53 protein-coding genes (1 of these 53 only partly in view) are annotated in these 55,482 nt (G+C 67.6%); 22 read left to right on the top strand and 31 right to left on the bottom strand.

Annotated features, from left to right (window positions below; genetic code table 11):
• The 4 genes from ABIC66_RS11560 to rpsF all read right to left on the bottom strand — a co-directional run.
• Window positions 1-1,873, bottom strand: partial view of a TonB-dependent receptor plug domain-containing protein gene (locus tag ABIC66_RS11560; protein WP_354070425.1) — the 5' portion only. Its footprint begins 554 nt before the window's first position; only the first 1,873 of its 2,427 coding nucleotides appear in the window; it begins with the start codon at window positions 1,871-1,873; the stop codon falls past the left edge of the window.
• A gap of 201 nt (window positions 1,874-2,074) precedes the next feature.
• Window positions 2,075-2,659, bottom strand: a complete 585-nt coding sequence (gene rplI, locus ABIC66_RS11555) for a 50S ribosomal protein L9 (RefSeq protein WP_354070424.1) — start codon at window positions 2,657-2,659, stop codon at window positions 2,075-2,077.
• Between the two features lie 13 nt (window positions 2,660-2,672).
• Window positions 2,673-2,951 (bottom strand): 30S ribosomal protein S18, encoded by a 279-nt coding sequence (gene rpsR / locus ABIC66_RS11550; RefSeq protein WP_004615089.1) that lies wholly within the window; start codon window positions 2,949-2,951, stop codon window positions 2,673-2,675.
• 14 nt (window positions 2,952-2,965) lie between these two features.
• Window positions 2,966-3,346: a 30S ribosomal protein S6 gene (gene rpsF, locus ABIC66_RS11545; RefSeq protein ID WP_354070423.1), complete on the bottom strand. Its 381-nt coding sequence runs from the start codon at window positions 3,344-3,346 to the stop codon at window positions 2,966-2,968.
• A gap of 271 nt (window positions 3,347-3,617) precedes the next feature.
• On the opposite strand from rpsF, the gene ABIC66_RS11540 reads away from it, so the two are divergent.
• Window positions 3,618-4,280: a hypothetical protein gene (locus ABIC66_RS11540; protein ID WP_354070422.1), complete on the top strand. Its 663-nt coding sequence runs from the start codon at window positions 3,618-3,620 to the stop codon at window positions 4,278-4,280.
• Here ABIC66_RS11540 and ABIC66_RS11535 read toward each other — a convergent pair.
• The 3 genes from ABIC66_RS11535 to ABIC66_RS11525 all read right to left on the bottom strand — a co-directional run bounded on the left by ABIC66_RS11535 (window position 4,255) and on the right by ABIC66_RS11525 (window position 6,873).
• The gene (locus ABIC66_RS11535; RefSeq protein ID WP_354070421.1) at window positions 4,255-5,064 is read right to left on the bottom strand and encodes a sterol desaturase family protein; all 810 of its coding nucleotides are present in this window, start codon (window positions 5,062-5,064) and stop codon (window positions 4,255-4,257) included. The genes ABIC66_RS11540 and ABIC66_RS11535 overlap by 26 nt on opposite strands.
• A gap of 73 nt (window positions 5,065-5,137) precedes the next feature.
• Window positions 5,138-6,259: a helix-turn-helix domain-containing protein gene (locus tag ABIC66_RS11530; protein WP_354070420.1), complete on the bottom strand. Its 1,122-nt coding sequence runs from the start codon at window positions 6,257-6,259 to the stop codon at window positions 5,138-5,140.
• Window positions 6,260-6,330: 71 nt separating this feature from the next.
• Window positions 6,331-6,873, bottom strand: a complete 543-nt coding sequence (locus ABIC66_RS11525) for a peroxiredoxin (RefSeq protein ID WP_354070418.1) — start codon at window positions 6,871-6,873, stop codon at window positions 6,331-6,333.
• Window positions 6,874-6,988: 115 nt separating this feature from the next.
• Here ABIC66_RS11525 and ABIC66_RS11520 point away from each other — a divergent pair, with 115 nt between their 5' ends.
• From ABIC66_RS11520 to gmk, 8 genes are all read left to right on the top strand, one after another.
• Window positions 6,989-7,468: a group II truncated hemoglobin gene (locus ABIC66_RS11520; RefSeq protein ID WP_354070416.1), complete on the top strand. Its 480-nt coding sequence runs from the start codon at window positions 6,989-6,991 to the stop codon at window positions 7,466-7,468.
• Between the two features lie 81 nt (window positions 7,469-7,549).
• Window positions 7,550-8,494 (top strand): ACP S-malonyltransferase, encoded by a 945-nt coding sequence (gene fabD / locus ABIC66_RS11515; protein ID WP_354070415.1) that lies wholly within the window; start codon window positions 7,550-7,552, stop codon window positions 8,492-8,494.
• 118 nt (window positions 8,495-8,612) lie between these two features.
• Window positions 8,613-9,353 carry a 3-oxoacyl-[acyl-carrier-protein] reductase gene (fabG, locus tag ABIC66_RS11510; RefSeq protein WP_354070413.1) on the top strand — a complete coding sequence of 247 codons (741 nt, stop codon included), beginning with the start codon at window positions 8,613-8,615 and terminating at the stop codon, window positions 9,351-9,353.
• 252 nt (window positions 9,354-9,605) lie between these two features.
• Complete coding sequence (locus ABIC66_RS11505) at window positions 9,606-9,842, top strand: acyl carrier protein (protein WP_004615098.1); 237 nt, start codon at window positions 9,606-9,608, stop codon at window positions 9,840-9,842.
• 181 nt (window positions 9,843-10,023) lie between these two features.
• Window positions 10,024-11,304: a beta-ketoacyl-ACP synthase II gene (gene fabF / locus ABIC66_RS11500; RefSeq protein ID WP_354070410.1), complete on the top strand. Its 1,281-nt coding sequence runs from the start codon at window positions 10,024-10,026 to the stop codon at window positions 11,302-11,304.
• The gene (gene mltG / locus ABIC66_RS11495) at window positions 11,301-12,398 is read left to right on the top strand and encodes an endolytic transglycosylase MltG (RefSeq protein ID WP_354070408.1); all 1,098 of its coding nucleotides are present in this window, start codon (window positions 11,301-11,303) and stop codon (window positions 12,396-12,398) included. The genes fabF and mltG overlap by 4 nt, the downstream gene beginning before the upstream one ends.
• Before the next feature lie 3 nt (window positions 12,399-12,401).
• Window positions 12,402-13,283: a YicC/YloC family endoribonuclease gene (locus ABIC66_RS11490; protein ID WP_354070406.1), complete on the top strand. Its 882-nt coding sequence runs from the start codon at window positions 12,402-12,404 to the stop codon at window positions 13,281-13,283.
• A complete protein-coding gene (gmk, locus tag ABIC66_RS11485) occupies window positions 13,276-13,917 on the top strand; it encodes a guanylate kinase (RefSeq protein WP_354070404.1) in 642 nt (213 codons plus the stop codon). Before ABIC66_RS11490 ends, gmk begins: the two co-directional genes overlap by 8 nt.
• A gap of 45 nt (window positions 13,918-13,962) precedes the next feature.
• Here the strand turns inward: gmk and ABIC66_RS11480 are convergent, their stop codons facing one another.
• From ABIC66_RS11480 to ABIC66_RS11470, 3 genes are all read right to left on the bottom strand, one after another.
• Window positions 13,963-14,220: a GlsB/YeaQ/YmgE family stress response membrane protein gene (locus ABIC66_RS11480; protein ID WP_354070402.1), complete on the bottom strand. Its 258-nt coding sequence runs from the start codon at window positions 14,218-14,220 to the stop codon at window positions 13,963-13,965.
• Window positions 14,221-14,499: 279 nt separating this feature from the next.
• On the bottom strand, window positions 14,500-16,182 hold the full coding sequence (locus ABIC66_RS11475; protein WP_354070400.1) for a sensor histidine kinase: 1,683 nt from the start codon (window positions 16,180-16,182) through the stop codon (window positions 14,500-14,502).
• Between the two features lie 77 nt (window positions 16,183-16,259).
• The gene (locus ABIC66_RS11470; protein ID WP_354070398.1) at window positions 16,260-17,006 is read right to left on the bottom strand and encodes a MauE/DoxX family redox-associated membrane protein; all 747 of its coding nucleotides are present in this window, start codon (window positions 17,004-17,006) and stop codon (window positions 16,260-16,262) included.
• A 66-nt stretch (window positions 17,007-17,072) separates the two neighbouring features.
• Here ABIC66_RS11470 and ABIC66_RS11465 point away from each other — a divergent pair, with 66 nt between their 5' ends.
• Window positions 17,073-17,474, top strand: a complete 402-nt coding sequence (locus ABIC66_RS11465; RefSeq protein WP_354070396.1) for a MerR family DNA-binding protein — start codon at window positions 17,073-17,075, stop codon at window positions 17,472-17,474.
• 263 nt (window positions 17,475-17,737) lie between these two features.
• Here the strand turns inward: ABIC66_RS11465 and rsmA are convergent, their stop codons facing one another.
• The 6 genes from rsmA to lptF all read right to left on the bottom strand — a co-directional run bounded on the left by rsmA (window position 17,738) and on the right by lptF (window position 25,790).
• Window positions 17,738-18,556 carry a 16S rRNA (adenine(1518)-N(6)/adenine(1519)-N(6))-dimethyltransferase RsmA gene (rsmA, locus tag ABIC66_RS11460; protein WP_354070394.1) on the bottom strand — a complete coding sequence of 273 codons (819 nt, stop codon included), beginning with the start codon at window positions 18,554-18,556 and terminating at the stop codon, window positions 17,738-17,740.
• A gap of 24 nt (window positions 18,557-18,580) precedes the next feature.
• Window positions 18,581-19,582 carry a 4-hydroxythreonine-4-phosphate dehydrogenase PdxA gene (gene pdxA, locus ABIC66_RS11455; RefSeq protein WP_354070392.1) on the bottom strand — a complete coding sequence of 334 codons (1,002 nt, stop codon included), beginning with the start codon at window positions 19,580-19,582 and terminating at the stop codon, window positions 18,581-18,583.
• A gap of 8 nt (window positions 19,583-19,590) precedes the next feature.
• Entirely contained in the window at window positions 19,591-20,961 is a 1,371-nt protein-coding gene (locus ABIC66_RS11450) for a peptidylprolyl isomerase (protein WP_354070390.1), read from the bottom strand.
• A 170-nt stretch (window positions 20,962-21,131) separates the two neighbouring features.
• Window positions 21,132-23,558 carry an LPS-assembly protein LptD gene (locus ABIC66_RS11445; RefSeq protein ID WP_354070388.1) on the bottom strand — a complete coding sequence of 809 codons (2,427 nt, stop codon included), beginning with the start codon at window positions 23,556-23,558 and terminating at the stop codon, window positions 21,132-21,134.
• Window positions 23,551-24,651, bottom strand: a complete 1,101-nt coding sequence (lptG, locus tag ABIC66_RS11440; protein ID WP_354070386.1) for an LPS export ABC transporter permease LptG — start codon at window positions 24,649-24,651, stop codon at window positions 23,551-23,553. Before lptG ends, ABIC66_RS11445 begins: the two co-directional genes overlap by 8 nt.
• The gene (gene lptF / locus ABIC66_RS11435) at window positions 24,651-25,790 is read right to left on the bottom strand and encodes an LPS export ABC transporter permease LptF (protein WP_354070384.1); all 1,140 of its coding nucleotides are present in this window, start codon (window positions 25,788-25,790) and stop codon (window positions 24,651-24,653) included. Before lptF ends, lptG begins: the two co-directional genes overlap by 1 nt.
• Window positions 25,791-26,014: 224 nt before the next feature.
• Between lptF and ABIC66_RS11430 the strand changes: the two genes are divergently transcribed.
• The 4 genes from ABIC66_RS11430 to ABIC66_RS11415 all read left to right on the top strand — a co-directional run bounded on the left by ABIC66_RS11430 (window position 26,015) and on the right by ABIC66_RS11415 (window position 31,002).
• Complete coding sequence (locus ABIC66_RS11430; protein ID WP_354070383.1) at window positions 26,015-27,496, top strand: leucyl aminopeptidase; 1,482 nt, start codon at window positions 26,015-26,017, stop codon at window positions 27,494-27,496.
• Window positions 27,497-27,618: 122 nt separating this feature from the next.
• The gene (locus ABIC66_RS11425; RefSeq protein WP_354070381.1) at window positions 27,619-28,080 is read left to right on the top strand and encodes a DNA polymerase III subunit chi; all 462 of its coding nucleotides are present in this window, start codon (window positions 27,619-27,621) and stop codon (window positions 28,078-28,080) included.
• On the top strand, window positions 28,077-28,421 hold the full coding sequence (locus tag ABIC66_RS11420; RefSeq protein ID WP_354070379.1) for a peptidase inhibitor I78: 345 nt from the start codon (window positions 28,077-28,079) through the stop codon (window positions 28,419-28,421). Before ABIC66_RS11425 ends, ABIC66_RS11420 begins: the two co-directional genes overlap by 4 nt.
• A gap of 91 nt (window positions 28,422-28,512) precedes the next feature.
• Window positions 28,513-31,002: an MASE1 domain-containing protein gene (locus tag ABIC66_RS11415; protein ID WP_354070378.1), complete on the top strand. Its 2,490-nt coding sequence runs from the start codon at window positions 28,513-28,515 to the stop codon at window positions 31,000-31,002.
• 7 nt (window positions 31,003-31,009) lie between these two features.
• On the opposite strand, the gene ABIC66_RS11410 is transcribed toward ABIC66_RS11415, so the two are convergent.
• Together ABIC66_RS11410 and ABIC66_RS11405 are read right to left on the bottom strand one after the other, a co-directional pair.
• Window positions 31,010-31,411, bottom strand: a complete 402-nt coding sequence (locus ABIC66_RS11410) for a hypothetical protein (protein ID WP_354070376.1) — start codon at window positions 31,409-31,411, stop codon at window positions 31,010-31,012.
• 93 nt (window positions 31,412-31,504) lie between these two features.
• The gene (locus ABIC66_RS11405) at window positions 31,505-33,367 is read right to left on the bottom strand and encodes an ABC-F family ATP-binding cassette domain-containing protein (protein WP_354070374.1); all 1,863 of its coding nucleotides are present in this window, start codon (window positions 33,365-33,367) and stop codon (window positions 31,505-31,507) included.
• Between the two features lie 95 nt (window positions 33,368-33,462).
• Between ABIC66_RS11405 and ndk the strand changes: the two genes are divergently transcribed.
• Window positions 33,463-33,882: a nucleoside-diphosphate kinase gene (gene ndk, locus ABIC66_RS11400; RefSeq protein ID WP_354070372.1), complete on the top strand. Its 420-nt coding sequence runs from the start codon at window positions 33,463-33,465 to the stop codon at window positions 33,880-33,882.
• Between the two features lie 81 nt (window positions 33,883-33,963).
• On the top strand, window positions 33,964-34,605 hold the full coding sequence (locus ABIC66_RS11395) for a YoaK family protein (RefSeq protein ID WP_354070370.1): 642 nt from the start codon (window positions 33,964-33,966) through the stop codon (window positions 34,603-34,605).
• 222 nt (window positions 34,606-34,827) lie between these two features.
• On the opposite strand, the gene ABIC66_RS11390 is transcribed toward ABIC66_RS11395, so the two are convergent.
• Window positions 34,828-36,270, bottom strand: coding sequence for a hypothetical protein (locus ABIC66_RS11390; protein ID WP_354070368.1), 1,443 nt, complete (start codon window positions 36,268-36,270; stop codon window positions 34,828-34,830).
• Window positions 36,271-36,559: 289 nt separating this feature from the next.
• Between ABIC66_RS11390 and ABIC66_RS11385 the strand changes: the two genes are divergently transcribed.
• Entirely contained in the window at window positions 36,560-37,225 is a 666-nt protein-coding gene (locus ABIC66_RS11385) for a glutathione S-transferase family protein (protein WP_354070366.1), read from the top strand.
• On the opposite strand, the gene purN is transcribed toward ABIC66_RS11385, so the two are convergent.
• A complete protein-coding gene (purN, locus tag ABIC66_RS11380; protein WP_354070364.1) occupies window positions 37,220-37,819 on the bottom strand; it encodes a phosphoribosylglycinamide formyltransferase in 600 nt (199 codons plus the stop codon). The two genes, ABIC66_RS11385 and purN, sit on opposite strands and share 6 nt — an antisense overlap.
• Window positions 37,819-38,844, bottom strand: a complete 1,026-nt coding sequence (gene purM, locus ABIC66_RS11375; RefSeq protein WP_354070362.1) for a phosphoribosylformylglycinamidine cyclo-ligase — start codon at window positions 38,842-38,844, stop codon at window positions 37,819-37,821. The genes purN and purM overlap by 1 nt, the downstream gene beginning before the upstream one ends.
• Before the next feature lie 136 nt (window positions 38,845-38,980).
• On the opposite strand from purM, the gene rnd reads away from it, so the two are divergent.
• The 3 genes from rnd (at window position 38,981) to ABIC66_RS11360 (ending at window position 43,358) form a co-directional block, all read left to right on the top strand.
• A complete protein-coding gene (gene rnd / locus ABIC66_RS11370) occupies window positions 38,981-40,150 on the top strand; it encodes a ribonuclease D (protein ID WP_354070360.1) in 1,170 nt (389 codons plus the stop codon).
• Between the two features lie 138 nt (window positions 40,151-40,288).
• Window positions 40,289-41,932: an ATP-binding protein gene (locus tag ABIC66_RS11365; protein WP_354070358.1), complete on the top strand. Its 1,644-nt coding sequence runs from the start codon at window positions 40,289-40,291 to the stop codon at window positions 41,930-41,932.
• 112 nt (window positions 41,933-42,044) lie between these two features.
• Window positions 42,045-43,358, top strand: a complete 1,314-nt coding sequence (locus ABIC66_RS11360; RefSeq protein WP_354070356.1) for a serine hydrolase domain-containing protein — start codon at window positions 42,045-42,047, stop codon at window positions 43,356-43,358.
• A gap of 214 nt (window positions 43,359-43,572) precedes the next feature.
• Here ABIC66_RS11360 and ABIC66_RS11355 read toward each other — a convergent pair whose 3' ends face one another.
• The 5 genes from ABIC66_RS11355 to ABIC66_RS11335 all read right to left on the bottom strand — a co-directional run bounded on the left by ABIC66_RS11355 (window position 43,573) and on the right by ABIC66_RS11335 (window position 48,032).
• The gene (locus ABIC66_RS11355) at window positions 43,573-44,601 is read right to left on the bottom strand and encodes a YMGG-like glycine zipper-containing protein (protein ID WP_354070354.1); all 1,029 of its coding nucleotides are present in this window, start codon (window positions 44,599-44,601) and stop codon (window positions 43,573-43,575) included.
• A gap of 180 nt (window positions 44,602-44,781) precedes the next feature.
• Window positions 44,782-44,970 (bottom strand): hypothetical protein, encoded by a 189-nt coding sequence (locus tag ABIC66_RS11350; RefSeq protein ID WP_354070352.1) that lies wholly within the window; start codon window positions 44,968-44,970, stop codon window positions 44,782-44,784.
• Window positions 44,971-45,017: 47 nt separating this feature from the next.
• Complete coding sequence (locus ABIC66_RS11345) at window positions 45,018-45,944, bottom strand: bifunctional helix-turn-helix transcriptional regulator/GNAT family N-acetyltransferase (RefSeq protein ID WP_354070351.1); 927 nt, start codon at window positions 45,942-45,944, stop codon at window positions 45,018-45,020.
• 168 nt (window positions 45,945-46,112) lie between these two features.
• Entirely contained in the window at window positions 46,113-46,388 is a 276-nt protein-coding gene (locus tag ABIC66_RS11340; protein ID WP_354070349.1) for a hypothetical protein, read from the bottom strand.
• A gap of 156 nt (window positions 46,389-46,544) precedes the next feature.
• The gene (locus tag ABIC66_RS11335; RefSeq protein ID WP_354070347.1) at window positions 46,545-48,032 is read right to left on the bottom strand and encodes a Ppx/GppA phosphatase family protein; all 1,488 of its coding nucleotides are present in this window, start codon (window positions 48,030-48,032) and stop codon (window positions 46,545-46,547) included.
• 181 nt (window positions 48,033-48,213) lie between these two features.
• On the opposite strand from ABIC66_RS11335, the gene ABIC66_RS11330 reads away from it, so the two are divergent.
• Complete coding sequence (locus ABIC66_RS11330; RefSeq protein WP_354070345.1) at window positions 48,214-49,197, top strand: phosphotransferase; 984 nt, start codon at window positions 48,214-48,216, stop codon at window positions 49,195-49,197.
• Here ABIC66_RS11330 and ABIC66_RS11325 read toward each other — a convergent pair.
• The 5 genes from ABIC66_RS11325 to ABIC66_RS11305 form a co-directional block, all read right to left on the bottom strand.
• Entirely contained in the window at window positions 49,194-49,580 is a 387-nt protein-coding gene (locus tag ABIC66_RS11325) for a hypothetical protein (RefSeq protein WP_354070343.1), read from the bottom strand. The genes ABIC66_RS11330 and ABIC66_RS11325 overlap by 4 nt on opposite strands.
• Complete coding sequence (locus ABIC66_RS11320) at window positions 49,577-51,802, bottom strand: RNA degradosome polyphosphate kinase (RefSeq protein ID WP_354070341.1); 2,226 nt, start codon at window positions 51,800-51,802, stop codon at window positions 49,577-49,579. Before ABIC66_RS11320 ends, ABIC66_RS11325 begins: the two co-directional genes overlap by 4 nt.
• Before the next feature lie 174 nt (window positions 51,803-51,976).
• Window positions 51,977-52,672, bottom strand: coding sequence for a DnaA regulatory inactivator HdaA (hdaA, locus tag ABIC66_RS11315; RefSeq protein WP_354070339.1), 696 nt, complete (start codon window positions 52,670-52,672; stop codon window positions 51,977-51,979).
• A 164-nt stretch (window positions 52,673-52,836) separates the two neighbouring features.
• Entirely contained in the window at window positions 52,837-53,223 is a 387-nt protein-coding gene (locus ABIC66_RS11310; RefSeq protein ID WP_354070337.1) for a hypothetical protein, read from the bottom strand.
• A gap of 248 nt (window positions 53,224-53,471) precedes the next feature.
• Window positions 53,472-54,218 (bottom strand): hypothetical protein, encoded by a 747-nt coding sequence (locus ABIC66_RS11305; RefSeq protein WP_354070335.1) that lies wholly within the window; start codon window positions 54,216-54,218, stop codon window positions 53,472-53,474.
• Between the two features lie 346 nt (window positions 54,219-54,564).
• On the opposite strand from ABIC66_RS11305, the gene ABIC66_RS11300 reads away from it, so the two are divergent.
• Window positions 54,565-55,287, top strand: coding sequence for an EcsC family protein (locus ABIC66_RS11300; protein WP_354070333.1), 723 nt, complete (start codon window positions 54,565-54,567; stop codon window positions 55,285-55,287).
• The last annotated feature ends 195 nt before the right edge of the window (window positions 55,288-55,482 follow it).

Raw genomic sequence — 55,482 nt, 5'->3', positions numbered from 1 at the left:
CCGCGCTGACGCCGTAGGGGGCGAGCAAGGCGTTGATCACCGCCGCCGTCGCCGCCGGGGTCGACGGGTTGGGCAGGTTCTCGGACAGCACGATGCGGTCGTCGATGTCGATCTGGTAGGCGTCGACCGTCAGTTCGAACGGACCGGTCCGGAAGACGATGCCGGCCGAGTAGTTCATCGACTCCTCGGGCTTCAGCGGCTTGGCGCCCAGGGCCACGGCGATGGGGCTGTTGACGGTGAAGGTGCCGGACTCGACGAGGATCGAACCGGTCGGGGTGGCGACGTTGTTGGTGGCGGTGTAGCTGAAGTACTGCTGCTGCAGGGCGGGCGACTTCACGCCGCTGGAGATGGCGGCGCGGATGGCCAGGGCGTCGTCGATGTCGTAGCGCGCCGACAGCTTGCCCGTGACCTTCGAGCCGAAGTCCGAATAGTCCTCGTAGCGACCGGCGACATCGAACGACAGCTTCTCGGTCAGCTTGCCTTCAAGGTCGAGATAGGCCGAAATGTTGTGGCGGTCGACGTCGACCTCGTTGGTCGGACGGAAGCCGCCGAAGCCTTGCGACACGGGCGCGCCGGGCAGCGGACCCTTGGTGTAGGAGGCCGGTTCGCCTTGACGGACCTGGAAGGTCTCCTGGCGATATTCGAGGCCGAAGGCGACGTTGGTCGGCGCGACCAGGCCGAAGTCGAACGGCTTGGACATGTTCAGATTGACCAGCAGCTGGTCATAGTCGAGCCCGCCGGCCTTGAAGGTCTTTTGCGAGGCCGCGCCGTAGGTCGAGTTGATCGTGTTCTTGATCGTGTAGTCGAGCTTGTTCTTGCCGTAGGTCACGCCCAGGTCGGTTTTGAAGCCGCCCAGCTCGCCCTTGATACCGCCGGCGATGTTGTAGTCGTCGATCTTGGTGGCGATGATCGGCAGGAAGCCGCCGGGATAGACCGCCGGGACGTTGTTGCTGTTGTTGTAGGTCCGGGCCGTCGCGGCGGCCTCGGAGTCGCGGCGCTGGTAGCCGCCGTAGCCATACAGCGACCAGTTCTCGCCCACGGGCAGGCCGGCGTTCAGATAGAGCGCCTTGCTCTCCAGTTTCGGATCGCCGTAGCGGCCCAGCACGACTTCCTTGCCGTAGTTGGGCGCGGCCACCAGGTCCACATAGTCCGAGCGGTTCGTCGGGTGACGGTTCAGATATTCGGCGGCCACGGTCAGGAAGCCGTCGGCGCCGATCGGCAGGCCCTGCCAGCCCGAGACCGACATGGTCATGCCGTCGTGGGCCTTGCGCGAGCCGCGGGCGGTCTCGACCTTGGTGTCGTAGTTCCCCCAGTTGACCGTCACGCCGCCGCCGCTGCGCGCTTCGCGCAGGCGCAGGTTGATGACGCCGGCGATGGCGTCGGCGCCGTACTGGGCCGAGGCGCCGTCGCGCAGGACTTCCACGCGCTCGACCGCCACGGTCGGGATCGAGTTCAGGTCGAAGGCGGTCGATCCGCGGCCGATGGAGCCGTTGATGTTGACCAGGGCGCCGACGTGGCCGCGCATGCCGTTGATCAGCACCAGGGTCTGGTCGGGCGCCAGGCCGCGCAGGGTGGCCGGGCGGACGTGGTCGGTGCCGTCGGTGATGGCTGGGCGCGGGAAGTCGATGGCCGGGGTCAGGTTCGACAGCGCCTGGGCCAGCTCGGCTCCGCTGCCTTGCCGGGCCAGGGCCTGATTGCTGATGACGTCGACGGGAGCGATGGTGTCCAGCCGGGTTCGACCGGGGGTGCGCGTGCCGGTGACGATGACCTGCTCGACCGCGGTCTGGTCATCGGCGGGCGCGGTCTGGGCGTGGGCGGTTCCGGCGCAGGCGGCGGCGGACACGGCGGTCAACAGAAGATGACGCAGGCTCATGCGGTATTCCCCTCTAAAGACGGAGGGGCCGCTCCTGCAGACCGGCTTCCCCCCAAGGCGAGGCGTTTTCGCCTCTTGGGGGACAACATGGGGGCGTTGGCCGGCGCCTACAAGTTGATCATTTCTGAAATGAAACAAAGAAAAACGGCGCGGATCGCTCCGCGCCGTTCTCTGGTCGAAAACTCTGTTCCCGGAAGGGAATTAAGCTTCGTAGTGGTCGCCTTCGAACGAGCCGGCGCCGCCTTCCGCCATGTCTTGGGCGGCTTCGGCTTCGGCCGCGCGATCTTCCTCGAACTGCGAGTTGATCACGTTTTCGCCGCGCGCTTGGCGCTCGGCTTCGTCGGCGCTGCGCGCGATGTTGAGCGTGACCGTGATGGTCACTTCAGCGTGCAGCTTCACCTTCACTTCGTGGACGCCCAGCGTCTTGATCGGCTTGTCCAGCACGATCATCGAGCGGTCGACCTTGCCGCCTTCGGCCTTGATGGCGTCGGCGACGTCGCGGCCCGCGACCGAACCGTACAGCTGGCCGCTTTCGCCAGCCTGACGGATCAGGACGTACTGGGTGCCGTCGAGGGCTTCGCCGTTCTTGCCGGCGGCCTCACGGTTCTTCACGTTGCGGGCTTCGATCTCGGCGCGTTGCGCCTCGAACGTGGCCAGGTTGGCCTTGGTCGCGCGCAGAGCCTTGCCGCGGGGCAGCAGGAAGTTGCGGGCGAAGCCGTCCTTCACGGTGACTTCGTCGCCGAGGACGCCAGTGCCTTCAACGCGTTCGAGCAGAATGACTTTCATCGTGGCGTCTCCCTTACTTCACGACGTAGGGGAGCAGAGCCAGGAAGCGGGCGCGCTTGATGGCCTTGGCCAGTTCGCGTTGCTTCTTGGCCGACACCGCGGTGATGCGCGACGGGACGATCTTGCCACGCTCGGAAACGTAACGCTGCAGCAGCTTCACGTCCTTGTAGTCGATCTTCGGCGCGTTGGCGCCCGAGAACGGGCACACCTTGCGGCGACGGAAGAACGGGCGGCGAGCGCCGCCAGCGGCGGCGGCCGGAGCGCCGGCTTCGGGAGCGGTCGTATCGGTCATGATCTATTTCTCCCTTACGCTTGAGCCTGAGCGCCGAACTCTTCGCGCGGACGTTCCGGGCGATCGCCGCGGTCGCGACGCGCCAGAACCGGCGACAGTTCCAGATCCAGCTCTTCGACGCGGATGGTCATGAAGCGCAGCACATCTTCGTTGATGAGCAGCTGGCGTTCCATTTCCTTCACGGCCGGCGCCGGGGCGTCGATCGCGAGCAGGGAATAGTGACCCTTGCGGTTCTTCTTGATCCGGTAGGTGAGGTTGCGAAGGCCCCAGTACTCGATCTTGGCGATGTGGCCGCCATTTTCTTCCAGGAGGGTCTTCAGCTGCTCGTTCAGAGCTTCGGCCTGTTGCGGCGAGATATCCTGCCGCGCGATGACCACGTGTTCGTAGAGGGCCATATTTTCCTTCTTCCGTTGTGGAAGGCGGCGCGGACGACGACGGAAGTTCGTCGACCACGATGGATCCGGCACACCGAGCGGGGAAAACCCCGGTCCCGGATGGGTGCGTGCCAGACCGCCTTCCGTGAGAACGCGCGCTACTACAGGAGACAAGGGCGAAAGGCAAGGAAGCTTTGGGTTTTGCCGTCGAAACGAGCATCGCGATGCTCTTGTCCTACAAATGCGCCGTGGGGGTCTTGTCCCCATGGCCCAGTATGCTAGCAGGCGAGGCATGCGGATCGGGACACGCCTTGTGATCGTGATCGCGGCGGGCTTGGCCGTCGCCGCGCCCGCCTGCGCGGAGATCATCCAGAAGCCCGCCATGTCGGTCTCGGCCAAGGACGGCCGCTTCGCCGGCTATTCGGCGGCTCTGCCGCTGGACCTCTCGACCGACACCGAGAAGGTCGCCCTGACAGTCAAGACGGCGGGCACGCTCGAGAACCCGACCTACGACTTCGACCTCAACCTGACGCAGAAACCCGACGACGGCCGCATCGGCCAGCGCGCCCTGGCCGTCGGCGCCTCGTGGAACGACCGCGAGGCCAGGCTGCGCTCGTCGATGTCGAAGATGTTCGGCTTCGGCCTGCTGCCGCGCGCCAACTATGTCCGCGTCTCGATGGACATGGACGCCAGCCAGGCCATCGCCGTGCCCGGCAAGATCCCGGTGGCGCGCGCCAACATCCGCTCGTCGCTGACCCTGGAAGGCCGGCCGATCGGCTCGATCGCCCTGGGCGGCGGCTCGACCGGGGAGGAGGGGATCGACCTCTCCCTGACCCGGCCGTTCGACATCCCGGCCGAGTTCACCGTCAGCCTGCGGGGCGTCAACGACGACCGCCAGCAGTGGCGGCTGCAGGACGCCCGCGCCATGGTCAAACTGGTGAAGGCGAGCTGGTAGGCTCCAGCTGGCGACGCTCGCGGGGCGTGACCTCGGCGAAACGCTTCAGATACTCCGGGTGCTCGGTGCCCATCAGCTTGTCCCACCAGGTGAAATAGAGGCCATAGTTCCAGCCCGCCTGGGCGTGGTGCAGGTCGTGGTGGGTGACGGTCGTGATCCAGGGCAGCAGCGGCCGGCCGTCCTTGCGGGCGGGAAACAGCTCGTAGCCCGCGTGACCGATCGTGTTGCGGACGATCTGGTGCAGCATGAACAGGCCCGCCACCGGCCACTGGGTCGGGACCAGGATCATCCACAGCGGCACGAACACGCCGTTGATGAAGGCCTCGCCCAGGTCGAAGCTGTAGGCGGTGAACGGCGAGGGGTTGTTCGACCGGTGATGCCGCCGGTGGAAGGTCCGAAACAGCCGCCGGTCGTGGATCAGCCGGTGCGTCCAGTAGAACCAGGCGTCGTGGGCCACGATCATCAGGACGAGGCTGGTCCAGAACCAGAGTGGGCCCCAGCTCCTGGCGATATAGGGCCCCGGCAGCCAGCCGGCGCGGAACAGGGCGAAGGTCAAGAGGCCCACGGTCGAGAAGATCATGATCGAGCGGATCGAGACGAAGAATTCGATCAGCAGCTGCCGCGCGGCTGGACGACTGTCGCGGATCTTGCGACCCGCTAGCGGCGCGGCCAGCACGACCCACAGGGTCAGCCAGACACCGACCGAGAAGACCACGTAGCGGGTCACGTCGACCTGCATGGCGCCCAGCCAGTTGCGGGCGAAGGGGACGAGGGCGTCGAACATCGTGGGATCCTGGGCGATGGAAGGTGTCGCCAGGAAAGCGACGGCGCCTCCGACCGTCTCGCCGATCGCGGAATCAGGCCGACTTGCCGGTTTTCGGCGCGCCTTCGCCGGTTTCGACCAGCCGCAGATACGGATGCGCCGGCGTGGCCTGCTGCCGCCAGGCGGTCGGGGTGACGCCGGTGGCGGCGCGGAAGGCGCGGTTGAACGGGCCTAGCGAGGCGAAGCCCAGCTCGTAGGCGATGGTCGAGACGGACTTCAGCGCCTGTTCCGGGTCCGAGAGCGCGATCTTGGCGGCCTCGATCCGCCGGCCGTTGACGTAGTCGGCGAAGTTGCGATGCCCCAGCGTGCCGTTGATCAGTTTGCGCAGTCGATGCTCGGGGGCGCCGACCAGGGCGGCCAGGGTCCCGATCGACAGGTCCTCGCCGCGCCAGACCTCGTTCTCGTTCATGGCCTTGTCCAGCCGCGCCAGGACCAGGCGGTCGGCGGGGGTGAGGTCGAGGACGGCGCCGGGCGGCGGCGCGGGGGCTTCGCCGGCGACGGTCGGCGCCAGGTCCAGCATGGGTTCGACCCGCAGCAGGGCCAGGGCGCCGCCCAGACCCAGCGCCGCCAGCATCGCGGCCTGGACCGCCGAGGGCAGGATCGGCTCGCCTCGGAAGCCGAAGTTGCACAGAGATTCAACCAGCATGTACCCGGCGGCCGCGGCGGCTAGTGGCGCGCGCAGCTTGCGGCGCTGGTCGATCAGGTCGCTACGCCAGCCTCGCCAGGCGATGACCAGGATGTGGCACACGATGGCGGCCGAGAAGAGCCCGAAGACCTGCCAGATCATGATGCGGATCGGATGGCCCAGCGTCGCCACGCCCAACGCCCAGAACGCCAGGCACACGGCCGGCACGGAGAAGCGCCAGGCCGGGATCCTTGGCTCGTCCTCGAACAGGACCCAGGCGAACAGCCACAAGGCGCCGGGCGCGACCACCGACAGCGCCCAGAGCAAAAGGACCGGATGGGTTCCGGCGCTGGCGCTGTCGATTGCGTGGCCGATGGCGCAGGCGAACAGCGCGACGCCGGCCCAGCGGGTCGGGGTCAGGCGGCGGCTGGCGGCCAGGGCCATGCCGGTGGCGGCGAAGGCGCCGATGGCGATCCCGCGCGCCCCAATTTCAAGAACGGCTGGGATCTCAAGAGAGGCTGGATCGGTCATGGGCCGATCATCTCCCGGCGCGCGCGACCCTCAAGCCGCGCGGCTGGTTGAAACCCGAAAAGGCTCGCTACTTACTTCTTGCCGGCCTTGTAGGCCTTCACGGCGTCCATGGTCTGGGTGACGTGGCCGGCGAAGTTGCCGTCGGTATAGGCCATCAGGATCTTGTGGTCGGGCGCGATCACGTACGAGGTGCGGTTCGACCATTCGGGCTTCTGCGACAGCACCACGTCGTAGCTCTTGACCAGGGCGGCGTCGGCGGCGGCCACCGCGAACTTGTCGCGGCAGTGCTCCTTGGAGAAGTCCTTGATGCGGTCGACATTGCCGGCCGTGACGCCGATCACCGTGGCGCCCAGCTTCTCGAACTCGGGCGTGGCCTCGGCGAACTCGTGGGCCTCGGCCGTGCAGCCGGCGGTGTAGGCGGCCGGGAAGAAGTACAGCACCACCGGACCCTTCTTGAGGGCCTTGGCCAGCTTGAAGTCGAAGTCCTTGCCGGCCAGGGCGGCCTTGGCGGTGAAGTCCGGCGCCTTGTCGCCGACCTTCAGCGCGGCCAGGGCGGGGGAGGTGGCGGCCAGGGCGAGGGCGGCGGCGGCGATACCGGCGAGCAGACGGGACATCGAAGACTCCAGCGGGAGGATGTTTGCGGTCAGGTCTTGGATAACCCCATTCTCCCGTCTTCCAAACCGCTACCTTCGTCGTTACCTGCCTTGGCGACGTGTTGGGGAGAAGACTATGGCCCTGGGTGATTCCGAGACTCCGACCCTGGCTGCGTGGGCCGGCGGTCCCGAGCGGTTCAAGACGCTGTTCGAGACCTTCTACGCCAAGGTGCCGAACGACCCGATCCTGGCCCCAGTCTTCGCCCACATGGACCCCCAGCACGCCGCCCACGTGGCGGCCTTCGTCGGCGAGGTGTTCGGCGGACCCAAGACCTATACCGAGGCCGGCGGCGGCCATGCTTCGATGATCCGCAAGCACATGGGGCGTCACCTGACCCAGGAACAGCGCCGGGCCTGGGTGGCCTTGATGCTGGAGACCGCCGACGAGGTCGGGATGCCCGACGATCCGGAGTTCCGCGCCGCGTTCGTCGGCTATCTGGAATGGGGCACGCGCCTGGCCGTGATCAACTCGGCCGAGGGCGTTCCCGAACCCGAGGGCGAACCGCCGATGCCGGTGTGGGGCTGGGGACCGCCGGGAGGGCCCTGGTTGGGCTGACAGACGGGGCCGACTTGCCGCCCAGGCCCCTTTGGCCTAACCCTCCGCCCCTTGAATTGACTTGAGACGGAGCGGGCCATCATGAGCATCGCCTTCATTTTCCCCGGCCAGGGCAGCCAGTCGGTCGGTATGGGCGTCGATCTGGCCGAGGCCTTCGCCGCCGCCCGCGAGGTGTTCCAGGAAGTCGACGACGCCCTGGGTCAGAAGCTGTTCGCCCTGATGAAGGAAGGTCCCGAAGGCGACCTGACCCTGACCGAGAACGCCCAGCCGGCCCTGATGGCCGTCAGCCTGGCCGTGACCCGGACCCTCGAGAAGGAGTTCGGCGTCGGCGTCGATCGCGCCGCCTTCGTGGCCGGCCACAGCCTGGGTGAATACTCCGCCCTGGCCGCCGCCGGCGCCATCACCCTGGCCGACACCGCGCGCCTGCTGAAGCTGCGCGGCCAGGCCATGCAGCGCGCCGTGCCGGTGGGCGAGGGCGCGATGGCCTCGCTGATTGGCCCCAAGACCGACCTGGCCCTGGCCGAAGCCGCGGCGGCGGCGGGCTCGGAAGTCGGCGTCTGCGTCGTGGCCAACGACAACAACAACGGCAATGTGGTGATCTCCGGCGCCAAGGCGGCCGTGGACAAGGCCATCGAGAAGGCCAAGGAATTGGGCGCGCGGGCCATTCCGCTGAATGTCTCGGCCCCATTCCACTGCCCGCTGATGCAGCCGGCCGCCGACGAGATGGCCGAGGCGCTCGCCAAGACGACCATCATCTCGCCCCGCGCGCCCCTGGTCGCCAACGTCACTGCCGCCCCCGTCCACGACCCGGACGTCATCCGCAAGCTGTTGATCGAGCAGGTCACTGGCCGGGTCCGCTGGCGCGAGAGCATGACCTGGCTGGCCACGGACGGCGGGGTCACGCGTTTCGCCGAGGCCGGGGCCGGCAAGGTCCTCTCCGGCATGGCCAAGCGCATCGCTCCGGACGCCGAGGCGACCCCGCTGAACACGCCCGCCGATCTCGAAGCCTTCGCGGCTTCGCTTTAGAAACTGTCATCCCGGCCAAGCGCGAAGCGCGCAGAACCGGGACCGCGACACGCGCCGGCGCTTCCGGCGATCCCGGCTCTGCGGCCGGGATGACAATTTTGGATTGGGAGACCCAACCATGTTCGACCTCACCGGCAAGACCGCCCTCGTCACCGGCGCCACCGGCGGCATCGGCGGCGCCATCGCCCGCGCCCTGCACGGCCAAGGCGCCCACGTCGTCCTCTCGGGCACCCGCGAATCGGCCCTGGCCGAGCTGAAGGCCGACCTGGGCGAGCGCGTCTCGACCGTGGTCGCGAATCTCTCGGACGCCGAGCAGGTCGACGGGCTGGTCGCCAAGGCCGAGGAAGCCGCCGGCGCGCCCCTGGACATCGTGATCGCCAACGCCGGCGTCACCCGCGACGGCCTGATCGTCCGCATGAAGGACGAGGACTGGGAGACTGTGATCAAGGTCAATCTGGAAAGCTATTTCCGGCTGTCGCGCGCCGCCGCCAAGGGCATGATGAAGCGCCGCGCCGGCCGCATTATCGGCATCACCTCGGTGGTCGGCGTGACCGGCAATCCAGGCCAGACCAACTACGCGGCCTCCAAGGCCGGCATGATCGGCTTCTCCAAGGCCCTGGCCCAGGAACTGGCCAGCCGCGGCGTGACCGTGAACTGCGTGGCGCCCGGCTTCATCGCGAGCCCGATGACCGACGCCCTGAACGAGCAGCAGAAGGCGGGCATTCTCTCGACGATTCCCGCCGGCAAGCTGGGCGAAGGGAGCGATATCGCCGCGGCGTGCGTTTTCCTGGCCAGCGACCAGGCCGGCTACGTCACCGGGCAGACCTTGCACGTCAACGGCGGCATGGCCATGATCTAAAACCCCCAGAGCCTGTCCGTTTCAGATGGCCGCCACCTGAAACGGATAAACGGGCTCTGACGTTAAAAGCCTGAAGCGCGTTCAGCGGCGCAACCGCTAACACTTTCGTTGAACGCGCTTCGGGTCCTCCTTCGGTCTGCCGCTAGCAAGCCGAAAAGGAACGTGATAGGCGGAGCCCGACAATTCCTGCGAATAGCGTGGTTTCGCCTCGCTGTTCACGGGCCGAAATTTTCTCAACGAGGGACTAAAAGAATGTCCGACATTCTCGAGCGCGTGCGTAAGATCGTCATCGAACACCTGGATGCCGATCCCGAGAAGGTCACCGAGAAGGCTTCCTTCATCGACGACCTGGGCGCCGACAGCCTCGACAACGTCGAGCTGGTGATGGCGTTCGAAGAAGAGTTCGACATCGAAATCCCGGACGACGCCGCCGAGCACATCCAGACGGTTGGCGACGCCGTGAAGTTCATCACGGAAAAGACCGCCTAAAAGACGTCGAGTTCGCACACGCGAACCTGACCATTTCCGCCGCGTCGCACGGGCTCTTGCCATCGTGCGCGCGGCGGTTTTCGTTTGCGGCCCAAAATACTATAGGCCAGGGATTCGCGGCTGGCGGCTGAGGGGTGTTCTCCCTAGATCCCGTCCCGCATCGAAGGTTTGGGAGTGATCCATGCGTAGAGTCGTTGTCACGGGTATCGGCCTGCTGACCCCTCTGGGCCAGGGCGTCGACGTCACCTGGAAGAACATCCTGGCCGGCAAGTCCGGCGCGAACCGCATCACGGCCTTCGATCCGACCGACTATGCCTGTCAGGTGGCCTGCGAAGTGCCGCGCGTCGACGGACGCGGCGGCGGCGGTCCGGACGTCGAGGGTTCGTTCGACCCCGACCAGACCATGAGCCCGCGCGACCAGAAGCGCGTCGACGACTTCATCCTGTATGGCATCGCCGCGGCCGACGAGGCCATCAAGGATTCGGGCTGGGTTCCGCAGACCGACGAGGACAAGTGGCGCACGGGCGTCATTCTAGGCTCGGGCATCGGCGGCCTGTCGACGATCGCCGACACCGCGCTCGAGCTGGAGGCCAAGGGCCCGCGCCGGGTCAGCCCGTTCTTCATCTCCTCGGCCCTGATCAACCTGATCTCGGGTCAAGTCTCGATCAAGTACGGCTTCAAGGGCCCGAACCACGCGGTCGTGACCGCTTGCGCCACCGGCGCCCACGCCATCGGCGACGCCATGCGGCTGATCAAGTACGGCGACGCCGACGTGATGGTGGCTGGCGGCGCCGAGGCGGCCGTCTGCAAGGTCGGCATCGCTGGCTTCATCGCCTGCCGCGCCGTGTCCACCGACTGGAACGAAACCCCCGAGAAGGCCTCGCGTCCCTATGACAAGGACCGTGACGGCTTCGTGATGGGCGAGGGCGCCGGCGCCCTGGTCCTGGAAGAGTACGAACACGCCAAGGCGCGTGGGGCCAAGATCTACGCCGAGGTCGTGGGCTACGGCCTGTCGGGCGACGCCCACCACATCACCGCCCCGTCGGAAGACGGCGAAGGCGGCGGCCGCGCCCTGGCGGCGGCCATCAAGGACGCGGGCCTGCAGCCCTCGGACATCGACTACGTCAACGCCCACGGCACCTCGACCATGGCCGACGGCCTGGAAGCCGGTGCGGTCGAGCGCTTCCTGGGCGACCACGCCAAGAACGTCGTCATGTCCTCGACCAAGTCGATGACGGGCCACCTGCTGGGCGCCGCCGGCGCGATCGAAGGGATCTTCTCGATCCTGGCGATCCGCGACCAGATCGCCCCGCCGACGATCAATCTGGACAATCCCGACGTCCACGTCGCCATGAACCTGGCGCCGAACAAGGCCGTGCCGATGAAGATCGACGTGGCCGTGTCCAACAGCTTCGGCTTCGGCGGCACCAACGCCACCGTCGTGTTCAAGAAGGTCACGTGAGCAAGAAGACGCCGCCTCGCGCCCGCGCCCCTCAGCGGGCCAAGACCAGCCGTCGTGAGACGGCCTCGCTTGGTCGCCGCATCTTTCGGGCCCTGTTCGGAGCCGTCACGACCCTAGTCGTGGTCGGCATGGTCGCCCTGCTCGGCGCCGCCTGGATCTATCAAGGACCCGGGCCGGCCGCGAAGGGCGGCGACAAGACGACGGTGATCCTGCGCAAGGGCGCCAGCCTGCCGGAAATCGCCGCCAGCCTGGAGCAGGGCGGCGTCATTCGCTCTTCGTCGATCTTCATGACCGCCGCCAAGCTCACCGGCGCGGCGCGAACCTTGAAAGCCGGCGAATACGAATTCGACAGCCGCGCCTCGATGGCCGCCATTCTGGACAAGGTCCGCCACGGCCGCATCGTGCGCCACTGGATCACCGTGCCCGAAGGCCTGACCTCGGACATGGTCATGGACATCCTGAACAAGTCGGACGTGTTGGTGGGCGACGCCGCCACTCCGCCCGAAGGCGCCATCCTGCCCGAGACCTACGAGGTCCAGCGCGGCGAGGACCGGGCCGCCGTGCTGAAGCGCATGATGGACGACCGTGACAAGCTGCTGAACCAGCTGTGGGCCAACCGCCAGCCGGGCCTGCCCTACCAGACGAAGGAGGAGGCCGTGACCATGGCCTCGATCGTCGAGAAGGAGACCGGCAAGAAGGGCGAGCGCCCGCAGGTCGCGGCGGTGTTCATCAACCGCCTTCGCACCGGCATGCGGCTGGATACCGACCCGACCGTGATCTACGGCATCTCGCGCGGGCGGCCGCTGGGCCGGGGCTTGCGTCGGTCCGAGCTGGATCGGGTGACGCCCTACAACACCTACAAGATCGACGGCCTGCCGCCGACCCCGATCGCCAATCCGGGCCGCGCGGCGCTGGAAGCGGCGCTGAACCCGGCCAAGACCGACGACCTCTATTTCGTCGCCGACGGTACGGGCGGCCACGTGTTCGCCTCGACCCTGGAGCAACACAACGCCAATGTCGCCAAATGGCGGCAGATCGAGCGCGATCGGGCGGGCGATGTTCCGGTCGTGCCGGCCAAGCCGGCGGGGACCTAGACGATGGCGCTCTCGGGGATGACCGGTTTCGCTCGGGTCGACGGCGCGCACGGCGCCTGGACCTGGGCGGTCGAGGCGCGCAGCGTCAACGGCCGCAACCTCGAGACCCGTTTTCGCGGTCCGCCGGGCTTCGACGCCCTGGAGCGCGCCGCCCGCGACGGCGCGCAGGCCCGCTTCCAGCGCGGCCAGCTGACCGTCAATGTCCAGGCCAAGCGCGCCGAGACCTCCGGCGAGACGCAGGTCAATATCGCCACCCTCGAACGCTACCTGACCGCGGGCGGGCCGTACGTCGCCACCGGCATGGTCGCCAAGCCCACCCTGGACGGCCTGCTGGCCCTGAAGGGCGTGATCGAGGCGCGCGAGGACGAGGACGACGCCGAGACGCGCGCGGCCGTCGAGGCGGCCATGGCGGCCTCGATCGCCCAGGCCCTGGACCGCCTGAAGGCCGCGCGGCTGGAGGAGGGCGCGGCTCTCGATCCGGTGCTGCGGGGCCTGACCGACCGCATCGAAGCCCTGACCGTCCAGGCCGAGGGCGAGGCCGCCGGCCAGCCGGCGGTGCTGAAGGAGCGCTTCGCCCGCCGCATGGCCGAACTGGTCGGCGAGGCGGCCAGCGAGGAGCGCATCGTCCAGGAAGCCGCCGCCCAGGCCGTCAAGGCCGACGTGCGCGAAGAGCTGGACCGCTTGGCCAGCCACGTCGCCGGCGCGCGGGCCTTGCTCTCGGGCGAGGGCGCGTCGGGCCGGCGGCTCGACTTCCTGTCCCAGGAATTCATGCGAGAATCCAATACCCTCTGTTCGAAGTCGGCCCTGACCGCCCTGACCGCGATCGGTCTGGAGCTGAAGGCCGTGATCGAGCAGTTTCGCGAGCAGGTCCAGAACGTTGAATAAGCCCCATCACCCCCATCGCGGCTTGCTGCTGATGGTCGTCGCCCCCTCGGGCGTCGGCAAGACCTCGCTGACCCGCCGCCTGGTGGCCGACCACAACGACCTGCACCTGTCGATCAGCGCCACGACCCGTGAGCCGCGTCCGGGCGAGCACGACGGCCGCGACTACCACTTCGTCACCCGCGACAAGTTCCAGGAGATGATCGACCAGGACGCGTTCCTGGAGTGGGCCGAGGTCTACGGAAACTTCTACGGTAGTCCCAAGCCGCCGATCATGGCCGCGCTGGAGCGGGGCGAGAGCGCGTTGTTCGACATCGACTTCCAGGGCGCGATGAAGGTCCACGCCCAAGCCAGGGAGGACAGCGTGCTGGTCTACATCCTGCCGCCGTCGCTGGCCGAGATGAGCCGCCGCCTGCACGCGCGCAGCCAGGACAGCGAGGAGGTGATCCATCGCCGCCTCTCGCGCGCCAAGGACGAGGTCGCCGACTGGGAGCGCTTCGACTACGTCATTCTCAATGAAGATTTCGACCGCGCCTATGCGGATCTGGCCCACATCTATCACGCCGAACGTCTGAAACGGGCTCGCAACCCGTGGATCGGCGGCTTGGTGGGCGATCTCCTGAAGGAAGAGATCTGAAGGATCAGCGGCGGGTGCAAGCCCCGCCGCCGCTAGCCTCGCGCGCTATAGGGCGCGTCGGGCGAAGATCAGGTGGTAAAGCGCCAGGATGACGACGGCGCCGATAGTGGCCACCAGCAGGCTGTAGAGGTTGAAGCCCGACACGCCGCTGTTACCGAACTGGTTGAACAGCCAGCCGCCGACGAACGCGCCGACGATGCCGAGGACAATATCCATCAGCACACCGCTGCCGGTGCGGTTGACGAGCTTGCTGGCGATGAAGCCGGCGATCAGGCCCAGAAGAAGCCAGGCGAGAATGGACATCGTAGGGACTCCATGAGCGGTCGCCCTATGCGACCCTGCTCAAACAAGAGCCCGACGGCGCCGTTAGTTCCCAAAGGGACTAACGCTTCGTGAGGTCCTGCACATAGGCGATCAGCTTCTCGGCCGGCGCGCGGCCCAGGGCGATGAACAGGCCAGAGCCCAAAACGGCTCCGATCAAAAACGACAGGCTCATCGCGCATTTCCCCTACGACCGACACTGAGGCAGCTATTGCAGATGCTTCGTGTCCGCGCCAAGGCGACATCAGGGCGCTGCGACGATCAGTCGTTGGGCGCCGTTTTCTGGGCGCCTCTGGGGGGCGTCAGGATCGTCAGCACGCAGCTCAGTCCTTCCGGCGCGTAGTCGAATTGCGACGATCCGGCCAGCTCGCCCTTCAGGCTGGCGGCGATCAGGCGTGAGCCGAAGCCGGTGCGCTTGGGCGGGGAGACCAAGGGTCCGCCGCGTTCGCGCCAGGCGATGACCAGGCGGGTGCGGCCGTCCAGGCTCCAGGTCACGGCGACGCGGCCGGTCTCGATCGACAGGGCGCCGTACTTGCTGGCGTTGGTGGCCAGCTCATGGAAGATCATCGCCAAGGCCACGGCGGCGTTGGGCGCCAAGGGCAGGGGCGGCCCCTCCAGCGTGACCTGCTCGCCATAGGGCTCCAGAGCCTCGGTCAACAGCTCGCCCAGATCGGCGGCTTCCCAGCTTCGCCGGGTCAGAAGGTCGTGAGCGCTGGCCAGGGCGTGGAGGCGGTCGTTGAACTGCTCCAGCCCATTCTCACCGCCGCGATCGTTTTCGGCGCGCAAGCTGTGGCGGGCCAGGGACTGAACGACGACCAGGGTGTTCTTCACCCGATGGTTCAGCTCGTTGATCATCAATTGCTGGCGTTCGGCGGCTTGGCGGGCCTCGTCCTCGCGCGCCCGCAGGATGTCGGCGGCCGCCCGCAGCGAGCCGCGCACCTCGGCGATCTCCTGCAGGTGCGAAGGGGCGGGGTCCAGCGGCGCGCCGGCGGCCAGGGCCTCGGACTCGGCGACCAGGCCGCGCACGTCGCGAGAGATCGGCCGCGCGAAGCCGATGGCGGCCGCGACGCCTAGGGCGATCAGCAGGGCCGCGCCCGCGACGGCGGGACCCAGCGAGTCCAGCACGGCCCGGTTCAGCTCGTCGCGCGGCACGCCGACGATGAAGGTCCAGCCGTACGTCGGCGAGCGGCTGAAGGCCGACAGGGTCTTGATCCCGTCCAGCGTGCGGCTGTGGATCACGCCGTCATTGGCGTGAGCCATGGCGTTCCGCATGTCCTGGCTGGCACGCTTGCCCAGCATCTTTTCCTGGTCGCGCGACCGCGCCACCAAGGCGGCGTTGCGGTCGACGATGCTGGCGGTCCAGCTGTCCGGGAGGGCCTGGGCGGTCATCAGAGCGTGGAAGGCGGCCGGGTGCTGCATGTAGGCCAGCACGAGCAGCTTGCCCTTCACCAGGACGGGCGCGTTGACGCCGATGATGGGGGGCGCGCCCTGACGCGGGATCAGGTTGCTGACGTTGGACTTGCCGGTCGTCATCTCGCGCCAGGACGATGGCGTGACCGGAGCGTGCGGCGTCGGCGCGCCAGGCGGTATCCGGGTATTGATCAGCTGCTGGTCGCGGGTCATCAGCACGATCCAGCCCTCGCGGCCCTGGACCGCCTCGCGGGCCTGTTTCTCGAAGGTCGCGAGATCGCCCTCGGCCAGGGCGGGCGAGACGGCAAGGCCCTGAAGCACGCTCTGTCCCTGACCGATCTGCCGGTCGGTGGCCAGGGACAGGGCGCGCGTCATGCCGACCAGCTGCGTGGAAAAGCGGCGCTGGCTCTCGCCATACTGCACCGCGACCAGTGCGCCCATCAGCAGAATGGCGGGCGCAGCAAGGGTCAAAGCCATGAAAAGAAGACGCCGCGCAACCGTCGAGGGCGCCTTCACCGCACTGTTGGTGGTCACGTTCGCCTCGCCCTGCCCAAGCCAAGGCTGGAGAGCATCGCCGCAACCGTCAATAGGTCTCGACGTCGTAACGCGTATCAGGCGTGGCGGGCCAGCAGCATCCAGACGGCCATGGCCGCCATCATCAGGTTTTCGGTCAGAGAGACGAAGCCCAACGGCACGTTGCTGTCGCCGCCGACGCAGGCGCATTTCAGCTCGCGTTTGTCGATGTAGACCGCCTTGAACACCGACACCGCCCCGATCCCGCCGATGGCCAGGCCCAGCGGCGCCGATAGCCAGGTCAGCACGCCTGCCGCCATCAGAACGCCCGCGGCCAGCTCGGCGAACGGATAGACATAGCCGTAAGGAACCCAGCGACGAGCCAGGATGTCGTAGTTCAGGAACATGGTCGAGAAGGTTTCGACGTCGCGCAGCTTCAGCATCGCCAGCAGGCTCATGCTGAAAGCGACGAACCATTCGGCGGCCTGTACCGTCAGCGGCGTTGCGAAGGCCGCTTGGCTGGCCGCCAGGGCCATGAGCGCGGCGACCGCGAACACGGCGAGCACCGGCGTATAGGTCAAGGCCTTGGGGTCGCGGACCTTCAAGCCGAAGCGCCTGCGCAGATCGTCATAGCCGCCGATCCGCTGGCCCTCGATGAAGGCCTGGGGCGTGGTCGCCACGTCGTGTTTGGTCTTGAAGGCGTCCGTCTCGGCGCGGGTGCGCAGCCAGCGGTCCTCGACGTCGTAGCCCTTGGCTTTCAACAGGCGCCGCGCCTTCAGCCCGTACGGACAGACGTGCTCGGGCATGACCATGCGATAGAGCACGGCTTTTTTGGCGGGACGCATCGCATCACTCCTTTGGCGATTTGGCCCACCCCATGTAGGTTCCGTACCATGGTACGGAGTCAAGGCATGGCGGTGACGATCGCGGGGCTGGCGCGTGAAGGCGGCGTTGGCGTGGAGACGGTGCGCTACTATCAGCGCCGGGGCCTGCTCCGAACGCCCGACAGGGCTGAGGGTTCGGCGCTGTCGGGCGGGGTCCGGCGTTACGACGCCGAGGACGTCCGGCGGCTGCGCTTCATCCGCTCGGCCCAGGCCGCGGGGTTCACGCTGGAGCAGATCGGCGAATTGCTGAATCTCGACGCGGGCCAAGACCACGCGCGAGCCCGCGACCTGGCCCACGAACGGATCGCGGCGCTGGACGCCAAGATCGCTGAGCTTCAGGCGGCGCGGACGGCCCTGGCGCGCCTGGCCCGCGCCTGCGTGGCCTCGGACGCCGGCCCATGCCCGATCATCGAGGCGTTCGAGCCGTAGGCGAGAGGGGCCCTAGACGAGGATAGCCAGGGCCGAGAAGCCGAGCAGGGCGCAGGCGATGGTCAGGCGGACGATCATGGACGGCTCCTCAGGCACGGACGTTCGCCGCCCGCGCCAGGAAGCGCGACTGAAGATGAACCCAAGCTGAAGCTTAGAGTCTGTCCGCTGCTGACGGAATCATCAGAACGGATGAACAGGCTCTATTTCAAACATTGAGAGCGTGGCAGGCGCCGAGACCAGCTCACACTTTCGGCTGGCACGCTCTAAGTCAAGCTCGCCTTGGCCAGGGCCAGGAAACCTGCCAGGTCGATGACCTCGGCGCGAGCGTCGGGGCTGACGCCGGCCCTTTCGCAGAGCGCCGCGCCACCCAGGCCCTTGAGGCTGGAGCGCAGCATCTTGCGGCGCTGGCCGAAGGCGGCGGCGGTGACGCGTTCCAAAGCGGCGATGATGTCGGCGGGCGGCGGATCGGGCCGGGGAACCAGCCGGACCACGGCCGAGGCGACCTTGGGCGGCGGCGTGAAGGCCTTGGCCGGCAGGTCCATCACGGTCCTGGCCTCGCACAGCGTCTGAGAGATCACCGCCAGGCGGCCATAGGCGTCGTCGTCGGCTTGCGCGACGATACGGTCGGCGACCTCCTTCTGGAACATCAGGGTCATCGACAGCGGTTTGAACGGCCCGGTCAGCCAGTTGATCAACAACTGGGTGCCGACATTGTAGGGGAGGTTGGAGACCACGTGCGCCGCTCCGCCGGCGGCCTTGGCCCCGTCGACCTTCAAGGCGTCGCCCTCGACCAGCTCCAGTCGGCCGTCGGCGACCTCGGCCAGTTCGGACAGCAGTGGCAGGAAGCGGCTGTCCTTCTCGACCGCCACGACGCGCGCGCCGGTTTCGAGCAGGGCCCGCGTCAGACCGCCGGGACCAGGGCCGACCTCCAGCACCGTGTCGCCTTCGCCAACCTGGGCCATGCGGGCGATCTTGCGGGTAATGTTGAGGTCCAGCAGGAAGTGTTGGCCAAAGCTCTTGCGCGCCAGCAGGTCGTGGCGCTCCAGGGCCTCGCGCAGGGGCGGCAGGTCGGCCAGGCTCATCTCGTGTCTTTCCCTGGGATCTTCTCAGGCGTCGCGGCGGGCGGCGATCTGAGCCGCCAGCTGGATGGCGGCGATCAGGCTATCGGGACGGGCCACGCCGCGTCCAGCGATGTCGAAGCCCGTGCCGTGGTCGGGCGAGGTGCGCACGATCGGCAGGCCCAGGGTGACGTTCACGCCGCCCCAGAAGTCCAGCATCTTGACCGGGATCAGGGCCTGGTCGTGGTACATGCAGAGGACGCCGTCGTAGCGGACGCGGGCTTCCGGATGGAACAACGTGTCGGCCGGGGCGGGACCGACGGCGTCGACGCCCCGGTCCTGCAGCACACGCACCGCCGGAGCGATGATCTCGATCTCCTCGCGGCCCAGGGCTCCGCCTTCGCCGGCGTGGGGGTTCAGGGCGGCGACGGCCAGGCGCGGGGTCTTGATCCCGAAATCGCGACGCAGGGCCTCGGCGGTGACCAGGCCGCTGTTGACGATGGCCTCGATGGTCAGGGCGCCCGGGACCTTGGCGAGGCTGGTGTGGATGGTCACCAGCGTGGCGCGCAGGTCGCTGGCGGCCAGCATCATCACCGGCCCGCGCGCGCCTTCGAAGCGGGCGGCGGCGGTCAGCTCGGCCAGGAATTCGGTGTGGCCCGGAAACTTGAAGCCGGCCTCGTACAGCGGGGCCTTGGCGATCGGGGCCGTCACCAGGCCGCTGACGGCGCCGGACAGGGACAGGCCGACGCCTGTCTCGATCCAGCGGATCACCTGCGGCGCATAGGCGGGCGAGGGCTGGCCGGAAATGACCGGCGAGAGCAGGGGAATGTCGATGACCGGCAAGGCCTCGGAGAAGGCGCGTAGGCCCTCTTGCGGGCCGGTCACCGCGCGGACCTTCACCCCGCCGCCGGCCGAGGCCAGCAGCTGGGCGTCGCCCACCACGACGAAGGGCGGCCCTTCATGGCGGAGGGCTTGCCAGGCCTTGGCGATGATCTCCGCGCCGACGCCGGCCGGATCACCGGCGCTGAGGGCGAGGGGACGGTCCGTCACCCGCGCGTTCACCGAGTCTCGATGGTGGCCTGATTGCGCAGGTCACGCAGATAGCGCTTGGCGATCAGCGCCAGTTGCTGGCCGCGCAGGCGGTTCTCAATCTGGTCGCGCGACGGGGCGTTGGCGCCGCCCTGGCGCTTACCGCAGACGGCGATCAGGTGCATGCCGGCGTCGGTGCGGATCGGGTCCGAGATCTGGCCGACCTCCAGCTTGTTGGCCGCCTCCTGGAAGGCCGGCGCCAGGTCGGTGATCTCGGCCTCGCCGAGGTCGCCGGCGACTAGGCCGTCGACCTTGCCGGCGGTGGCCTCTAGGCTCGCGCAGCTGGTGATCTTGGGTTTGAGGTCGGTCAGCAGCTTGGTGGCCGCGGCGACCTGGGCCTCGGTGGCGTCGGCGGCCAGCGGGGCGGCGACCTGCTTCAGATCGACGATCGCGGTCTTGGAGCCGGCGCGCTTGTCGCGCAGGTAGATGATGTAGACGCCATCCTTGACCTGGATCGGCTTCGACAGCTGGCCGGGGCGCAGCTGCTCCAGGGCGGCGTCGACCTCGGGCGGCATCTCGCCCTGGTTGACCCAGCCTACGTCGCCGCCATTGGCGGCGGTGGCCGAGCCCGAGAACTGGCGGGCGACGGCGGCGAACGGCGCGCCCTGCTGCATCTGGGTGATCAGTTGGGCCGCGCCGTTGTTGGCGACTTCCATGCCGCCGACGCGGTTGGCGTCCAGGAACACTTCGCTGATCTGGTACTGCGGCTTGGCGGCGGACTCGGCCAGACGGCGCTGATAGGCCTTGATCTGGTCCTCGCCGATGCGCAGGCGCGAACCGTAGCGGCCCTGGATCCAGGACTGCCAGCTGGAGTCCGCGCGCAACTGGGCGCGCCAGGTCTCCAGGCCGATGCCCTGGGCGACCAGCGACTGCTTCAGCTGGTCCGCGGTCATCTTGTTGGACTGGGCGATATCGGCGATCTGCTCGTCGACCTCCTTGTCGGTCGAGATGATCGTGATCTTCTGCTGCTTCTCGACGCGCTTCAGCTCCTGCATCTGCAGGCGCTCGTCGATCAGCGAACGCAAGGCTTCCTGCTCGATCTGGGGCAGGTTCTCCTGGGTCGGCTGCATCCCCGAGGTCGCCATCAGCAGGCGCATGCGCTGCATCACGTCGTAGCTGGAGATGATGTCGTCGTTGACGACGGCCGAGACGCTTTCCGACAGCGGCTGCGGCGCGGCCGGAGCCGGCGCGGCGGCGGGCGGGGCCGCGACCTCGGGCGCGGGCTGCTGGGCCGCGGGTTGCTCCTGGGCCAGGGCCGGCAAGCCGAGGCCCGCCACGGTCAGGGCGAGAATGGACGCGGCGCCGGCCGCGAAAGTCGTAACGCTACGCGCAGACCGCATGGATAGTGTCGTTCCTCTAGGCCCAGGCCGCCCCCTCGGGAGCGCGGTCGGTTTATCTTGTGTTCGGGAGCGGCGACGCCGAAGCCGGCGTTTTTTCCTTTCGGCCGTCGCCCCCGAGGCGTGCATGCAAGGCATGCGGGCCGCCCCGCACGCCCCCCAAGCGCGGTTACTTAGTTCGAGCTGTACCCTGTATCACCTAATGTGGCGAGCGTTAGGCGGAACACGATGGTTCGATCGGGCTGCAGCCGCAGGCCGCTGGCCGTCGAGGCGTAGCGGTCTTCCTGCTGGTAGATCACGTCGATGCGAATGCAGTCGTCCTGGTAGGCGACGCCCACGTCCCGGCGCCGCCAGACGTCGTAGACCATGTCGCGCTGCCCGAAGGTGGTCAGCGAGAAGCGTTTGGTCAGCTTGACCTCGCCGCGGACTTCGAAGCTTTCCTGGCGGGAGCCGTTGGAGTCCAGCTCGTCCTTCAGGTAGCGGACCGAACCGCTGGCGCGCTTTGTATAGGCGTCCAAGCCCGTTTCGATCCGGTGGATCTCCTGGGTCTGGGCGTCGAGGCGCGTGCGCACGAAGGCGTTGATCCCGTGGACCGGCGTGACGGTGGCCGCCACGATCCAGTCCGACGACTTGCTCTGCAGGCCGGTGCGGGCCGGCAGCAGCGGGTCGAACTTGGTGCGGAAGCTGCGGCCGACCAGGATGCTGCCGCCGCGGCCGTCGGGCAGGCTGTAGGTGGCGCGACCGCCGACGTTGACGCGCTGGCCGCCTTCATACAGGTCGAAGCCGGGCGACTTGTTGGCCTGGAACAGGTTGGTCTCGTCGAACTCCAGCGTCGCGCTATCCTCGTTGTAGAGGTAGCTGGTCGTCCCGTTGCGGGCGACGACCACCGGCACGCGCGAGCTGTCCGAGCCGACGGCCACCTGGGCCAGGGGCTCCAGCACGATGCTGCCGCCGTTGGTGAGCGGCTTGTAGAACGGCAAGCTGAAATCGACGCCGCCGACGCCGAGGGTGCGGGTATAGGTTTCCTTGGCGTCGTCGCCCAGGGCCGCCGCCGCGGGGGTGACGTAGGTCTTGATCGAATAGGCGTCGCCGCGCGCCTGAGCGAACGGCGAGATCTTCAAGCCGTTGCCGACGATGGTGCTGGCGCGCCAGTCGGCCTTGACGCTGGCGCGGCTGGAGTCGACGCCATTCTGGCCTTTGTAGGCGCCCAGGAAGTAGGGGGCTTCGCCGTATTGCGATTCCGAGCGGTTCAGCATCACGCCCGAGCCCTGCAGGCGCAGGCGCCCGCCCAGGACAGGAGCGTTTGGCTCCCAGCGGGCCTCGACCAAGGGGCCGATCAGCGGGAAGGCGCCGCTGTTCTCGAAGGCGTTGGCCGAGTTGGTCGCCGAATTGATGCCGACCACGCGCAGGCCCTGGACCGAGACGGCCGAGACCGACAGCCACGAGCGGGCGTCCTGGCGCGTGGTGTACAGCTGCGAGACCAGCCTGTGGTCGTCGCTCGTGAACAGGCCGCGCTGTTGGTAGACGTCGTTGACCTTGTACTTGTCGAACAGCAGGGCGTCGGAGACGCGTTCGGCCGAGAAGCCCCACTTCCAGTGCTGGTCGATGTCGAACTTGCCGTGGGCCAGGATGTAGCTGCGCAGGGTGTTTTCGCCGAAGCGGTCACCGTGGATGTCGAATTCCTTGTCGTAGGTGAAGCCGCCCCGCGCCTCGAGCATGCCCGAGTAGAAGCGCTTGCGGTAATTCACGTTCAGGAACGGATTGACCTGGCTGTTGATCTGCGGGGTCAGGATCACGTCCGACGACGGCGAGATCACATAGAGATAGGGCTGGTTGTAGGAAATGCCCCGGCCCTTGGAGAAGTCGATCTTGGGGGCCAGGAAGCCCGAGCTGCGCTTGGCCTGCGGGTCGGGGTGCCAGAATAGCGGCATGTACAGGATCGGCGCGCCCCACAGGTGGATCACCGCGTTCTTGTAGTAGATCAGCTGACGCTTCTTATCCTGGACGATCCGGTCGGCCGAGACCGACCAAGTCGGCTTCGGGTGCTCGGCGCAGACCTCGCAAGGCGTGTAGATCGCCTTGTTCAGCTCCTGGATGTTGGCGTTGCGGCGCACGGCGGTGGCGGAAGCCACCTTCATGTTCTGGTCCAGGCGGGCGGCGAAGTTGCGCGCGAAGCCGGCTTTGAAGTCCTTGTCGGCTTCGAAGTGATCGGCGAACTCGGCCGTGCCGTCGGGATTGATGATCTGGACGTGACCGTCGGCGGTCACCGCGCCGGTCTTGTTGTCATAGACCACCTTGTCGGCGCGCAGGGTGCGGCCCTGGTAGCGGGCCTCGACCGAGCCCGTCGCGGTCATGATCTGGTTCTTGTCGTCGCGGACCAGCAGGTCCGATTCCAGATAGTAGCCCTCATCGCCCAGTCCATCGGACGGCGCGGCCGAAACCACCGGCGTCGGCGGGATCGAGACCAGGCTTTGCTGGGCGTGGGCGACGCCCGCGCAGGCGAGCGTCCACGACGCCGCGCTGCCCAGGAGCAGCATGCGGCAAGCGGCGCTGTGACGCGTTTCAGTCATGGACGACCTTGGAAGCAATGACTCACCCATCTTCCGTATAGCAAAGCAAAGTGAAGCCCGCCAAAATCGCGATGATCGGCGGCGTCCAGGCGGCGATGGACGGGGCCAGAACGTCCGCCTTGCCCAACGTGCTGCACAGCTCGTTGAAGAAAAAGAATCCGAAGCCCAGCGCGACGCCAGAGCCGGCCAGGGCCGCCAAGCCGCCCAGGCGCATCAGGCGCAGCGAAAACGCCGCCGCCAGCACCGACATGGCCGCGAACAGCAGGGGCGTGGCCAGGTCCTGCTGCAGGCGCAGCTTGAACGGCGCGGCCGAGAAGCCGGCGTCCTCGGTGCGCTGGATCGTGGCGGGAAGACGCCACAGGGCCACCGCCTGGGGCGTGTTGAATCGCTCGGACGCCGTGCGATCGTCCAGGTTCGAGGGAATCGACAGGCTATCCGAGCGGATGGCCCCGGCCCCGGGCGTGGCCTCGCGCACGCCGGTCAGGCGCCAGAAGCCCGGCTCCAGCTTGGCCTCGTTGGCCTCGATGCGGCGCGTGAAGTCCATCACGCCCTTGTTGTTGAGGCTGTAGACGAACAGCGACACGCCCTTCAGCCGCACCGAACCGTCGACGATGTCGCGGGCCCGAGCGCGGATGACGATCTGGGTCTTGTCGTCGCCCTGGCGCAGCCATGTGCCCTTGGGCGCTTCCTTCAGATAGCCGTTCATCACCATGTCGCGCTCGGACTCGAACTTGGCGGTCATGGCCGTGGTCAGCGGATTGAGCAGGGTGATGGTCAGGAGGCCGATCACGAACGAGGCCGAGGCCGCCGGCATGATGAAGCGCCAGGCCGAGACGCCGGCTGCGCGCATGGCGATCAGCTCGCTGCGGCGGTTGAGCTCGACGAAGGCCCACATGGTGCCGAACAGGAAGACGAACGGGGCCAGCACCAGGATGGTGGCCGGGGCCTGCAGGATGGTCAGATACAGAAGCTGGAAGAAGCTGGCGTCGGCGCGCGTGCCGACGTTGCGCGCGATGTCGACGAAGGCGATCAGCATCACCATCGCGCCCAGCACCGCCAGGGCGCCCACGAGGGCGCTCATGGTGCGCTTGAGAACGTAGCGTTCCAGCATGCCCATGGTCATCAGGCCGCTCCCGCCCAGGCCGAGGCGGCCTTGGCCAGCTTGGCCTTGCGACGCGTGGAGACCTTCTGGCGGAAGATCTGCGACAGGCCCCACCACATCGCGGCCAGCGGCACGACATATTGCAGGATGTTCAGCCAGGCGCTGTCCTCGCAGGCCGCCTGCACGCCGAAGCCGACGATGCGCACGACGCCCGCGGCCGCGCCCACGGCGGCCATCCGCTTGCCATAGCCCATGCGGCTGAACGAGCCGCCCAGCACGGCGGCCAAGGCCATGGTCATCAGGGCGATGTTGTAGAGCGGCCCGGCGAAACGCGAATGGCCCTCGGCCAGCATCTTGCCCGCGTTCCGCTGCTCCCATTCCTGGGTCATGTCCGGGAAGAACAGCTCGTGCGGATAGCGGTCGGCGATCTTGTAGTGCAGCAGCTCGTCGCCGTGGGTGAGGCTGGAGAGGTCGAAGGTATATTCGTCGAACGAGGTGTACTGCAGCACGCCCTGGCGCGAGAACTGCTGGTTGGAGCCGTGGCGCATGATCAGCACCGGCTCGCCCCGGCGGGTGGCGATCTCGGCCTCGCGCGACGAATAGGTCGAGGCCGCGCCGTTGGGCAGTTCCTGGTGGATGAAGAGGTTCTGGATCTTGTTGTCGCGGTCGATCGACTGCGCATAGACGGTCAGCCCCGGACCCGGCTCGGTGAACTGGCCCGGCTGGACGAGGGTCGAGGCCACGTCGGTCTTGATCTCGAAGGCGGTCTCGCGGATCTGCCGGGCGCTCCAGGGTTGCAGCCACAGGCCGCTGATCAGCGAGACAAGGGCCGCCATCACCGCTAGGCGCATGGCCGGCGAGATCACGCTCCAGCGGCTCATGCCACCGGCGAAGCAGACCACGATCTCCTGCTCGGTGTGCAGCCGGTTCAGCGCCACCAGCGCGGCCACGAACAGGGCCAGCGGCATCATGATGCCCAGCAGCTGGGGCAAGGCCAGGACGATGATCTTCAGGAAAACCAAGGCGCTCTGGCGCTGTTCGACCAGGACGTCGAATTCCGACAGGCTGCGCGCCAACAGGGCGAGCGCCACCAGCGCCGCGGTCGCCAGAAGCGTCGGGCCCAGCAACTGGCGGAAAAGATAACGTTCTATGAGGCGCATGCGGGGACGTTCGGGGCGGATGGATTCGTGGGACGAACCCCGAAGATGCGTCGTTCTACACGGGGGCTTTGCGTCGGCACAACCGGGGACCTAACTTGACTGTCCCGAGTGGGGGCGAACGGAGCCTTTTCTAAGGCGCGGCATTGGACTATGCCGCCTTGGATCAAGAAGCGGCCGCGCCGTCGCGACGCGCCGTTCGAGTCGCCCATATGCAGGAGCGCGGCATGCGTATCGAGTTCGTCCCCGTCGACACCCAGGCTGGCGCCACGGCCGCCCTCGCGGTCCTGGCTCACGAGGGCGCGGCCCTGTCGCCGGAAGCCAAGGCGGCCAACGAGGCCACGGGCGGCGCCCTGGCTCGCGCCATCGCCGGCGGCCGCTTCACCGGCGCCAAGGGTCAGACCCTGGACGTCATCGCGCCTCACGGCCTGGAGGCCGCCCGCCTGGTGCTGGTCGGCGTCGACGGCTCGGGCGCGGTCGAGCCGGAAGCCGTCGAGACCGCCGCCGCCTCGGCTTATCAAGCGGTGAAGACCACCGGCGTCACCGAACTGGTCCTGAAGCTGGGCGCCGACGCCGAGAGCGCCGCCCGCGCCGCGTTCGGCGCGCGCCTGGCCGCCTATCGCTTCGACAAGTACCGCACCACCGAGAAGGCCGAGAAGAAGCCGTCGGTCCAGGTCGTCAAGGTCGCCGCCGCCGATCCGGTCAAGGCCCAGAAGGCCTATGAGCCGCTGTCGGCCCTGGCCGACGCGATCCTGTTCAGTCGCGACCTGGTCTCCGAGCCGGCCAACATCCTGCACCCCGAGGAATTCGCCGCGCGCGCCAAGAGCCTGGAGAGCTTGGGCCTCGAGGTCGAGGTGCTCGGGGAGGCCGCGATGGCCGAGCTCGGCATGGGCAGCCTGCTGGGCGTTGGCCAGGGTAGCGTGCGCGAAAGCCAGCTGGTGATCATGAAGTGGCTGGGCGGCGCCGATAAGTCGGCCCAGCCGATCGCCTTCGTCGGCAAGGGCGTCTGCTTCGACACCGGCGGCATCTCCATCAAGCCCGCCGAGGGCATGGAGGATATGAAGTGGGACATGGGCGGCGCGGCCGCCGTGATCGGCGTCATGCACGCCCTGGCCGGCCGCAAGGCCAAGGTCAACGCCATCGGCATCCTGGGCCTCGTGGAGAACATGCCCGACGGTAACGCCCAGCGTCCGGGCGACGTGGTCACCTCGATGTCGGGCCAGACGATCGAGGTCATCAACACCGACGCCGAGGGCCGCCTCGTGCTGGCCGACGCGCTCTGGTACTGCCAGGACCGCTTCAAGCCCCAGTTCATGATCGACCTGGCCACCCTGACCGGCGCGATCATCATCTCGCTGGGTCATGACTATGCCGGTTTGTTCAGCAATAACGATGGCTTGTCGGAAAAACTTCTCGCGGCCGGCAAGAGCGAGCGCGAGAACCTGTGGCGCCTGCCGCTGCCAGCCGCCTACGAGAAGCAGATCGAAAGCCCGATCGCCGACATGAAGAACATCGGCGGCCGTCCGGCTGGCTCGATCACCGCCGGCCTGTTCCTGCAGAAGTTCGTCAACGGCACGCCGTGGGCCCACCTGGACATCGCCTCGGTGGCCTGGCGCAAGCCGTCGACCGACCCGACCGTGCCGGACGGCGCGGCCGGCTTTGGCGTGCGCCTGCTGAACCGCCTCGTCGCCGACGCCTACGAAGGCTGAACCATGAGAACTGTCATCCCGGCCAGCGCGCGGCGCGCCGAGCCGGGACCGCCACGAAACGCAGGCGCTTCCGGCGGTCCCGGGTCTTCGCTACGCTTCGCCCGGGATGACAGGGAATTTTTATGACCGCTAACGCCTGCGAGGTCTGGTTCTACCACCTGGAGCGCTCGCCGCTCGAGGCGGTGCTGCCAGAGCTTCTGGAGAAGACGCTCGGACGGGGCTGGAAGGCGCTGGTGCGCGGCGGCGATCCGCGACGGCTGGAGGCGCTGGACCAGCACCTTTGGACCTATCGCGAGGACAGCTTCCTGCCGCACGGCGTCACCGGCGAGCCCATGGCCGAGCGCCAGCCGGTGCTGCTGACCGGCGAGGATGGCAATCCCAATGCGGGCGATGCGCTGTTTCTGATCGACGGGGCGGATCCTGGAGATCTTTCAGGGGTTTCGCGCTGCATCCTGCTATTCGATGGCAGGGACGACCAAGCGCTGGCGCAGGCGCGCGGGCGCTGGTCGGTGTTCAAGAAGGCCGGGCATCCGGTGTCCTACTGGCGCCAGGGCGCCGAACGCGGTTGGGAGAAGCAGGCATGAAGCGCGTCTTGTCGGCCCTGGTCCTGGGGATGCTCCTGGCCTCGTGCTCCAGCGCGCCCGAGCCCGCGCCGCCGCCGCCGCCCAGCACGCCTACCGCACCGCCGGCCATCGCCCTGCCGGCCAAGCCGCCGGTCGCCGAGGCCGAGAAGGACCAGTGCGGCCTGAAGGACGCCCAGGCCTTCGTCGGCAAGCCGCGCACCAGCCTGCCGGCCCCGGTGGATCCCTCGCGCTGGCGGGTGGCCTGCACCACCTGTCCCGTGACCATGGACTACCGCGCCGATCGCCTGAATATCTTGTTCAACGCCGAGACCGGTGTCGTCCAGGAAGTCAAATGCGGATGAAACCGCCGTTCTCCCAAGCTCTTCTGGCTTCCGTGCGTTTGAGATGAAATAACTTGAGCCGCCGGAGATTCCCGACCGGCCGGTTCAAAGCATGGTCGAGCACCCGACGATCGGACCCAAGACCCGCGGCGACTTGGCGACCACGCTGTTGGTCGCCGTGGGCGTCGCATTTGGCTTTGCCTTTCTGGCCTATCTCTGTGTCGAGGTTCCCCGCGCCTACGGTCATGTGACGCCGATCTGGCTGTCGAACGGCTTCCTCGCCGCTTGCCTGCTGTCGTCGCCGTCACGTCGCTGGCCGGCCCTGATGGTCGGCGCGGCGGTAGGCGCCTTGGTCGCCGGCGCGCACGCCGGCGACAGCCCGCTGGTCGACGTCATCCTGGTGAGCCTGAACCTGGCGGAGGCGCTTCTGGCGGCCTACGCCGTTCGGCGCGTGACGGGCGAGTCGATCGACCTGGGCAAGCCGCGCGACATGCTGGCCTTCGTCCTGCTGGGCGGGTTCCTGGCGCCGATGATCGTCGGAACCATGGCCTCGTCGCTGCTCACCCTGCTGCGTGGCGGCGACCTGCTGGGCAATGTCGTCGGCTGGGTCCTGAACGACATCCTGGGCATGCTGACCATCGGGCCGTGCCTGCTGGTTCTGTTCAAGGCCGGCCTCTATCTGCGCGAGCGCCCGGTGACCCGCGACGGCATGCTGTCGATCCTGATCTGCGGCCTGATGACGACCGTGGTCTTCGCCCAGACCAAATATCCGCTGCTGTTTCTGGTGCCGCCGGTCATGCTGCTGGCCGCTTGGCGGCAAGAGGTGTTGGGCGCGGCCATCGGCGCGGTGCTGGTGGCGGCGATCGCCCTGGTCCTGACCATCGCCGGTCGCGGGCCCATCCATCTGATCCTGGCCGGCACGGGTACGCAGTCGACGGTGCTGCAGCTGTTCCTGGCCGTCTCGACCTTCGTCAGCCTGCCCGTGGCCGCCTTTCAGCGCCAGCGCCGCGCCATCTTGGTCAATCTCGTCGAGGCCGGGGCCGCCGCCGAACGCAGCGAGGCCCGCTACCGGCTGTTGGCGGAAAGCGCCCTCGACATCATCGCCCACAGCACCCTGACCGGCCAGATGACCTACATCTCGCCGGCCGCCTTCTCGATCATGGGCTACGAGCCCGAGGACCTGCTGGGAACGGGTTATCTCGCGACGTTGCATCCGGATGATCGCCCTGCGATCCGGCGCGTGGTCGAGATCCAGCGCAACTGGCCCAGGGGCGTCGCGGCTCCGCCGGCCGAGACCGTCGAGTACCGCGCCTTCCGCAAGGACGGCGGCATGATCTGGCTGGAGTCGCGGCCGACCCTCGCTTGCGACCCGGTTACCGACGAGCCGACCGGCATCACCGACATCATCCGCGACATCACCGCCCGCAAGACGCTGGAAATGCAGTTGCGCGCCGCGCGCGCCGACGCCGAGGCCGCCGCCGCGGTGAAGGGGGAGTTCCTGGCCAATATGAGCCACGAGCTGCGCACGCCGCTGACCGCCGTGATCGGCTTCGCCAACCTGCTGACCGACGAGCCGAACCTGAGCGCGCGGGGGCAGCGCTATGTCGACCGGATCGCCACTGGCGGTCGAACCCTGCTGGCGACGATCAACGACATCCTCGACTTCTCGCGCCTGGAGCAGGGCCGCATCGAGCTGAGCTCGCGGCCCGTGGCGATCACCGATCTGGTCGCCGAGGTGCTGGACATGCTGGCCCCCGACGCCGCCGCCAAGGATCTGGTGCTGCGCGCCGTGGGCGACGACGGCGCGCCGCCGGTGCTGTACCTCGATCCCGAACGTGTGCGGCAGATTCTGTTGAACCTGATCGGCAACGCCGTGAAGTTCACCGAGGTGGGCGAGGTCCGGCTCGAGACCGACTATGACCCCAAGATCGGCCGGCTGCGGATGAGCGTCACCGACACCGGCCCTGGCGTAGCCCAGCAGGACCAGGCGCTGATTTTCACCCGCTTCGCCCAGATCGACGCGGCCCTGACCCGCGAGCACGGCGGCACCGGCCTTGGCCTGGCGATCTCGCGCGGGCTGGTCGAGCTGATGGACGGCGAGATCGGTGTCGAGAGCACGCTGGGCGAGGGCGCGCGCTTCTGGTTCGAAATCCCGGCCCTGGCCGGCCCGACGCACGCCGCCGACGACGACCAGGATGGCGAGGACGACATCCCGCTGCCGCCGCCGGGGCGTCGCGTGCTGGTCGTCGACGACAACGCCGGCAACCGCGAACTGGTCCGCTCGGTGCTGGAAGCCGTGGGTGTCGAGGTGGCCGAGGCCGTGGACGGGGAAGAAGGCGTCGCGGCGGCGGCGGCCTCGGTCTATGACGCCATTCTGATGGACCTGCGCATGCCACGCCTGGACGGCGTCGCGGCGGCTCAGCGGATCCGGGCCGAGCAGGGGCCCAGCGCCGGCGCGCCGATCATCGCCTTCTCGGCCGATGTGCGTTCAGGCCCGCTGGATCCAGTGTTCGACGGCGCGACGCCCAAACCGTTGACGGTCGTGTCGCTGCTGGGGACCTTGGCGGCGGCGTTGAGCGCACCAAAGCCCGCTACCGCCTGACGAACGGCTACGAGCGCTTGCCTAGACCCGGGAACATCGCCACGCCGTCCTCGAACACGCCCAGATAGCCCAGCTCGCCCAGCAGCGGCGTCAGGTCCTCGACCAGGTCTCCCGATCGCGGAAGTTGGGCGGGACGGCCGGCTTGGTCGTGCAAGCGATAGACCGTCCACATCTTGCCCTTGGGGGGCGCGGCGCCGGGCTGGATGAACCGGTGCTCCCAGCCGACCAGGGCGGGACTACGGCCAACCTCGACGTCGAACGGACGGTCGCGGAACGCCAGGTCCATCTCGATCCGCATGGCTTCGCCGATCCGCGTGTTCACCCACTCGGCGAACGCCTCGAGGACGGCGTGAGCGGACAAGCCTTCCGGATTGGCCACGACGTGGTTGCGGGGATGGGCGGTGCTCATGGCGGCACAGTGCGCCGCCAGATGTCGCGGAATGGCTAAACGACATGGTTTAGCGCCCGTTCACCTTAAACCTTTCCGATCCCACAGCGCAGCTTACGCCTCGGCCTCCGCCAGCGCCTCGGCCAGGTCCATCCAGGCGGCTTCGGCCTCGTCCAGCTTGGCCTTGGCGTTGTCGCGGCGCTTGGTCAGCTCGGCGACCTTCGTCGGGTTCTTGTAGAGCCGGGGATCGGCCAGCTGCGTCTCCAGCTCGGCCACCTGGCGCGTGGTGCGATTGACGACCTGTTCGGCCGCCTCGATCTTGCGTTTCAGGGGTTCGATCGCGGCCTTCTTCGGCGCCGGGGCGGCGGCCTTGTCCGGTTCGCGCGCCACCTGGGTCGGCTTCACGGCCTGCTTGGCGCGGTCCAGCACGAACCGGGCGTAGTCGTCCATGTCGCCGTCGAACGGCTTCACCGTGCCGTCGGCGGCCAGCCACAGGCGGTCGGCGACCAGCTCCATCAGCGAGCGGTCGTGGGTGATCAGGATCACCGCGCCCTCGTAGTCGTTCAGCGCGTCCAGCAGGGCGCGGCGGCTGTCGATGTCCAGGTGGTTGGTCGGCTCGTCCAGGATCAGCATGTGCGGCGCGTCCATCGCCACCATGTTCAGCAGCAGGCGAGCGCGTTCGCCGCCCGACAGGTTGGCCACCGTGGTCTCCTGCTTTTCGAAACCCAGGCCGAACTGGGCCAGCTTCGAGCGGCGCGAGCTTTCCGAGGCGTCCGGCATGGCCCGGCGGATGATCTCCAGCGGGGTGTCCACCGGATCCATCGCTTCGATCTGGTGCTGGTGGAACCAGCCGACCTTCATCTTCTTGTCGCGGTGCAGCTCGCCCTTCTGAACGGTCAGGGCGCCGGCGATCATCTTGGCGAAGGTCGACTTGCCCGCGCCGTTGACGCCCAGCAGACCGATGCGGTCATCCAGGTCCATGCGCAGGTTGAGGTTCTTGAGGATCGGGCGGTCCGCCTCATAGCCGACGTTCGCCTTCTCCAGGCGGATGAGCGGCGGCGCCAGCGGACGCGGCGGCGAGGGCAGGGTGAAGGGCGCGACGCGCTCCTCGATCGTGGTCGCCACCGGCTCCATCTTGGCCAGGCGTTTCATGCGGGACTGGGCTTGCGCCGCCTTCGAGGCCTTGGCCTTGAAGCGGTCGACGAAGGCTTGCAGGTGGGCGCGCTCGGCGTCCTGCTTGGCCTTGGCCGACAGCTGCAGGCGGGCCTTCTCGGCGCGACGCTTCTCGAAGTCGTCGTAGCCGCCGGTGTAGAGCTCCAGCTTGCCGCCGGCCAGATGCAGCATGTGCGTACAGCTGTTGTTCAGCAGCTCGCGGTCGTGGCTGACGATCAGGGCGGTGTGCGGGTATTTCTGGAGCCGGGCCTCCAGCCACAGAGCGCCTTCCAGGTCGAGATAGTTGGTCGGTTCGTCCAGCAGCAGCATGTCGGGCTCGGCGAACAGCGCCGCGGCCAGGGCCACGCGCATCCGCCAGCCGCCGGAGAACTCGCTCATCGGCCGCGCCAGGTCGTCCTGGGAAAAGCCCAGGCCCACCAGAATTTCCGAGGCCCGGGCCGGCGCCGAGTCGGCGTCGATCTCGATCAGCCGGGCCCAGATCTCGCCCATCGCCTCGGGATCGGCCGTCTCCAGCCGGGTCATCAGGTCGTGACGCTCCTCGTCGGCCTCCAGCACCGTCTCCAGCAGGGTGAAGGGCGTGGCCGGGTGCTCCTGGTCCACCGAGCCGATCCGCGCGGCCTTGGGCAGGCTGATCTCGTCGTCGCCGGCGTGCAGCTGCCCCAGGATCAGCTTGAACAGGGTCGACTTGCCCACGCCGTTACGCCCGATCAGGCCGACCTTGGCGCCCGGCGGCAGGCTGACGCTGGCATGGTCGAAGAACTTCCGACCCCAGGCGTTGAAGGTCAGGTCACGGATCTGAAGCATTTTTGTGAAGGTTACGCGGCGGGGTTGGCGGGGAGGAGGCGCACGGCTATAAGCCCGCAACCTCCCAATTCACAACTTTTCTGTGAGATCACTCCGTGACCGAACGCACCTTCTCGATCCTCAAGCCGGACGCCACCCGTCGCAATCTGACCGGCGCCATCAACGCTGTGATCGAGGCCGCCGGCCTGCGCATCGTCGCTCAGCGCCGCGTGAAGCTGACCGAAGCCCAAGCCAAGAAGTTCTACGAAGTGCACGCCGAGCGTCCGTTCTACGGCGAACTCGTCGCGCAGATGACCGCCGAGCCGGTCGTCGTCCAGGTGCTGGAAGGCGACAACGCCGTGGCCAAGTACCGCGAAGTCATGGGCGCCACCAACCCGGCCAACGCGGACGAAGGCACCATCCGCAAGCAATTCGCCCTGTCGATCGGCGAAAACTCGGTCCACGGCTCGGACAGCCTGGAGAACGCCGCGATCGAAATCGCCCAGTTCTTCACCGAAGATCAGATCGTCGGCTGATCCCAGCCAGACTTTTATGATGACGGCGGGCGGCCGGATCGGTGACGATCCGGCCGTTTTCTTTTGTCGCGGGGCGACCAGGTGAAGCACTACGAGCGCGGTGAGGTGGTGCTGGCGGTCACGCTGGCGGGGGTGGCGGGCTACGTCGACGCGATCGGCTTCCTGAAGCTGGGGGGTTTCTTCGTGTCGTTCATGAGCGGCAACTCGACCCGGTTGGGCGTGGGGCTGGCGACCGCGAACGGAGCGGCGGTCGCGACCGTGCTGAGGCTGGTGGTCGCCTTCGTCGCCGGGGTGGTGCTGGGCGCCCTGACGGCCCGGGCGTTCGGCGAGAACCGCCGCTCGCCGGTGCTGATCGTCGAGGCCGCGCTGCTGGCCCTGGGCGCGAGCCTCGTGGCTCTGGGCTTCGGCACGGCGGGCATGATCGCCGTCGCCATGGCCATGGGCGCCGAGAACGCCGTCTTCCAGCGCAATGGCGACGTGGCCGTCGGCCTGACTTACATGACCGGCGCCCTGGTCAAGGCCGGTCAGCGCATCGCCGGGGCCCTGGTCGGCGGCGAACCCTCGGACTGGTTGCGCTACGTCCTGCTGTGGACGGGGCTGGCCGCCGGGGGGGCGTTGGGCGCTGTCACCTATGTGACGATCGGCGCCGCCGCCCTCTGGGTCGCCGTGGCGGTGGTGCTGGGCGGCGCGTTCTGGGCCGAGCGGCGCTGGCGATCGGTGTAAGGAGAGGTCGGCTTCCGACCCAAGTCGGACATTCAAAGAGCCGTCTCAAGGGGCCCAATACCACAACGATCGCCCAGCCATGCTGACATCGGCCGGTAGTCCGGCCATGTGAGGGCGAGGATCGCCGAAGCCAGGCTCCGACGCTTTCGCTTCCTTGTCTAAGAAGCGTTGGCCAACGTCGCCGTGAGCGCTTGATAGTCGACCTGCGTCGTCGCTTCGCCGTCAGTCGATCTTTCGCTCAATAAGTCGACGGCAGAAATCCTCGTACACGTCACGACCCATTTCGAAGCCAGAGAAGGCGATAAAAAGGGGTCCAGCGACGCTGGCTACAAAGGGAGCGATCGATGACTCGGGGGTCGAGATAGGAACCTCGACATAGGAATTGACGACCTCGGTATGGCTCTCGCCGCCCACAGAAAGAAAACGGGCGGGGTTGGCCCAGCCAGACAGCCGCCGGGGTGCCAGAGAGGACCACCGAAAGGCAAAGCCTGCGGCTCCCTCGGAGTTCCAGTCAAGAGCTTGAGCGATCCGCAAGCCGACGACGATCGCCTCCGCGATCCGGTATGTCATGAGGAATGGATCGAGAACCGACCGAGGGGGCACTTGGTCAGACAAATCGTCCTGCATCACCCGACGTAGATAAAACGCGCCTCTTGGCTCGAGCCGCATGAACTCAAAGTGCTGCGACCACCCACCATTCAGATCGCTGATCAGGGCTTCCCATCCCTCATCCTTCACGTAGGGCCGGTCGGCAGCCTCCCGAAAGTTGCTAGAATCAAGCCAGATCGGCCAGCCAGTGAGCTGTGGATTGGCGCTTGCAACAGTCCGTTGAAAGTCACGTGTGGGCTGGGCGTCAATGCGTGGCGGATCAAGGGTGAGGGCGACCTCCATCGTCAGTAACTTTTCGACCCTTGCGAACTCGGCGGTCTGGCCCCGGGCTTCGACAGCAAGGCGAAACCGGTCTGCTCCAGCCGCCAGCGTTTTGAACGTCTCATCCCTCAGGCGAACGGGCGGTTGGTCGAGGATTGGCACCGGAGCCGGCACCTGCTGTGCGGTCGATGGCGGAGCGGGAGTGATATGCTGCAAAAGCTTTGCAAGCTCAGCCCCGCCGAGTTGTCGGCGGAGAAAGCGGCCAATGTCAGCCTCGCGATTATCGAAGCAGATGTCGAGCAAAGCCCGGTAGTCGCGCGGATGGATCTGTGCGGTACTTGGCGTCCCGTTGGCGCTGAGCGTGCGGAAGTAGAGCCCGCCCTCTGCGATCAGTTTCTTTCCGCCAGGGCCATCGAGTGCGCTCTTAGCAACGACTGGAATTTGAACTCCGTCCGGGATCACTACGATAGGGTGCTGCTGACCGGCCCGCTCGCCGACGGCGACTTCGATTGGAAATGGATCGAAGGCGTAGCGCGAGACGAGCGCCTGGATGCGGTCAACATGATACGCGTCGCCCATGGGTTCAGCTAGGTTGTAAGCGGCCGGTTCGAGCGAGCGGTCATCGAAGCCCAGCACCAAGAAGCCGCCGTTCCGGTTGCGGATCGCGAACACGGCCTTGACGAGCTTCGCGATCCCGAGCGGGTCAGCCGTGTCCAACCAGGTCTTGATCTCAACCTGTAGGCTTTCGGAAGGACGCTCTAGGAGGGCGCGAATTTGATCGTCGCTGATCGGCATAGCTGCATTCCTAGCGTGTGGTTCCGGGCTTTGGAATGGTGGCTCGCGCCACTGGGCAGGATCTTCGGCCGCTCGTGACCCCGACGGCTCGGCGACCACTATGAACTTCGAAAGCCGAGACCGCCAAATGAGCGCCGATACGTATGCCTTTATTCGGAGAACGCCGAAATCAGATGTTCCAAGAAGAGCTCTGATCGCGGGCTAAAGGTCCGCTCACCACCCATAGCTGACCTTGCCAAGGCCCAATCGGGCGCGGCAGGCTCGCTTCCATGAGGAGAGGCCGACCGCGATGAGCGAACTGACCATCTGGAGCTATGACTGGGTTCCCGAGGGGCCTCGGGGTTTCGTGCGGGATCTGAGGCTGAGATGGGCGTGCGAGGAGGCCGGTCTGGCCTACGCTGTCCGAACGATCCCATTCGACGGCCGCGAGACCAACCATTTGGATCGCCAGCCCTTCGGCCAAATACCGTTCCTGGACGACGACGGGCTGAAGATCTTCGAGAGCGGCGCGGGGCTTCTGCACCTGGCGCGGAAAAGCGACAGGCTGATGCCGTCGGATCCCGTCGGAGAGGCCGAAACGCTGCAGTGGGCCATCGCGGCGCTCAATTCGATCGAGATGGTTTCGGTGCCGTGGTGGTTTTTGAAAATGTGCGGTGACGCGGACAATCCGCTTAAGGGATGGCTGGGTCAGCGCCTCGGTCATATCGAACGGATACTAGGCGAGCGGGAATGGCTCGCGGCCGACCGCTTCACCGTCGCGGACCTGCTGATGGCCGACGTGCTGCGGGTGCCGGACGTCCGCGCGTTCGGCGACAGGCCGGCGAGCGAGGCCTATGTCGCCCGGATCACCGCTCGACCGTCATTCAAAAAAGCCCAGGCCGACCAAATCGGCCTTTTCGCGGCGGCCGACAAGAAGCGAGCCGAGAAGGGGGCAAGCGAACGCGCGCCCCTATGACCGCGGGATGGCCTGGAGCCCTCGGACGAACGCCGCCAAGGTTTCGGCGTAGAGCCGATGCTCCTGGTCCAGCACCCGCGCCGCCAGCGTGTGGTCGTCGTCGCCGGGCAGGATCGGCACGCGGGCCTGGCCCAGGATCGGACCTTCGTCGACCCCCGCCGTGACCAGGTGGACGGTGCAGCCGGCCTCGAGGTCGCCCGCCGCGATCGCGCGGCCGTGGGTGTCCAGTCCCGGATAGGCCGGCAGCAGGGACGGGTGGATGTTCAGCATCCGGCCTTCCCAGGCGTCGACCAGGAACGGCGTCAGAATGCGCATATAGCCGGCCAGGGCGATGACTTCGATCCCGCGCGCGCGCAAGGCCGCGTCGATAGCCCGCTCGTGGGATTCGCGATCCTTGCCGAAGGGCTTCTGGTCGACGCACAGGGCCTCGACGCCCTCGGCCGCCGCCGTGGCCAGGCCGCCGGCGTCCGGTTTGTTGGCCAGGACCAGCGCGATTTCGAACGGGCACTCCTCCGCCTTCGCCGCGCGGACCAGGGCCTCCATGTTGGAGCCCCGTCCCGAGATCAGGACGGCGACCTTGGTCTTCTGGGCCATCAAGCCTTGACCAGTTGGCCGCAGATGAAGGCGTCCTCGCCGGCGTTCAGCAGAGCGGCTAGGACCGGCTCGGCGTCGGCCTGGGCGACGATGACGATGAAACCGACGCCGCAGTTGAACGTGCGGCGCATCTCGTGCTCCGAAATACCGCCCACCTGGGCCAGCCATTCGAATACGGGCGGCAGCGGCCAGGCGTTCCAGTCGAACTGGGCTTCCAGGCCCTCGGCGATGGCGCGCGGCGGGTTCTCGATCAGGCCGCCGCCGGTGATGTGGGCGCCGCCCTTGACGCGACCCGACTGCAGCAGCGGCAGCAGCGACTTCACATAGATGCGGGTTGGGGCCATCAGGGCCTCGGCCAGGGTCTTGCCGTCTTCAAACGGGCAGGGGGCGTCCCAAGCCAGGCCCGAGCGCTCGACCACGCGGCGCACCAGCGAATAGCCATTGGAATGCGGGCCCGACGAGCCGAGGCCGATGATCACGTCGCCGGCCCGTTGCTTGTCCAGCTTGGGCAGGACGCCGTCGCGCTCGACCGCGCCGACCGAGAAGCCGGCGAGATCGTATTCGCCGTCGCTGTACATGCCCGGCATTTCCGCCGTCTCGCCGCCCACCAGGGCCGCGCCGGCCAGCTTGCAGCCGTCGGCGATGCCGGCGACGACGCTCTTGGCGACCTCGATGTCCAACTTGCCGGTCGCGAAATAGTCCAGGAACATCAGCGGCTCGGCGCCTTGCGCCAAGAGGTCGTTGACGCACATGGCCACCAGGTCGATGCCGACCGTGGCGTGCATGCCAGCATCGATCGCGATCCGCAGCTTGGTGCCGACGCCGTCGGTCGTGGTGACCAGCAGGGCGTCCTCGTAGCCGGCCGCCTTCAGGTCGAACAGGGCGCCGAACCCGCCGAGGCTGGCTTCCGCGCCGGGGCGGCGGGTGGCCTTGGCCAGGGGCTTGATGGCGTCCACGAGCGCATTGCCCGCGTCGATGTCGACACCCGCCTGGGCGTAGGTAAGGCCGTTGGGCAGATCGCTCATGGTGGCTCTGGCGCTCGCTCTGGGTCTATCGGAAGGCGGTGAAACCCTCCGAACTCGCGGAAAATTTGCTCCCCGGTGGCGCTAGGCGCGTCTTGACGCTTGCAGACTCGGGGGTGCGCGAGGCTATTAGCAGCGGATGAAGCCGATCACCACCACCGCCGAGCTGGCGGCGTTTTGTAATGAGCTGCGGGGCGAGCCTTTCGTCGCGGTGGACACAGAGTTCATGCGCGAGACGACCTATTGGCCGAAACTGTGCCTGATCCAGGTCGCCTCGCCCACGCACGAAGCCGTCATCGACCCTCTGGCCGAAGGCATCGACCTCGAGCCGCTGCTGGCCGTGATGCGCGACGAGAGCATCCTCAAGGTGTTCCACGCCGCCCGTCAGGACGTCGAGATCTTCAACAATCTCAAGGCTATGCCGCGTCCGCTGTTCGACACCCAGGTCGCCGGCATGGCGGCGGGGTTCGGCGAGCAGATCGCCTATGACGCCCTGGTCCGACAGATGCTGCGCATCGACCTGGACAAGTCCAGCCGGTTCACCGACTGGGCGCGCCGTCCGCTGTCCGAGGCCCAGCTGACCTACGCTCTGGCCGACGTCACCCATCTGGCCGCCCTGTTCCCGATCCTGCGCGAGCGCCTCGAGACCAGCGGCCGACTGGCCTGGGTCGAGGAGGAGATGACCGCGATCTCCGACCCGGCCGCCTACGACGTCGATCCGGAAAAGGCCTGGCGTCGCCTGCGCCCGCGCAAGACCGCGTCGAAGTACCTAGCCGTGTTCAAGGCCGTCGCCGCCTGGCGCGAGCGCACCGCCCAGAGCCGCGACCAGCCGCGCGGCCGCATCCTCAAGGACGAGGCCATCGACGAGCTGGCCACCCAGGCCCCGACCAGCCTGGAGGCGCTCAACAACCTGCGTGGCGTGCCCAAGGGCTTTGGCGGCAGCAAGTTCGGTCCCGACCTGCTGGCCGCGATCAAGGCCGCCCTGGCCGATCCGGAAGGCTACGCCCCCGTCGTCGACAAGCCCGGTCCGCCGCCGCCCCAGAACGCCGGGGCCGTGGTCGAGCTGCTCAAGGTGCTGCTGAAGGCGCGGGCCGAGGAGGCCGGCGTCGCCTCCAAGCTGATCGCCACGGTGTCGGACCTGGAAAAGATCGCCGCCGACGACAACGCGACCACCCCGGCCCTGGCCGGCTGGCGCCGCGACGCCTTCGGGGCCGACGCTCTGAAGATCAAGCGCGGCGAACTGGCCCTGGTGCTGGACGGCGCCAAGGTGCGGGTCGTCGAGGTCCGCCGGGCGCCGAGAACGGAGTAGCCGCTCGGCCGGCTACCCAAAACGGGTTCTCTTTCGCGCCGTGCAAAGGTTTGCTGGCGTACAACGGCGCCGCTTCGGCCCTCTTCGGAGGTCGGCGGCGTCGAGTTGGGGGTCGCGTTGAGTGCTTTCTGGGAGAATTTGGCGGTCGCGTATCGTCCCGCCGCCGTCTCCCGCCGACAGCAGGTCCCCCTCCGGCTTTTCGTCATCCTGGTGCTGTGCGGCCTAGCGTTCGTCTATGCCGACCTGAAGTTCCTGTTCAGTTGGTCGGCCGCCTATATCGTCGTGCAGGTGGCCGAGCTTCTGGCCTTGAAGCGTTTCCTGGGCCATGCGCGGCCGGCGCGCGCGGTGGCCCTGAACCTGGTCACCGACCTGGCCATGGCCACGACGTTCGGCTGGCTGGCCATCCCGCTATGGTCGATCGGCACGCCGCTGGGCGCCGCCGCCGCCGTACTGTTGCTGTCCGGCTCGATCTTCACCGCCCTGATGGGGGCCGAGGGCTGTCTAACGGCCTTCGCCTCGGCGGTGACGCCACACATCGTCTATCTGTTCGTGACGCCGCTGGTCGCTGGCAAGCCAGGCGATCCGGTCATGCCGTTCTTCTTGGCGGGGATCGGCCTCTTCTGCCTGACCTTGATCCTGGTGTTCCTGTGGTCGCGGCGAGCCATGGAGGCCGAGCGCGCGGCGCGGCGGGCGGCCGAGGCCCAGACGGCGGCCAAGTCGGCCTTCATCGCCATGGTCAGCCACGAGCTGCGCACCCCGATCAACGCCATCCTGAACGGCGCCGAGGCCTTCGAGCGCGACAAGTCCGACGCCACGCTGATCGTCGACGCCGGCCTGATGATGCGAACCCTGCTGAACGACCTGCTGGACCTATCCAAGATCGAGGCCGGCCGCATGGGCGTGGAGGTGGTGGACTACGATTTGCGCGCCCTGGTCGCCGACGCGGTCGGCTTCTGGCGGGGCGCGGCCGAGGCCAAGGGCGTGGGCCTGTCCCTGCTGGGCGCCGAGGCCTTGCCGCGCTGGGTGCGGGGCGATCCCATGCGCGTGCGCCAGATCCTGAACAACCTGCTCAGCAACGCCATCAAGTTCACCGCCGAGGGCGACGTACGGGTCAAGGTGCGCGTCGAGCAGGGGAAGGCGCGCACGGTCACGATCGTGGTGCGCGATACGGGACCCGGCCTCGCCGACGATCAGATCGAGCGTCTCTTCACCCCCTACGAACAGGCCGGCGCCGACACCGCGCGGGCGTTCGGCGGGACGGGCCTGGGCCTTTCGATCAGCCGCGACCTGGCGCGTCTGATGGGCGGCGAGCTCACGGCCGCCAACGCCGAGGACGGCGGGGCGCGCTTCATCCTGCGCCTGCCCACGCCGGAGGGCGTCGAGCCGCTCGCGCCGGAACCGGACGCGGCGCTGACGCGGCGCGACGAGGCGCCGCTGATCCTGGTGGTCGACGACCACGACATCAACCGCCGCGCCCTGCGCCAGATCCTGGAGGCCTTCGGCGCGCGGGTCGAGACCGCCGAGGACGCTCTGACCGCCTTGGCGGCGGCGGAAACCCAGGTGTTCGACGCCATCCTGATGGACGTGCGCATGCCGGGCATGGACGGGCTGGAGGCCACCCGGCGGCTGCGGGAGGGCGGCGCGAACCGACAGACCCCGATCATCGCCGTCACGGGCGCGGTCTCGGCCGACGAGGTCGCCGCCTGCCGCGAGGCGGGCATGACCGGCTGGGTGGAAAAGCCCGTCAACCCCCGCGACCTCTACGCGGCGCTGTTCGGCTAAAGACCTCCGCATTTTCGACGCACATCGCGGGCGTTCTTGCCTAGAACGAACAGGCTGCCGCGCGATGAGTCGCCGGCGGCGACCTTCAATTCAGTTTCAAGAGCTTGGATCCGTGCCGGAATTCGGTGAGAGCAGCATCTGGGAGAAGTGGCGGCGGCTGAAGTGGCTGATCGTCGCCGGCCTGTCGGGCCTGATCCTGATCGCTTCGGTTCTGACGCTATGGCTCGGGCGCACCGGGCCCAAGGCGATCTTCGCGGCGGCTTCGGGCCAGACCGCCGAGGCCGTCCCGGAAGCGCCCGAAGCCTGGCATGGGGACATCGACTACAAGACGCTGGACGCGCGCCTCAACGCGATGATGGCCGACCGGTCGATGGAGGGGCTGGCCGTCGCCGTGGTCGAGAAGGGACGGCTGTCCTTCGTTCGCGGCTACGGCTTCACCTCGGCCCGGGACGGCGAGCGAGTCGACGCCCGTACGGTGTTCCGCTGGGCCTCGCTGTCCAAGACCGTTTCCGCCACTCTGAGCGCCCGTTTGGCGGCCGACGGCGTGTTTTCCCTGCAAGACCCGCTAGAGACCTTTCACACCAGCCTGCGGCTGCCGGGCGACGCCCAGCGCGACCTGACGGTGGAGCAACTGCTGTCGCAGCGCACGGGGCTGGGCAAGAACGCCTATGACGGCCAGCTGGAGGACGGCGTCGACCCGGCCAGGATCCGAAGCTCGTTCGGCGCGCTGAAGCCGGTTTGCCCGCCGGGAACCTGCCACAGCTACCAGAACATCGCCTACGACACGATCAGCGAGATCATCGCCGAGAAGACCGGCCAGCCCTATGCGGAGGTCGTCCGGCGCCGCCTGTTCGGCCCCCTGGGTATGACTGGCGCCAGCATCGGCGAGGCCGGCCTGACATCCGCCGCCCACTGGGCCAAGCCGCACAACCGCAGCCGTGGGACCCTTGAGCTATCCGAGGCCTACTACCGCGTGCCGGCGGCGGCCGGGGTCAATTCCACGATCGTCGACCTGGCGCTCTGGATGAAGGCCCAGATGGGACTGCGCCAGGACGTTCTGTCGCCCTCGGTCCTGGACGACGTTCAGCGCTCCCGTGTGGCCACCGGCCGCCCCTATGGCCGCCTGAACATCGCCCGCGAGCTGAAGAGCCCTGGCTATGGCCTGGGCATGCGCAGCTTCACCTACAAGGGCCATCACCTGATCGGCCACAGCGGCGGCGTGTCGGGCTACCGCTCGACGATGATGTTCGATCCCGAAACCAAGACCGGGATCGTCATGCTGTGGAACAGCGACGGCAACCTGCCTTTCCGCTTCCAGGCCGAGTTCTTCGACCGCGCCTACAAGCTGCCGTTCACCGATTGGCTGGAGCTGGACACGGCCGCGCCCTCGTCGAGCGACGCGGAAGTGTCGGGAAGTCCGGACTGACTACGGCCTCGGCGGGACGCGAGGTCGTTGGGCTCTGCTTTCCGCCCAGGCGGGCGCGAAGAGCTTGTAGAGTGGGGTCATCAAGGCCGCCACGACCAACAGGCCGACCGAAAGTTCAAAAAGCCAGATCATCGAGATTCCAAGGGCGCCGACGGGCGCTTCAGTTGTGCGCGTTGTGACGAGCGCGCGGTCGACCGCCGCGCGCTCGATCGGTTCAGTAGTTGTCGCGGACGTCCATACGGAGGTTGTCGCTCAGCCCGTCCAGTCGCGCCGAGATGATCGCCTGCCCACGAGGACCGAGATAGCCCTGGCGGTTGCGCAGCGATCGTTCCTGGCGCTCGATGGCGACCAGCGTCCGTCTGGCTTGCTGGACTTCGGTCCGGCTCAGCCTGCCGCTCCGAGCGCCCCGATTGATCCGTTCGGCCAATTGAGCCTGGCGATCGTCGATGTCGGTCGCGCCTTGGCCCCTGTCATGGCCCCTGTCGTGGTCCGGGCGAGGATAGTCCGCGCGCTGCGCCCGTCCGTCCGTGGCCGTCCACTGACCGCGCGTGTCGTAGTAGCCGGTCGTCTCGCCGCGGATCCAGCGGCCCTTGCTGTAGTAGCCCGGTTGAGGATCGGCGATCCACGCGCCGTTGGCGTCGCGACGCCCGCTCGCCTGGCCCGCCATCCAGCGGCCGTCGGCGTCGTAGCGACCCGTCGCGGGACCTTCGACCCAGCGCCCGGACTGCTCATAGTAGCCCGACGCGGCGGGAACCCAACGCCCATCCTGGGTATAGTAGCCGCTGGCCGAGGTCGGGACGTAGAGGTTGTTGGCGTAATAGCCGCTGGTCGAGGCGTCGGTGTTCGCCTGGACCCAGCGCCCGTCGCGGCCATAATAGCCGCGCGGCGCGCCCTCGACCCAATCGCCCTCGCGGTCGAAATAGCCGGCGGCGTCGGAGCGCGCGACGGTGTTGGCGTGCCAGGCGCCCTGGTTGTCGTAGTAGCCGTAGGCGCGGGCGCAGTCCGGCTTGCCCTTGGTCGCCTGGTTGCCGATCAGCGCGCCCGTGAGGCCGCCGATCACGGCGCCTTCGTTGCGGTTGCCGTGGCCAGCGACGGCGCTGCCCGCGAGGGCGCCGAGGCCGGCGCCGGCCAGGGTCCCGACGACCCGGTTGCTCTGCCGCTGCTCGCAGGTCTGCTGCGCGAGCGCGACGGTGGGGATCAAGGCCGCGGCGCAGACGCCAGCGACCAGAGTTTGAATTCGCATTGTGTGGGGTTCCTAGGGAGGAGGCGTACTCTTCCCAACAACCCCTATGTGGTGGCGCGACATAAAATATTCAATAGGCATTTCACGGTAATATGGAAATAAACGGAAGTTATATTTAGAAATATCTCAACATAAATTGGAACTGATTTGGTGTTGTAGTTTGCGCATTCCGCAGCAATCTCATTTGTCTTTTATTTTAAGCAGTGCAGAGCCTAAGGCCGTGATTTCCCATCCCTGAGCGCTTCTCTGGGCGAGGCCGAGGTCGGTCAAGGCGCGAGCGCAGGAAATATTGATGTAGGGGACCTGGGCGCCCTGGCGCTTGAGTTCCAGGTTTTCGAGGGCGTGGCGCTGGGCGTCGGTCAAGCTCATCGCCATCTAACGCGCGGCGGGCGACAAACGCTCAAACGCGAGCGTTCCTATCGAGTCGCCAAGTCCAGCGACCACGTCTGGCCGATCAGGTCCTGGCCGAACGAATGGTGCGGGCTTTCCTCAATCAGCACGAACCCTTCGCGCTCGTAGATGCGGCGCGCGGCCGAGAGCACGCTGTTGGTCCAGAGGTTCAGTCGTGCGTAACCCACCTCGCGCGCTCGCGCGATGCAGGCCCGCACCAGCATCGCGCCGACGCCCGACCCTCGCGTCTCCGGCTCGACATAGAGCAGGCGCAGCTTGCCGACGTCGGGCGCGTCGCCGCGCACCAGGAAGATCGAGCCGACGACGCGGCCGTCGATCTCGGCGATCCAGGCGGCCTCGCGCGCCGGGTCGAACGCCTGGGCGAAGTCGGCGAGGATCCGGGCCACCAGGACTTCGTAGTCCTGGTTCCAGCCATACTCCTCGGCGTAGAGCACGGCCTGGCGATGGATGATCCAGCCCAGGTCACCGGGCTTGAGGTCGCGCAGGACGACCGCGCTGGTCGCGTCGGCGTCGAACACCTGGCTGATGGTCCGGGCCGCGCCGAGCAGACTGGCGCGCTTGCCGTCGGGCAGGGTCTCCAGCAGGGCGCCGATCGCGCCGCGGGTTTTGTGTTCGAGCGCCGCGAAAGCCTCGCGGCCGGCCGTCGTCAGCCGGATCGGCCGGCTGCGCCCGCCGTCGGGATGGTCGCTTGTCTCGACCAGTCCGCGCGTCGCGAAGCGCTTGAGCGTGCGGCTCAGTTGAGCGGGGTCCAGATCCAGGACGCGGGTGATCTCCGCCGCGCTCGGGTCCGTCCGATGGGCGAGTTCATAGAGGACGCGCGCCTCGGTCAGCGAGAATGGGCTGTCGTCCAGTCGCGGATTCAGCAGGCCCAGCTTGCGCGTGTAGGTCCGGTTGAAGGCGCGAAGCGCGGCGATGTCCGCGTCGGGGATCATGGGGCGCTCCAGGCGACGAATATTGACTGAGTCAATTAGCTCATATCTTGACTGAGTCAACAAGCGCGGAACGCCGTTGCGGGAGAAGTCGGTCTGACGCTTACCCCATAGGTTCGTCATTCCCACCACAAGGCGGGAATGACGGCGGTTGGGGAAAGGTGCGCGCCCCTAGCGCCCGAACTGGCTCAGCGCGCCGCCGGCGGCCAGGCCCAGGGCGCAGAATACGCCGAGGTGGAAGACCACGCCGAGAGCGACGGTGCGGCGCACCGACCAAGTGGATTCCTGGGCGAAGACGCGGCCGATTTCCGATTGCAGGCTGCGCGCGGCGCTGGCGACGGGCGCGTCGTGGTCGTTGGCGACATGCAGCTCGGGACGCCTGCGGGCCTCGGCGGCGGCCGAGGGGGCGATGGCGTCCAGGTAATCGAACTTGCGCTTCAGCATCACTGACCTCCGTTTATTTCGTTGGAGGCAGGGTGCGTGAGGTAGAGCTAACAAACCGTGCTCAAAGAACACCGATCGACTGCGACAACTTGTCATTTCCCCGTATCGGGGAAGTTCAGCGCTGATTAAGCATGTTGTCTAGGTCTTCTATACCTGAATTTACCCAGTGATAATCTTTGGCTTCAAGTTCAGATGTTGCGCGGCGGTATTGGCGCGCTTGCTGGTCTGTTCGCCGAGTAGAAGATCGGCGAAGCCGGGTTCGGCCGCCAGGATCAGATGGTTCTTGTCCAAGGTCAGGCGCGAGTGGGCCAGCAGGCTGGGGCTGCGGCCTGAAAGATCGCAGGCCAGGCGGATGGTGGCGCCGAGGGCGCGGGCTCGCTTCAACTGGGCGGGGCTGAGCAGCCGCTCCAGGGTCTCGAGCTCGGGCGGGTTGAAGTTGGTGGCGTGGCGGGCGTGGGCGGCCACGGCCAGGAAGCAGCGCTCGGCGTGAGTCTGGCCGGCGATCGGGGCGCGCAGCACCTGCTCGAACACCAGGTCGGCGCGATGGTCGGGGTGCAGCCGCGCGCCGACGTCGGACAGGCGGCAAGCGGCGGCGATCAGGATCCCGTCGCGCTCGCCGAACAGCGGCGGCAGCGTGCGGAAGGCTGGAGCGATCCAGGCGTCCAGGGCCGGGCCGAGGTCGTCGGCGACGCCCTGGCGCGCGCCCAGGGCCGTGCAGCCCTCGATCAGCGGGTCCAGGCCCCGCACGCGCGGCGGCATGGCCTCGAACAACAGGCCCTCGCGCACGCCATAGGCCGAGATCTCGATGCGCTTGAGGCCCAGCTGCTCGATCAGGGTTTCCAGCACCACGGCGGCGTAGGGCAGGGTTTCCGAGCGCTTCTTGCTCATGCCCTCGATGCGCTCCAGCGAGCTCTTCGACTGGTGCGCCACCAGGCGGGCGGCGGCCAGGGCCTCGGGCGCGCTGATCTCGTACTGATGGACGACGTGCAGCGGATAGCCGGACAGGCGCATGTGCAGCAGGGCCAGGTTGCGCCAAGCGCCGCCCACGGCGTGGAAGGTGTCGGTGCGGAAATCGCCGGCGACGGCGGCCACGCGCTCTTGAGCCAGGCGGCGCACGCGCTCGCCATCGAAGCCGCCGGGGCTGGCCAGACTGAACGGGCCCAGGGGCAGGGTGACGCCCTGGCCCGCGCCGGTGGTCGAGAGGCGGACCAGCTCAAGGCTCGCGCCGCCCAGGTCGCCGACCACGCCCTCGGCGTCCGGCGCGCCGGCCAGCACACCGACGGCGGCGTAGTGAGCCTCTTCCTCGCCGGACAGGACGCGAACCGTGAAGCCGGTCTCCTCGCGCACCCGGCGGATGAAGTCGGGGCCGTCGTCGGCCTCGCGGGCGGCGGCGGTGGCGACCACGAAGGTTTCGGCCGGATCGACGGCCTCCAGCACGGCGCGGAAGCGCTTGAGGGCCTGCAGGGTCTGGATGACGCCGTCGGGCGACAGGGCGCCGCTGCCGCCGAGGTCGCGGCCCAGCCCCGCCAGCACCTTCTCGTTGAAGACGGTCCAGATGGCGCGGCCTTCCAGCCGGTACACCACGAGGCGGACCGAGTTGGAGCCGATATCGATCACGGCCGCGTCGCGCGGCGCCTGCGGGGGCATGGGTCCGGTTTAGCCTATTCGAGCGGCGGGGGAAGCGCTGGCTTCGCTTTTTCCATGGGGAAGAACGCGCGGAAAGGCTTGTCGGGAAACGCTTTGGCTGATGCGCTTATTATTGCCCGGATAATATTGACTCTAATTTCATCCGGGTGAATAAGGCGGCTCCATTCGAGAGGTCACGCCAATGTCCGCTTCGCCCGATCAGTTTCCCCCCGTCGCCAAGGCCCTGCGCGCCGCGTTCGGGACCGACGTGCTGGACGCCGCTACGCCGCTGTCGGGCGGACTGTCGGGCGCGGGCCTGTGGCGGATCCGGGTGGGCGGCATCGCCTACCTGCTGAAGGTGGAGCCGTCGGAGCGCGACGGCCTGCGCGACCCGCATCGGAGCTATCGCTGCCTCGACCTGGCCTCGCGGGCCTGCCTGGCGCCGCGGTTGCGCTACGCCGATCCGGACGACGGGGTGATGATCACCGACTATGTCGAGGCGCGCGATCACCTCGGCCCGCGCGGCGACCTCGTCGTCGAGTTGGGCCAGGCGGTGCGGGCGCTGCACGCGATCGAGGGCTTTCCGCCGCTGGTCGACTATCTGGACGGGCTGGGAGCGCTGATCGACCGCGCGGCCCGTAGCGGGGCGGTGGCGGCCGAGGCCCTGGCCGGGCCGCTGGACGCCTGGGCGCGGCTCCACGCGGTCTGCGCGCGCCTGGCCCCTCAGCCGGTGTCCAGTCACAACGACCTCAACCCCCGCAACCTGCTGTACGACGGCCGCCGGATCTGGCTGATCGACTGGGAGGCGGCGTTCCGGGCCGACCGCTATGTCGACCTGTCGGCCCTGGCCAATGTCTACGCCGCCGATCCCGAGGGCGAGGCCCTGCTGCTGCGGACCTATTTCGGCCGCGAGGCGACAGCGGCCGAGCGGGCGCGGCTCTATCTGTTCCGGCAGGTCAGCCACGTCTTCCACGCGGCGATCTTCACGGCCGGGGCGGCCGGGCAGGCGCGGGCGGAAACGCTGGACGGGCCGGACCTGGACGTCATCCACGCCGGCTTGGCGCGGGGCGAGCCGTGGCTGGACACGGCCGAGGGTCGGCTGACCTACGGCCTCGCGCGGTGGCGAGCGGCGATGGCCGGGATCGCGGCGCCGGCCTTCGCCGAGGCGGCGCGGGTCGCGGTCTAGGGATTGATCCGGCAGGCCACGGTGCGCCAGCCGTCGCCGGCCTTGCGGTGATAGCAGGTGCCGTAGCCGACCTGGCGGCCGCCGGCCCGCTGGCCGCCCTTGGTCAGGGCCCACGGCCCGGGGCCGATCAGCAGCATGTCGGTGGTGTCGGCGCGCGCGGGGCAGGGGCCCCACCAGCGGATGTGGTAGCCGCCCAGCACCCCGGGGCCATAGACCGCCCCTTCGCGCTGCGCCCGGCGCTCGATCCCCGGCGGGACGCCGAAGCGATCGACGCCAGGACGGGTGGGCAGGGCCTGGACGGCGCAGATCTCCGCCTGCCGCGCCGGGGCCGGACCACAGGCGGCCAGCAGCAGCAGCGGCGGGACAAGCGCCAGGCGTCTCACCGCTTGCGCTTGGGCCCCACGTGGTCGAACGCGCGGGGCATCTCGCGCGCCCCGTGACCCCGGCCCGACAGGCTGGGATTGGTCATGAAGTAGTCGTGGGCCGAGAAGGCGCCCTTGCTGGTCCAGGCCGGGTCGCGATGATAGTCGCCCTCGCTGTCCAGCTTCCAGCTCTGCGCCTCGTCGTTGAGGTTGGCGACCATGATCTGGTCCAGCACCTGCTGGTGGACGGTCGGGTTCTCGACCGGCACCAGGCTCTCGACCCGGCGGTCCAGGTTGCGCGGCATCCAGTCGGCCGAGCTGATGAACAGGCGCGTCTGGGCGCTCGGCATCGTCCCGCCATTGGCGAAGGCCAGGATCCGGGCGTGCTCCAGGAAGCGGCCGACGATGCTCTTGACCCGGATGTTCTCGGACAGCCCCGGGATCCCCGGCCGCAGGCAGCAGATGCCGCGCACGACCAGGTCGATCTGCACGCCGGCCTGGCTGGCGGCGTAGAGGGCGTCGATCACCTGCGGATCCACGACCGAGTTCATCTTGGCCCAGATGCCGGCCGGCCGGCCCTCGCGCGCCGCCACGGCCTCGGCCTCGATCATCCGCAGCAGATCGGGCTTCAGGGTCTGGGGCGAGAACGACAGCTTCTCCAGCCGCCCGGGCTGGGCGTAGCCGGTGATGAAGTTGAACAGCTTGCCGCCGTCGCGGCCCAGGGCCGGGTCGCAGGTGAACAAGGAGAGGTCGGTGTAAACCCGCGCCGTCTGGGGGTGATAGTTGCCGGTGCCGAAGTGGCAGTAGGTCCGCAGCGTCTGGTCGGCCTCGCGGCGCACCACCACCGACAGCTTGGCGTGGGTCTTCCAGTCGACGAAGCCGAACACCACGTGCACGCCGGCCCGCTCCAGGTCGCGGGCCCACTTCAGGTTATTCTCCTCGTCGAAGCGCGCCTTGATCTCGACCAGCGCCGTGACGTTCTTGCCGTTGTCGGCCGCCTCGATCAGGGCCGCCACGATCGGGCTGTCCTTGGAGGTGCGGTAGAGGGTCTGCTTGATCGCCAGCACGTTCGGGTCACGCGCGGCCTGGCGCAGGAACTGCACCACCACGTCGAAGCTCTCGAACGGGTGGTGAACGAGAATGTCCTTCTCGCGGATCGCCGCGAAGCAGTCGCCGCCGTGGTCGCGGATGCGTTCGGGGAAGCGGGCGTTGAACGGCGGGAACTTCAGGTCCGGACGGTCCGGCGGGATCAGCTCCGACATCTGGGCCAGGCCCAGCTTGCCGTCGACCAGCACCACGTCCTCGGGCTCGGCGCGCAGGCCCTCGATGATGAAGTCGCGCAGGTCCGGCGGCATGGTGGTCTGGATCTTGACCCGCACCACGCGGCCCAGGCGGCGCTTCTTCAGCCGCGCCTCGAACTCGCGCACCAGGTCCTCGGCCTCTTCCTCGATCTCGAGGTCGCTGTCGCGGATCAGGCGGAACAGGCCGCGGCCCTCGACCTCGTAGCCGGGGAACAGGTGGTCCAAAAAGAGGATGATGAAGCTTTCCAGCGCCACGATCTTGCGCTGGCGCTTCTTGCCGCGCGTGACGACCGAGCTGAGCTCCCAGAACCGCCGCACCTGCGAGGGCACCGGCGCCAGGGCGTAAAGGTGCTTGTCGTCGGCGATCCGGCGCAGCTTCAGGGCCAGGCAGAAGCCCAGGTTCGGGATGAACGGGAACGGATGGGCCGGGTCGATGGCCAGCGGCGTCAGCACCGGGAAGATCTGGTTGAGGAAGATGTCCTCGGCCAGCTTGCGGTCCTCGCCCTCGATGTCCTTGGCGTCCAGGAGCTTCAGGCCCTCGTCCCACAGCTCGGTGCGGACCTGGCGCCAGATCTTCTGCTGCTCGGTCATCAGCTCGAAGGCCGAGGTGTTGATGCGGGTCAGCTGCTCGCCGGGCGTCATGCCGTCCTGGCTGACCACCCGCACGCCCTCGCGCACCTGACCCTTCAGGCCGGCCACGCGGACCATGTAGAATTCGTCGAGGTTGTTGGCGCTGATCGACAGGAACCGCAGGCGCTCCAGCAGCGGGTGACGCGGATTGGCGCTCTCCTCCAGCACCCGCTGGTTGAACGCCAGCCACGACAGTTCCCGATTGAAGAACCGCTCTGGCGAGGCCATCAGCTCGCCGTCGAGGACCAGGCTGGCGGGGTTCTCTGTCTGCGGAACTTTGGCGGCTAGAGGCATGGTCGCGGCGTCGGTCATGAGATCACTTTAGGCCAAGTGTGTTCCGCCATGGTGAACGAGGCAAGTGACGGGACGAAGACACCGTGAAAGCTGTCATCCCGGCCGAAGCGTAGCGTAGAGCCGGGACCGCCAGAAGCGCCGCGCATCCGGCGGTCCCGGGTCTGCGCGCTTCGCGCTTGCCCGGGATGACAGTTATTCGGACTCCTCCCCCTCGAAATCCCCCAGCACCTCCCGCGCCAGGGCCTTGTTGACTTCGCGCTTCTTCTCGGCCGCGGCCTCGTCCAGCAGGTCGGCGGCGGCGATGGCCTCGGCGGCCGAGCGGGGCAGGCGCGTGAGCAGGTAGGGATAGAGGTCGGGCTCGGGCTTGATCAGCCGCTGGGCCAGGGCCCGCTGCAGCACCGCCGTCAGCACCGCGTCGTCGGGCGCCTCGATCGTCGCCACCGACAGGGCGTTGAGCCGCGAGCGCAGGTCCGGCACCGCCGCGTCCCATGCCAGGGGCGCGGTCCGGGCGGTCAGCAGCACGGTCCCGCCGTCGACCCCGGCCATGTTGAGGATGTGGAACAGCGCCTCGTCGCTCAAGGTGGCGCCGGCCGACCGCCGATCGGCGTCCTCGATCAGCACGGCCCGGCCGCGCAGGGCGGGCAGGTCCACGGGCGGCGCGTCCGGATCGGCCGCCTGGATCGTCACGGCCGAGGTCGCCAGGGCCCAGGCGCGCGCCAGGTGGGTCTTGCCGACCCCCTCCGGCCCGACCAGGGCCAGCCGCCCCTCGGCCCAGTCCGGCCAGGCGTCCAGGCGCGCCACCGCCGCCGCGTTGCTCGGCGAGACGGCGAAGTCCTCGCGGGCATAGGCCGGCGGCGCGGTCAGCGGCAGTCTGAACTGGGTGGACAAGCCCTGGAGTCCGGCGTGGTGAACGTCAGGGTAGGGATATAGGGCGCGTCGGCGGGAAGGGCGAGGCGGGAGGGCTGGGGAAGGTGGGGATAGGAAGGGGCGGGGTGTGGATGGGGAAGCCGGCGCGCTCAAGGGACCGTCGCTGCGCCGTAGCGTCGCCGCCTCTAGTCCTGAACCCGCAGACCGGCGGGCGCGAGCGTGAAGCGCCGAACGATAGGCGCGGCGTCGCCGGTCCACGCCGTATAGCCGCTCACCTCCAAGAAGTAGGATCCGCCGCCGCAGTAAATCCGGATCGTGGACACGACCTTCATGTCCTTCAGCGCCTCGGTCACCGCGTGAGCCAGGGCGGGGCTATCGCCCTTGGGAATCTGGACGTCGGAGGCGGAAAGTCCTTCGCGCGTGGACCGAAGACTCAGGCTGATCCAGTCCTGGCCGCACAGGGCGCGCTCGGTGGTGATGTTCGCGGACGGCCGTGCGAGCTCACCGGATTGAGCGAGACTACTGGCGGGCAGAAGGGCGGCCGCCAGGCTTGCGAGAGCTACTCGGATCATGGGTTTGTCCGGGATCTGTATTCGGAAATCCTTGTCGGTGTTTTCGGGCCTTCGAGCACGAAATCGCGATCGACGCCGCCATCAGGCGTAGGTCGGCGGCGCGGTCTGAACTGGGTGGGCAAGCCCTGGGGCCGGCGTGGTGAACGTCAGGTAGGGATATAGGCGCGCCGCCGGGAGGGCGGGCGAGAGGGCTGGGGATAGTGGGGATAGGAAGGGGGGACGTGTGGATGGGGCTAGGCGCTCACAAGTCAGAATGGGATCTCGTCGTCCAAATCGGCCGAAAAGGACTCATGTTCTCCATATCCAACCGCCACTTGTGTCCTATCGATCCCTGGAAGGGCTCTGGGTGGTGCCGGAAGAGCTTTCTGCTCGGATTGCCGCTCGACCTCTTCAGCCTTTGCCTTGCCGGTAATTTTCAAGATCGCGTCAATGGTGGCAGGAAGTTTGCCGATAACGTCTTCTGCTTTTTCGGCGACGCTCAGCGCTCCGATCGTCGCTCCACTTACAGCAGAGAAAACTAGCGACGTTGTTACCAGTATACGTGCCAAACTAGATCGTTCTTTCTTGAGCTCCTCTTCAAATCCCTCAAGACGTTTTCGGAGGCCGGCCTTGATTTTCTCCGAAAGGGGAGCCGCGTCGACTGCTGCTCGGAGTTCGGCAAGTTTCTTTTCGAGTCGGGCTTTTTCCGCTTCAGTCAGCGAAACCGTATTTTCGATCCTAGCTCGTCGAGATCCTCTAGAGAGCATTGCTGATGTAGTTACTGCCCCTTCGTAGAATTTCCAAAATGAATCTCGATCTAATTTTTGAGGCATGGCTAGCAAGGAGTTGTCAATTTCGTAAGCCGCTGCAGCTGCTCTAATTTGAACGACATATTCCATCCAGACTTCGGAATCATCATCATTTTGGCCGTAGTTTGCCAAAATACGATTCATCTCATCTCTGCAAATGCGCTCCTTCATTATAAATGCACCAGGATCGTCATCCTCCGGCAGCATTTCCTCTTCGTCTGCGGTTATTAGGCTTATCGGCACGGATATCTCCGGGTTATTTAGAGCGATGAGGTATTTTTAGAAGTTAGATTTCGCTCTTTGAGCTTCAAGCATCGGGAGCTTTGTCGTCAATCAAGAAGCTACTTTGAGCATATGGCTGAGCCCCATCGCCTGACACCCTGGGCCCTATCGTGCGATCGATCACCGAACGGCTTTGGCTGAAGCGCTGGATGAGTGACAATGCGAGGCCTATAACGACGGTAGTTGGGCGGCCGTCGGCAGTGCAACCCCTCATCCGACCGCCTTCGGCGACCACCTTCTCCCGCAAGAGGAGAAGGGTTACCTGAGAGGGATGGAACTCTCCCCCGACCTCCTCGCCTGGCGCGCCGACCTCACCAAGCCCGCCGGGCCGCTGAACGGCCTAGCCCGCGCCACGCAGCAGCGGATCAACCGGATCATCCCCGAGAAGGTCCACGCCGCCATCACCGTCGCCATCGAGGGCATGACCCGGGCGCTGCTGGTGGGATCGGACTTCACGACGGGCTCGCCGATGCTGGGGCTCACGCTCGACGAGCGCCGGGCCAAGGCGGCCAAGGCCATCGACGGCTGGAAGACGGCGGCGGCGGCCGAGGGCGGGATCACCGGGGCCGGGGGTTTCCTGATGGCGGCGGCCGACTTCCCGCTGCTGATGAGCTTCAAGATCAAGCTGTTGTTCGAGATCGCCGCCGTGTTCGGCCACGACGGGACGGAACTGCCCGAGCGCCTCTACATCCTGCACATCTTCGAGTTGGCCTTCTCGGACGCCCAGCACCGGGCCGGGGTGCTGGCGGCCATGGACGACTGGGACGCGCGGCCGCATCCGGCCCACCTGGACGACTTCGACTGGCGGGCCTTCCAGCAGCAGTACCGCGACCACATCGATCTGGCGAAGCTGGCCCAGTTCATCCCCGTGGTCGGCGCGCCGCTGGGGGCGATCGTCAACTGGCGCCTGGTCGAGCGGCTGGGGCGCACGGCGGTGATGGCGTATCGGATGCGGGCGGAGCAGGGGGCGGGAAGCGAAATCCCTCTCCTTTAGGGAGAGGGCGGGGCCCGCCGCGAAGCAGTGGGAGGGTGAGGGGTTTCACCGCTGGCCAGTGAATCCCGATCGCCACCAAACACCGCTCTCCCCGGCGAAAGCCGGGGAGAGCGGGTGAAGGGGAGCTTCGTTCTGAGAGGGTGTAACCACTCACCCTCCCATGCTGCGCATGGGCCCCTCCCTCTCTCTCAGAGA

The organism is Caulobacter sp. 1776, assembly GCF_040545685.1.
GTDB lineage: Bacteria > Pseudomonadota > Alphaproteobacteria > Caulobacterales > Caulobacteraceae > Caulobacter.
Note: the sequence above shows the minus strand (reverse complement) of the source record. Positions and strands in the feature narration are given on the sequence as shown.

Coding starts and splice junctions, on each gene's coding strand:
- rplI (WP_354070424.1), bottom strand. CDS start 2,659: ATGAAAGTCATTCTGCTCGAACGCGTTGAAGGCACTGGCGTCCTCGGC.
- rpsR (WP_004615089.1), bottom strand. CDS start 2,951: ATGACCGATACGACCGCTCCCGAAGCCGGCGCTCCGGCCGCCGCCGCT.
- rpsF (WP_354070423.1), bottom strand. CDS start 3,346: ATGGCCCTCTACGAACACGTGGTCATCGCGCGGCAGGATATCTCGCCG.
- ABIC66_RS11540 (WP_354070422.1), top strand. CDS start 3,618: ATGCGGATCGGGACACGCCTTGTGATCGTGATCGCGGCGGGCTTGGCC.
- ABIC66_RS11535 (WP_354070421.1), bottom strand. CDS start 5,064: ATGTTCGACGCCCTCGTCCCCTTCGCCCGCAACTGGCTGGGCGCCATG.
- ABIC66_RS11530 (WP_354070420.1), bottom strand. CDS start 6,259: ATGACCGATCCAGCCTCTCTTGAGATCCCAGCCGTTCTTGAAATTGGG.
- ABIC66_RS11525 (WP_354070418.1), bottom strand. CDS start 6,873: ATGTCCCGTCTGCTCGCCGGTATCGCCGCCGCCGCCCTCGCCCTGGCC.
- ABIC66_RS11520 (WP_354070416.1), top strand. CDS start 6,989: ATGGCCCTGGGTGATTCCGAGACTCCGACCCTGGCTGCGTGGGCCGGC.
- fabD (WP_354070415.1), top strand. CDS start 7,550: ATGAGCATCGCCTTCATTTTCCCCGGCCAGGGCAGCCAGTCGGTCGGT.
- fabG (WP_354070413.1), top strand. CDS start 8,613: ATGTTCGACCTCACCGGCAAGACCGCCCTCGTCACCGGCGCCACCGGC.
- ABIC66_RS11505 (WP_004615098.1), top strand. CDS start 9,606: ATGTCCGACATTCTCGAGCGCGTGCGTAAGATCGTCATCGAACACCTG.
- fabF (WP_354070410.1), top strand. CDS start 10,024: ATGCGTAGAGTCGTTGTCACGGGTATCGGCCTGCTGACCCCTCTGGGC.
- ABIC66_RS11490 (WP_354070406.1), top strand. CDS start 12,402: ATGGCGCTCTCGGGGATGACCGGTTTCGCTCGGGTCGACGGCGCGCAC.
- ABIC66_RS11480 (WP_354070402.1), bottom strand. CDS start 14,220: ATGTCCATTCTCGCCTGGCTTCTTCTGGGCCTGATCGCCGGCTTCATC.
- ABIC66_RS11470 (WP_354070398.1), bottom strand. CDS start 17,006: ATGCGTCCCGCCAAAAAAGCCGTGCTCTATCGCATGGTCATGCCCGAG.
- ABIC66_RS11465 (WP_354070396.1), top strand. CDS start 17,073: ATGGCGGTGACGATCGCGGGGCTGGCGCGTGAAGGCGGCGTTGGCGTG.
- rsmA (WP_354070394.1), bottom strand. CDS start 18,556: ATGAGCCTGGCCGACCTGCCGCCCCTGCGCGAGGCCCTGGAGCGCCAC.
- ABIC66_RS11450 (WP_354070390.1), bottom strand. CDS start 20,961: ATGCGGTCTGCGCGTAGCGTTACGACTTTCGCGGCCGGCGCCGCGTCC.
- ABIC66_RS11445 (WP_354070388.1), bottom strand. CDS start 23,558: ATGGGTGAGTCATTGCTTCCAAGGTCGTCCATGACTGAAACGCGTCAC.
- lptG (WP_354070386.1), bottom strand. CDS start 24,651: ATGACCATGGGCATGCTGGAACGCTACGTTCTCAAGCGCACCATGAGC.
- lptF (WP_354070384.1), bottom strand. CDS start 25,790: ATGCGCCTCATAGAACGTTATCTTTTCCGCCAGTTGCTGGGCCCGACG.
- ABIC66_RS11430 (WP_354070383.1), top strand. CDS start 26,015: ATGCGTATCGAGTTCGTCCCCGTCGACACCCAGGCTGGCGCCACGGCC.
- ABIC66_RS11425 (WP_354070381.1), top strand. CDS start 27,619: ATGACCGCTAACGCCTGCGAGGTCTGGTTCTACCACCTGGAGCGCTCG.
- ABIC66_RS11420 (WP_354070379.1), top strand. CDS start 28,077: ATGAAGCGCGTCTTGTCGGCCCTGGTCCTGGGGATGCTCCTGGCCTCG.
- ABIC66_RS11415 (WP_354070378.1), top strand. CDS start 28,513: ATGGTCGAGCACCCGACGATCGGACCCAAGACCCGCGGCGACTTGGCG.
- ABIC66_RS11410 (WP_354070376.1), bottom strand. CDS start 31,411: ATGAGCACCGCCCATCCCCGCAACCACGTCGTGGCCAATCCGGAAGGC.
- ABIC66_RS11405 (WP_354070374.1), bottom strand. CDS start 33,367: ATGCTTCAGATCCGTGACCTGACCTTCAACGCCTGGGGTCGGAAGTTC.
- ABIC66_RS11390 (WP_354070368.1), bottom strand. CDS start 36,270: ATGCCGATCAGCGACGATCAAATTCGCGCCCTCCTAGAGCGTCCTTCC.
- ABIC66_RS11385 (WP_354070366.1), top strand. CDS start 36,560: ATGAGCGAACTGACCATCTGGAGCTATGACTGGGTTCCCGAGGGGCCT.
- purN (WP_354070364.1), bottom strand. CDS start 37,819: ATGGCCCAGAAGACCAAGGTCGCCGTCCTGATCTCGGGACGGGGCTCC.
- purM (WP_354070362.1), bottom strand. CDS start 38,844: ATGAGCGATCTGCCCAACGGCCTTACCTACGCCCAGGCGGGTGTCGAC.
- rnd (WP_354070360.1), top strand. CDS start 38,981: ATGAAGCCGATCACCACCACCGCCGAGCTGGCGGCGTTTTGTAATGAG.
- ABIC66_RS11355 (WP_354070354.1), bottom strand. CDS start 44,601: ATGCGAATTCAAACTCTGGTCGCTGGCGTCTGCGCCGCGGCCTTGATC.
- ABIC66_RS11350 (WP_354070352.1), bottom strand. CDS start 44,970: ATGAGCTTGACCGACGCCCAGCGCCACGCCCTCGAAAACCTGGAACTC.
- ABIC66_RS11345 (WP_354070351.1), bottom strand. CDS start 45,944: ATGATCCCCGACGCGGACATCGCCGCGCTTCGCGCCTTCAACCGGACC.
- ABIC66_RS11335 (WP_354070347.1), bottom strand. CDS start 48,032: ATGCCCCCGCAGGCGCCGCGCGACGCGGCCGTGATCGATATCGGCTCC.
- ABIC66_RS11330 (WP_354070345.1), top strand. CDS start 48,214: ATGTCCGCTTCGCCCGATCAGTTTCCCCCCGTCGCCAAGGCCCTGCGC.
- ABIC66_RS11320 (WP_354070341.1), bottom strand. CDS start 51,802: ATGACCGACGCCGCGACCATGCCTCTAGCCGCCAAAGTTCCGCAGACA.
- ABIC66_RS11310 (WP_354070337.1), bottom strand. CDS start 53,223: ATGATCCGAGTAGCTCTCGCAAGCCTGGCGGCCGCCCTTCTGCCCGCC.
- ABIC66_RS11305 (WP_354070335.1), bottom strand. CDS start 54,218: ATGCTGCCGGAGGATGACGATCCTGGTGCATTTATAATGAAGGAGCGC.
- ABIC66_RS11300 (WP_354070333.1), top strand. CDS start 54,565: ATGGAACTCTCCCCCGACCTCCTCGCCTGGCGCGCCGACCTCACCAAG.